55 protein-coding genes (1 of these 55 only partly in view) are annotated in these 57,076 nt (G+C 56.2%); 22 read left to right on the top strand and 33 right to left on the bottom strand.

Annotated features, from left to right (window positions below; all coding sequences use genetic code 11):
* The first annotated feature begins 154 nt into the window (after nucleotides 1–154).
* The 8 genes from GM298_RS10950 to GM298_RS10915 all read left to right on the top strand — a co-directional run bounded on the left by GM298_RS10950 (nucleotide 155) and on the right by GM298_RS10915 (nucleotide 9,028).
* The gene (locus GM298_RS10950) at nucleotides 155–733 is read left to right on the top strand and encodes a lipoprotein (RefSeq protein WP_025756179.1); all 579 of its coding nucleotides are present in this window, start codon (nucleotides 155–157) and stop codon (nucleotides 731–733) included.
* Nucleotides 734–778: 45 nt separating this feature from the next.
* Nucleotides 779–2,254, top strand: coding sequence for a muropeptide MFS transporter AmpG (gene ampG / locus GM298_RS10945; RefSeq protein WP_025756180.1), 1,476 nt, complete (start codon nucleotides 779–781; stop codon nucleotides 2,252–2,254).
* A 478-nt stretch (nucleotides 2,255–2,732) separates the two neighbouring features.
* Nucleotides 2,733–3,680: a cytochrome o ubiquinol oxidase subunit II gene (gene cyoA, locus GM298_RS10940; protein WP_266154105.1), complete on the top strand. Its 948-nt coding sequence runs from the start codon at nucleotides 2,733–2,735 to the stop codon at nucleotides 3,678–3,680.
* 16 nt (nucleotides 3,681–3,696) lie between these two features.
* On the top strand, nucleotides 3,697–5,688 hold the full coding sequence (cyoB, locus tag GM298_RS10935) for a cytochrome o ubiquinol oxidase subunit I (RefSeq protein ID WP_025756181.1): 1,992 nt from the start codon (nucleotides 3,697–3,699) through the stop codon (nucleotides 5,686–5,688).
* A complete protein-coding gene (locus GM298_RS10930; protein WP_025756182.1) occupies nucleotides 5,678–6,292 on the top strand; it encodes a cytochrome o ubiquinol oxidase subunit III in 615 nt (204 codons plus the stop codon). Before cyoB ends, GM298_RS10930 begins: the two co-directional genes overlap by 11 nt.
* On the top strand, nucleotides 6,292–6,618 hold the full coding sequence (locus GM298_RS10925; protein ID WP_025756183.1) for a cytochrome o ubiquinol oxidase subunit IV: 327 nt from the start codon (nucleotides 6,292–6,294) through the stop codon (nucleotides 6,616–6,618). The genes GM298_RS10930 and GM298_RS10925 overlap by 1 nt, the downstream gene beginning before the upstream one ends.
* Nucleotides 6,619–6,629: 11 nt before the next feature.
* Entirely contained in the window at nucleotides 6,630–7,517 is an 888-nt protein-coding gene (cyoE, locus tag GM298_RS10920) for a heme o synthase (protein WP_025756184.1), read from the top strand.
* Between the two features lie 149 nt (nucleotides 7,518–7,666).
* Entirely contained in the window at nucleotides 7,667–9,028 is a 1,362-nt protein-coding gene (locus tag GM298_RS10915; RefSeq protein WP_266154104.1) for an MFS transporter, read from the top strand.
* A gap of 31 nt (nucleotides 9,029–9,059) precedes the next feature.
* Here GM298_RS10915 and GM298_RS10910 read toward each other — a convergent pair whose 3' ends face one another.
* Nucleotides 9,060–9,551 carry a YajQ family cyclic di-GMP-binding protein gene (locus GM298_RS10910; RefSeq protein WP_025756186.1) on the bottom strand — a complete coding sequence of 164 codons (492 nt, stop codon included), beginning with the start codon at nucleotides 9,549–9,551 and terminating at the stop codon, nucleotides 9,060–9,062.
* Between the two features lie 121 nt (nucleotides 9,552–9,672).
* On the opposite strand from GM298_RS10910, the gene panE reads away from it, so the two are divergent.
* Both panE and yajL read left to right on the top strand, forming a co-directional pair.
* Nucleotides 9,673–10,584, top strand: a complete 912-nt coding sequence (panE, locus tag GM298_RS10905; RefSeq protein ID WP_266154103.1) for a 2-dehydropantoate 2-reductase — start codon at nucleotides 9,673–9,675, stop codon at nucleotides 10,582–10,584.
* Nucleotides 10,547–11,140: a protein deglycase YajL gene (gene yajL / locus GM298_RS10900; RefSeq protein WP_025756188.1), complete on the top strand. Its 594-nt coding sequence runs from the start codon at nucleotides 10,547–10,549 to the stop codon at nucleotides 11,138–11,140. Before panE ends, yajL begins: the two co-directional genes overlap by 38 nt.
* Before the next feature lie 93 nt (nucleotides 11,141–11,233).
* Here the strand turns inward: yajL and thiI are convergent, their stop codons facing one another.
* Nucleotides 11,234–12,682: a tRNA uracil 4-sulfurtransferase ThiI gene (gene thiI / locus GM298_RS10895; RefSeq protein ID WP_047957877.1), complete on the bottom strand. Its 1,449-nt coding sequence runs from the start codon at nucleotides 12,680–12,682 to the stop codon at nucleotides 11,234–11,236.
* A gap of 191 nt (nucleotides 12,683–12,873) precedes the next feature.
* Here thiI and xseB point away from each other — a divergent pair, with 191 nt between their 5' ends.
* From xseB to GM298_RS10875, 4 genes are all read left to right on the top strand, one after another.
* Entirely contained in the window at nucleotides 12,874–13,116 is a 243-nt protein-coding gene (gene xseB / locus GM298_RS10890) for an exodeoxyribonuclease VII small subunit (protein WP_008503331.1), read from the top strand.
* Nucleotides 13,117–14,016, top strand: a complete 900-nt coding sequence (gene ispA / locus GM298_RS10885) for a (2E,6E)-farnesyl diphosphate synthase (RefSeq protein ID WP_126800428.1) — start codon at nucleotides 13,117–13,119, stop codon at nucleotides 14,014–14,016.
* 24 nt (nucleotides 14,017–14,040) lie between these two features.
* Nucleotides 14,041–15,903 (top strand): 1-deoxy-D-xylulose-5-phosphate synthase, encoded by a 1,863-nt coding sequence (gene dxs, locus GM298_RS10880; RefSeq protein WP_128338627.1) that lies wholly within the window; start codon nucleotides 14,041–14,043, stop codon nucleotides 15,901–15,903.
* 62 nt (nucleotides 15,904–15,965) lie between these two features.
* Nucleotides 15,966–16,940: an aldo/keto reductase gene (locus GM298_RS10875; RefSeq protein WP_047957875.1), complete on the top strand. Its 975-nt coding sequence runs from the start codon at nucleotides 15,966–15,968 to the stop codon at nucleotides 16,938–16,940.
* 62 nt (nucleotides 16,941–17,002) lie between these two features.
* Here GM298_RS10875 and thiL read toward each other — a convergent pair whose 3' ends face one another.
* The 5 genes from thiL to nrdR form a co-directional block, all read right to left on the bottom strand.
* Complete coding sequence (thiL, locus tag GM298_RS10870; protein WP_266154102.1) at nucleotides 17,003–17,974, bottom strand: thiamine-phosphate kinase; 972 nt, start codon at nucleotides 17,972–17,974, stop codon at nucleotides 17,003–17,005.
* Nucleotides 17,975–18,051: 77 nt separating this feature from the next.
* On the bottom strand, nucleotides 18,052–18,471 hold the full coding sequence (gene nusB / locus GM298_RS10865) for a transcription antitermination factor NusB (RefSeq protein WP_006809908.1): 420 nt from the start codon (nucleotides 18,469–18,471) through the stop codon (nucleotides 18,052–18,054).
* A gap of 21 nt (nucleotides 18,472–18,492) precedes the next feature.
* Nucleotides 18,493–18,963: a 6,7-dimethyl-8-ribityllumazine synthase gene (ribE, locus tag GM298_RS10860; RefSeq protein ID WP_003859098.1), complete on the bottom strand. Its 471-nt coding sequence runs from the start codon at nucleotides 18,961–18,963 to the stop codon at nucleotides 18,493–18,495.
* An 87-nt stretch (nucleotides 18,964–19,050) separates the two neighbouring features.
* Entirely contained in the window at nucleotides 19,051–20,154 is a 1,104-nt protein-coding gene (ribD, locus tag GM298_RS10855) for a bifunctional diaminohydroxyphosphoribosylaminopyrimidine deaminase/5-amino-6-(5-phosphoribosylamino)uracil reductase RibD (protein WP_266154101.1), read from the bottom strand.
* Between the two features lie 4 nt (nucleotides 20,155–20,158).
* Entirely contained in the window at nucleotides 20,159–20,608 is a 450-nt protein-coding gene (gene nrdR, locus GM298_RS10850; RefSeq protein ID WP_025756196.1) for a transcriptional regulator NrdR, read from the bottom strand.
* Nucleotides 20,609–20,760: 152 nt separating this feature from the next.
* On the opposite strand from nrdR, the gene GM298_RS10845 reads away from it, so the two are divergent.
* Together GM298_RS10845 and GM298_RS10840 are read left to right on the top strand one after the other, a co-directional pair.
* Nucleotides 20,761–21,300, top strand: coding sequence for a DUF3251 domain-containing protein (locus GM298_RS10845; protein ID WP_025756197.1), 540 nt, complete (start codon nucleotides 20,761–20,763; stop codon nucleotides 21,298–21,300).
* A gap of 268 nt (nucleotides 21,301–21,568) precedes the next feature.
* Nucleotides 21,569–22,453: a nucleoside-specific channel-forming protein Tsx gene (locus GM298_RS10840; RefSeq protein ID WP_025756198.1), complete on the top strand. Its 885-nt coding sequence runs from the start codon at nucleotides 21,569–21,571 to the stop codon at nucleotides 22,451–22,453.
* Between the two features lie 110 nt (nucleotides 22,454–22,563).
* On the opposite strand, the gene GM298_RS10835 is transcribed toward GM298_RS10840, so the two are convergent.
* The 7 genes from GM298_RS10835 to queA form a co-directional block, all read right to left on the bottom strand.
* Nucleotides 22,564–23,244, bottom strand: a complete 681-nt coding sequence (locus GM298_RS10835) for a helix-turn-helix transcriptional regulator (protein WP_025756199.1) — start codon at nucleotides 23,242–23,244, stop codon at nucleotides 22,564–22,566.
* A 14-nt stretch (nucleotides 23,245–23,258) separates the two neighbouring features.
* Entirely contained in the window at nucleotides 23,259–23,624 is a 366-nt protein-coding gene (locus tag GM298_RS10830) for a VOC family protein (protein ID WP_025756200.1), read from the bottom strand.
* Nucleotides 23,625–23,766: 142 nt separating this feature from the next.
* Nucleotides 23,767–24,738: a protein translocase subunit SecF gene (secF, locus tag GM298_RS10825; RefSeq protein ID WP_025756201.1), complete on the bottom strand. Its 972-nt coding sequence runs from the start codon at nucleotides 24,736–24,738 to the stop codon at nucleotides 23,767–23,769.
* 10 nt (nucleotides 24,739–24,748) lie between these two features.
* Nucleotides 24,749–26,596, bottom strand: coding sequence for a protein translocase subunit SecD (secD, locus tag GM298_RS10820; RefSeq protein WP_071994021.1), 1,848 nt, complete (start codon nucleotides 26,594–26,596; stop codon nucleotides 24,749–24,751).
* Between the two features lie 27 nt (nucleotides 26,597–26,623).
* Entirely contained in the window at nucleotides 26,624–26,956 is a 333-nt protein-coding gene (yajC, locus tag GM298_RS10815; RefSeq protein WP_000007630.1) for a preprotein translocase subunit YajC, read from the bottom strand.
* 22 nt (nucleotides 26,957–26,978) lie between these two features.
* Complete coding sequence (tgt, locus tag GM298_RS10810) at nucleotides 26,979–28,106, bottom strand: tRNA guanosine(34) transglycosylase Tgt (RefSeq protein WP_025756203.1); 1,128 nt, start codon at nucleotides 28,104–28,106, stop codon at nucleotides 26,979–26,981.
* 55 nt (nucleotides 28,107–28,161) lie between these two features.
* Complete coding sequence (gene queA, locus GM298_RS10805; protein WP_025756204.1) at nucleotides 28,162–29,232, bottom strand: tRNA preQ1(34) S-adenosylmethionine ribosyltransferase-isomerase QueA; 1,071 nt, start codon at nucleotides 29,230–29,232, stop codon at nucleotides 28,162–28,164.
* A gap of 92 nt (nucleotides 29,233–29,324) precedes the next feature.
* Here queA and acpH point away from each other — a divergent pair, with 92 nt between their 5' ends.
* Both acpH and GM298_RS10795 read left to right on the top strand, forming a co-directional pair.
* Nucleotides 29,325–29,906: an ACP phosphodiesterase gene (gene acpH / locus GM298_RS10800; RefSeq protein ID WP_266154100.1), complete on the top strand. Its 582-nt coding sequence runs from the start codon at nucleotides 29,325–29,327 to the stop codon at nucleotides 29,904–29,906.
* A 127-nt stretch (nucleotides 29,907–30,033) separates the two neighbouring features.
* The gene (locus GM298_RS10795) at nucleotides 30,034–30,636 is read left to right on the top strand and encodes a peroxiredoxin (protein WP_008503347.1); all 603 of its coding nucleotides are present in this window, start codon (nucleotides 30,034–30,036) and stop codon (nucleotides 30,634–30,636) included.
* 41 nt (nucleotides 30,637–30,677) lie between these two features.
* Here GM298_RS10795 and GM298_RS10790 read toward each other — a convergent pair whose 3' ends face one another.
* The 7 genes from GM298_RS10790 to phoB all read right to left on the bottom strand — a co-directional run bounded on the left by GM298_RS10790 (nucleotide 30,678) and on the right by phoB (nucleotide 41,937).
* The gene (locus GM298_RS10790) at nucleotides 30,678–32,063 is read right to left on the bottom strand and encodes a DUF3999 family protein (protein ID WP_266154099.1); all 1,386 of its coding nucleotides are present in this window, start codon (nucleotides 32,061–32,063) and stop codon (nucleotides 30,678–30,680) included.
* The gene (locus GM298_RS10785; protein WP_266154098.1) at nucleotides 32,060–34,675 is read right to left on the bottom strand and encodes a DUF2339 domain-containing protein; all 2,616 of its coding nucleotides are present in this window, start codon (nucleotides 34,673–34,675) and stop codon (nucleotides 32,060–32,062) included. Before GM298_RS10785 ends, GM298_RS10790 begins: the two co-directional genes overlap by 4 nt.
* Before the next feature lie 91 nt (nucleotides 34,676–34,766).
* Complete coding sequence (gene malZ / locus GM298_RS10780; protein WP_266154097.1) at nucleotides 34,767–36,584, bottom strand: maltodextrin glucosidase; 1,818 nt, start codon at nucleotides 36,582–36,584, stop codon at nucleotides 34,767–34,769.
* Between the two features lie 163 nt (nucleotides 36,585–36,747).
* Nucleotides 36,748–38,121 (bottom strand): proline-specific permease ProY, encoded by a 1,374-nt coding sequence (proY, locus tag GM298_RS10775; RefSeq protein WP_045285210.1) that lies wholly within the window; start codon nucleotides 38,119–38,121, stop codon nucleotides 36,748–36,750.
* A gap of 80 nt (nucleotides 38,122–38,201) precedes the next feature.
* A complete protein-coding gene (gene brnQ, locus GM298_RS10770) occupies nucleotides 38,202–39,521 on the bottom strand; it encodes a branched-chain amino acid transporter carrier protein BrnQ (protein WP_025756208.1) in 1,320 nt (439 codons plus the stop codon).
* Between the two features lie 409 nt (nucleotides 39,522–39,930).
* Nucleotides 39,931–41,226, bottom strand: coding sequence for a phosphate regulon sensor histidine kinase PhoR (phoR, locus tag GM298_RS10765; RefSeq protein ID WP_025756209.1), 1,296 nt, complete (start codon nucleotides 41,224–41,226; stop codon nucleotides 39,931–39,933).
* Nucleotides 41,227–41,247: 21 nt separating this feature from the next.
* Nucleotides 41,248–41,937, bottom strand: a complete 690-nt coding sequence (phoB, locus tag GM298_RS10760; protein ID WP_008503265.1) for a phosphate response regulator transcription factor PhoB — start codon at nucleotides 41,935–41,937, stop codon at nucleotides 41,248–41,250.
* A 187-nt stretch (nucleotides 41,938–42,124) separates the two neighbouring features.
* Between phoB and sbcD the strand changes: the two genes are divergently transcribed.
* Both sbcD and sbcC read left to right on the top strand, forming a co-directional pair.
* Nucleotides 42,125–43,330 (top strand): exonuclease subunit SbcD, encoded by a 1,206-nt coding sequence (gene sbcD / locus GM298_RS10755; protein WP_266154096.1) that lies wholly within the window; start codon nucleotides 42,125–42,127, stop codon nucleotides 43,328–43,330.
* On the top strand, nucleotides 43,327–46,458 hold the full coding sequence (gene sbcC / locus GM298_RS10750; protein ID WP_266154095.1) for an exonuclease subunit SbcC: 3,132 nt from the start codon (nucleotides 43,327–43,329) through the stop codon (nucleotides 46,456–46,458). Before sbcD ends, sbcC begins: the two co-directional genes overlap by 4 nt.
* Before the next feature lie 98 nt (nucleotides 46,459–46,556).
* Here sbcC and mak read toward each other — a convergent pair whose 3' ends face one another.
* Entirely contained in the window at nucleotides 46,557–47,462 is a 906-nt protein-coding gene (gene mak / locus GM298_RS10745; RefSeq protein ID WP_032672414.1) for a fructokinase, read from the bottom strand.
* Nucleotides 47,463–47,585: 123 nt separating this feature from the next.
* Between mak and rdgC the strand changes: the two genes are divergently transcribed.
* Entirely contained in the window at nucleotides 47,586–48,500 is a 915-nt protein-coding gene (rdgC, locus tag GM298_RS10740) for a recombination-associated protein RdgC (protein ID WP_025756213.1), read from the top strand.
* Nucleotides 48,501–48,540: 40 nt separating this feature from the next.
* Here the strand turns inward: rdgC and ppnP are convergent, their stop codons facing one another.
* The 5 genes from ppnP to GM298_RS10715 all read right to left on the bottom strand — a co-directional run bounded on the left by ppnP (nucleotide 48,541) and on the right by GM298_RS10715 (nucleotide 51,178).
* The gene (gene ppnP, locus GM298_RS10735) at nucleotides 48,541–48,828 is read right to left on the bottom strand and encodes a pyrimidine/purine nucleoside phosphorylase (RefSeq protein ID WP_025756214.1); all 288 of its coding nucleotides are present in this window, start codon (nucleotides 48,826–48,828) and stop codon (nucleotides 48,541–48,543) included.
* 71 nt (nucleotides 48,829–48,899) lie between these two features.
* On the bottom strand, nucleotides 48,900–49,577 hold the full coding sequence (locus GM298_RS10730; protein WP_008503271.1) for an AroM family protein: 678 nt from the start codon (nucleotides 49,575–49,577) through the stop codon (nucleotides 48,900–48,902).
* 237 nt (nucleotides 49,578–49,814) lie between these two features.
* Nucleotides 49,815–50,006, bottom strand: coding sequence for a protein YaiA (gene yaiA / locus GM298_RS10725; RefSeq protein ID WP_008503272.1), 192 nt, complete (start codon nucleotides 50,004–50,006; stop codon nucleotides 49,815–49,817).
* Nucleotides 50,007–50,050: 44 nt separating this feature from the next.
* Nucleotides 50,051–50,575 (bottom strand): shikimate kinase AroL, encoded by a 525-nt coding sequence (aroL, locus tag GM298_RS10720; RefSeq protein WP_094918613.1) that lies wholly within the window; start codon nucleotides 50,573–50,575, stop codon nucleotides 50,051–50,053.
* Between the two features lie 144 nt (nucleotides 50,576–50,719).
* Nucleotides 50,720–51,178 (bottom strand): YaiI/YqxD family protein, encoded by a 459-nt coding sequence (locus tag GM298_RS10715; protein ID WP_045285205.1) that lies wholly within the window; start codon nucleotides 51,176–51,178, stop codon nucleotides 50,720–50,722.
* 97 nt (nucleotides 51,179–51,275) lie between these two features.
* Here GM298_RS10715 and proC point away from each other — a divergent pair, with 97 nt between their 5' ends.
* Nucleotides 51,276–52,085 (top strand): pyrroline-5-carboxylate reductase, encoded by an 810-nt coding sequence (proC, locus tag GM298_RS10710; RefSeq protein ID WP_025756217.1) that lies wholly within the window; start codon nucleotides 51,276–51,278, stop codon nucleotides 52,083–52,085.
* A 16-nt stretch (nucleotides 52,086–52,101) separates the two neighbouring features.
* Here proC and adrA read toward each other — a convergent pair whose 3' ends face one another.
* The 6 genes from adrA to GM298_RS10680 all read right to left on the bottom strand — a co-directional run.
* On the bottom strand, nucleotides 52,102–53,205 hold the full coding sequence (gene adrA, locus GM298_RS10705) for a diguanylate cyclase AdrA (protein WP_025756218.1): 1,104 nt from the start codon (nucleotides 53,203–53,205) through the stop codon (nucleotides 52,102–52,104).
* A gap of 102 nt (nucleotides 53,206–53,307) precedes the next feature.
* Nucleotides 53,308–53,628: a phosphate starvation-inducible protein PsiF gene (psiF, locus tag GM298_RS10700; RefSeq protein ID WP_047957859.1), complete on the bottom strand. Its 321-nt coding sequence runs from the start codon at nucleotides 53,626–53,628 to the stop codon at nucleotides 53,308–53,310.
* 89 nt (nucleotides 53,629–53,717) lie between these two features.
* Nucleotides 53,718–55,133 (bottom strand): alkaline phosphatase, encoded by a 1,416-nt coding sequence (gene phoA / locus GM298_RS10695; RefSeq protein ID WP_045285203.1) that lies wholly within the window; start codon nucleotides 55,131–55,133, stop codon nucleotides 53,718–53,720.
* 99 nt (nucleotides 55,134–55,232) lie between these two features.
* Entirely contained in the window at nucleotides 55,233–55,493 is a 261-nt protein-coding gene (iraP, locus tag GM298_RS10690) for an anti-adapter protein IraP (protein WP_045285202.1), read from the bottom strand.
* A gap of 154 nt (nucleotides 55,494–55,647) precedes the next feature.
* A complete protein-coding gene (locus GM298_RS10685) occupies nucleotides 55,648–56,862 on the bottom strand; it encodes a multidrug efflux MFS transporter (RefSeq protein ID WP_095449279.1) in 1,215 nt (404 codons plus the stop codon).
* A 168-nt stretch (nucleotides 56,863–57,030) separates the two neighbouring features.
* Nucleotides 57,031–57,076 carry the final stretch of an extensin family protein gene (locus GM298_RS10680; RefSeq protein WP_266154094.1) on the bottom strand. It continues 638 nt past the right edge of the window, so 46 of the gene's 684 nt are visible here — the last part of the coding sequence; the start codon falls outside the window, past its right edge; its stop codon occupies nucleotides 57,031–57,033.

Here is a 57,076-nt window from a genome sequence, read left to right as displayed (position 1 = left end):
TTGTCATTCCGCGAGGGAGAAAAAGGGTGAGCTGGTCAGTTTTCAGACAAGGCGATGAATTTACATGCGTTGACCACTTCCCCTGGCCGTTGGCGATGTTATGATGGCGGCAATTTTTTCTCTCTCTATGCTTACGATTCGTGAGAACCTTAAAATGTTAAAAAAACTCTTCTTCCCGTTGGTAGCCCTTTTTATGCTGGCAGGCTGCGCAACCCCGCCAACCACCATTGATGTTTCACCTAAAATCACCCTGCCTCAGCAGGACCCAAGCCTGATGGGCGTCACCGTGAGCATTAACGGTGCCGATCAGCGTCAGGATCAGGCTCTGGCGAAGGTGACCCGCGACAACCAGCTGGTGACATTGACCGCGTCCCGCGACCTGCGTTTCCTGCTGCAGGAAGTGCTGGAAAAACAGATGACCTCTCGCGGTTATATGGTTGGCCCAAGCGGCGCGGTGGATCTGCAGATCATCGTGAACAACCTGTACGCTGACGTCTCCCAGGGTAACGTGCGCTACAACATCGCCACTAAAGCGGATATCGCCATCATCGCGACCGCGAAGAATGGCAACAAGATGACCAAAAATTACCGTGCGAGCTACTCTGTAGAAGGCGCGTTCCAGGCGTCTAATAAAAATATTGCTGATGCGGTTAACAGCGTGCTGACGGACACTATCTCCGACATGGCGCAGGACACCAGCATTCACGACTTCATCAAACAGAACGCGCGTTAATCCTGCTGGCTGACCCGGTGTGTTACCGGGTCAGTTGCTAAGAACATGTCCAGTCAATACTTACGTATTTTCCAGCAACCGAAATCAGCCATTCTGCTGATCCTCGGCTTTGCCTCGGGTTTACCCCTCGCGCTCACTTCCGGCACGCTTCAGGCATGGATGACGGTCGAGAATATCGATCTTAAAACCATCGGTTTCTTCTCGCTGGTGGGCCAGGCCTATGTCTTTAAGTTCCTGTGGTCTCCGGTCATGGATCGCTACACGCCGCCCTTCCTGGGGCGTCGTCGTGGCTGGCTGGTGATGACCCAGGTCCTGCTGCTGCTGGCCATTGCGGGGATGGGTTTTCTTGAACCCACCTCGCAGTTACGCTGGATGGCCGCGCTCGCGGTGGTGATTGCCTTCTGCTCCGCTTCCCAGGATATCGTGTTCGACGCCTGGAAGACGGACGTCTTACCGGCGGAAGAGCGCGGTGCTGGTGCGGCCATCAGCGTGCTGGGCTATCGCCTCGGGATGCTGGTCTCCGGCGGGCTGGCTCTCTGGCTGGCCGACCGTTATCTCGGCTGGCAGGGCATGTACTGGCTGATGGCTGCCCTGCTTATCCCGTGCATTATCGCGACGCTGTTTGCGCCCGAACCGAGTGATGTAATCCCGGTTCCCCGTACGCTGGAGCAGGCCGTCGCCGAACCACTGCGTGATTTCTTTGGCCGTAACAACGCCTGGCTGATCCTGCTGCTTATCGTCCTTTATAAGCTCGGCGATGCCTTTGCGATGAGCCTGACTACCACCTTCCTTATCCGGGGCGTCGGTTTTGATGCCGGCGAGGTGGGTGTGGTGAATAAAACGCTGGGGTTGTTCGCGACCATCGTCGGTGCGCTCTACGGTGGTGTATTAATGCAGCGCCTGACGCTGTTCCGCGCACTGTTGATTTTCGGCATCCTGCAAGGGGCGTCTAACGCAGGTTACTGGCTGCTGTCGATCACCGACAAACATATGGTCAGCATGGCTACCGCGGTATTCTTTGAAAACCTCTGTGGCGGGATGGGGACCGCGGCATTTGTCGCCCTGCTGATGACGCTCTGCAACAAGTCGTTTTCTGCCACGCAGTTCGCACTGCTCTCAGCACTCTCTGCCGTTGGCCGCGTCTACGTGGGGCCGATTGCTGGCTGGTTTGTTGAAGCCCATGGCTGGCCGACGTTTTATCTCTTCTCTGTGGTTGCTGCGGTGCCGGGGATTTTATTACTGCTGGTCTGCCGTCAGACGCTGGAATATACCCAGCGAACAGAACACTTTATGCCGCGCACCGAATATCATCGCGCCTACCGTTTTGCGTTACGTCTGTTAATGACGGGCTGTGTTGCCCTGGCTCTCTGGCTGGTCGTGCTCATTATTAATGCCAGCACGTCGCTGGCGCTCCCTCTGGAAGCCCTTCTGCTGGACGCTGGCGCCCTGCTGGCCGTCGTCGGGATCCTGACGGGAGGCGTGCTCGATTTCATGGCGCTGCGTAAAACGCGCATGACCTGAAGAAAAATGCGAAAGGTTATTTCCCGTTGTAATCACTAAGCGAAATTATAACGGTGAAATAGCCAGCAACCGCTAAAAAAATATTTGTTGTTTTGTGCGGGATAGGATTTGGAAATTATTGGCTCCGGTTCCAAAACACTATTTTTCATTAAACGATTCAGCATTGGGAAGTTTGATTTTTCGTTTTTTAGATGTCTTTTTATTGATAATTAATTGTTAATTTTTTGTTTATTTTTAACAATGGTTATACCAATTGCCCCTTTTAGGGTATGCTTGGGGGTCCTTTCGTTATAAAGCCCATGCCATGCGGCTTCGGTCATAAAAACCGACATAATTTGCAACACTTGTGACACGTGCGGCAGAACCCGGTAACACCTTCCTGACACAGGCCTAATGATGTTTACAGTAATGTAACCTTCCCGTAAAATGCCCGCACACTTTAAACGCCACCAGACTCCCGTGGAATTGAGGTCGTTAAATGAGACTCAGGAAATACAATAAAAGTTTGGGATGGTTGTCATTATTCGCAGGCACTGTATTACTCAGTGGCTGTGATTCTGCACTACTAGACCCCAAAGGACAGATTGGACTGGAACAACGTTCACTGATATTGACGGCTTTTGGCCTGATGTTGATTGTGGTTATTCCAGCCATTTTGATGGCTGTTGGTTTCGCCTGGAAGTATCGTGCGAGCAATAAAGATGCGAAGTATAGCCCGAACTGGTCACACTCCAATAAAGTGGAAGCTGTGGTCTGGACGGTACCTATCCTTATCATCCTGTTCCTTGCCGTGCTGACCTGGAAAACCACTCACGCACTTGAGCCAAGCAAACCGCTGGTTCACGATGAAAAACCTATTACCATCGAAGTGGTCTCCATGGACTGGAAATGGTTCTTCATCTATCCAGAGCAGGGCATTGCTACCGTGAATGAAATCGCCTTCCCGGCGAACACTCCGGTTCAGTTCGAAGTGACCTCCAACTCCGTAATGAACTCCTTCTTCATCCCACGTCTGGGTAGCCAGATTTACGCGATGGCCGGTATGCAGACTAACCTGCACCTGATCGCGAATGAAGCAGGCACCTATGATGGTATCTCCGCCAGCTATAGCGGCCCGGGCTTCTCAGGTATGAAGTTCAAAGCTATCGCAACGCCGGACCGTGCCGCTTTCGACCAGTGGGTTGCAAAAGCGAAGCAGTCTCCAAACACCATGTCTGACATGGCGGCGTTCGAAAAAGTGGCTGCACCTAGCGAATACAACAAGGTGGAGTACTTCTCTAACGTGAAACCTGATTTGTTCAAAGACGTTATTGGCAAATTTATGGATCACGGCAAGAGCATGGACATGACCCAGCCTGAAGGCGAGCACAGCGCGCACGAAGGTATGGAAGGCATGGACATGAGCCACGCGGAAACCGCTCACTAAGGGGCCGAGGAAGAAAATGTTCGGAAAATTGACACTGGATGCAGTGCCCTACCATGAACCGATTATCATGGTTACGGTGGCTGCGATTATCATCGGTGGTGCGGCCTTACTGGCCTTAATCACTTACTTCGGTAAGTGGAGCTACCTGTGGAACGAGTGGCTGACTTCGGTTGACCACAAAAAACTCGGTATCATGTACTGCATCGTCGGTATCGTCATGTTAATTCGTGGCTTTGCGGATGCGATCATGATGCGTAGCCAGCAGGCACTCGCGTCTGCGGGTGAAGCCGGCTTCCTGCCGCCGCACCACTACGATCAGATCTTTACCGCCCACGGCGTTATCATGATCTTCTTCGTGGCGATGCCGCTGGTTATCGGTCTGATGAACGTGGTCGTTCCGCTGCAAATCGGCGCGCGCGACGTTGCGTTCCCGTTCCTGAACAACCTGAGCTTCTGGTTCACGGTTGTCGGCGTAATCCTGGTTAACCTGTCACTGGGTGTGGGCGAATTCGCGCAGACCGGCTGGCTGGCTTACCCGCCGCTGTCAGGAATCGAGTACAGTCCGGGCGTAGGTGTCGACTACTGGATTTGGGCGCTTCAGCTCTCCGGTGTTGGTACAACCCTGACCGGTATCAACTTCTTCGTGACCATTATCAAGATGCGTGCCCCGGGCATGACCATGTTCAAGATGCCGGTATTTACCTGGGCATCGCTGTGCGCCAACATCCTGATTATCGCGTCCTTCCCAATTCTGACCGTCACCATCGCGCTGCTGACCCTGGACCGCTACCTGGGCACCCATTTCTTCACGAATGATATGGGTGGCAACATGATGATGTACATCAACCTGATTTGGGCCTGGGGTCACCCGGAAGTGTACATCCTGGTTCTGCCTGTCTTCGGTGTGTTCTCCGAAATCGCAGCAACCTTCTCGCGTAAACGTCTGTTTGGTTACACCTCGCTGGTGTGGGCAACCGTCTGTATTACCGTTCTGTCGTTCATCGTTTGGCTGCACCACTTCTTCACCATGGGTGCGGGCGCGAACGTAAACGCCTTCTTCGGTATTACCACCATGATTATCGCCATCCCGACCGGGGTGAAGATCTTCAACTGGCTGTTCACCATGTATCAGGGCCGTATCGTGTTCCACTCAGCCATGCTGTGGACCATCGGCTTCATCGTGACCTTCTCCGTAGGTGGGATGACCGGCGTACTGCTGGCGGTACCAGGTGCTGACTTCGTTCTGCACAACAGTCTGTTCCTGATTGCGCACTTCCATAACGTTATCATCGGTGGCGTGGTCTTCGGCTGCTTCGCTGGCGTAACCTACTGGTGGCCAAAAGCGTTCGGCTTCACGCTGAACGAGAAATGGGGTAAACGCGCGTTCTGGTTCTGGATCATCGGTTTCTTCGTGGCATTTATGCCGCTGTACGTGCTGGGCTTCATGGGTATGACCCGTCGTCTGAGCCAGCAGATTGATCCGCAGTTCCACCCAATGCTGATGGTTGCAGCGGGCGGTGCGGTGCTGATTGCCTGTGGTATCGCGTCTCAGCTGATTCAGTTCTACGTGTCTATTCGCGACCGCGACCAGAACCGTGACCTGACCGGTGACCCATGGGGTGGCCGTACGCTGGAGTGGGCAACCTCTTCTCCACCGCCTTTCTATAACTTTGCCGTTGTGCCGCAGGTTCATGAACGCGACGCATTCTGGGAAATGAAAGAAAAAGGTGAAGCGTACAAGCAACCTGCTCATTACGAAGAGATCCACATGCCGAAAAACAGCGGTGCGGGCATTGTGATTGCCGCTTTCGCAACGGTATTTGGTTTCGCAATGATCTGGCACATCTGGTGGATGGCGATTGTTGGCTTCGCTGGCATCGTAATCAGCTGGATTGTGAAGAGCTTTGACGAGGACGTGGACTACTACGTACCAGTCCGTGAAGTTGAAAAGCTGGAAAATCAGCATTTCGACGAGATTTCTAAAGCGGGGCTGAAAAATGGCAACTGATACTCTGGCGCACTCGACTGCCCACGCGCATGAACATGCGCACCACGATACAGGACCGACCAAAGTCTTCGGTTTCTGGATCTACCTGATGAGCGACTGCATTCTGTTCTGCTGTCTGTTCGCGACCTATGCCGTTCTGGTGAACGGCACAGCGGGCGGCCCGACCGGTAAGGACATCTTTGAACTGCCGTTCGTTCTGGTTGAAACCGCACTGCTGTTATTCAGCTCCATCACCTACGGCATGGCGGCTATCGCCATGTACAAAAACAACAAGAGCCAGGTTGTCTCCTGGCTGGCGTTGACCTGGTTGTTTGGTGCTGGATTTATCGGGATGGAAATCTATGAATTCCATCATCTGATCCTGGAAGGCTTCGGTCCGGATCGCAGTGGCTTCCTGTCAGCGTTCTTCGCGCTGGTCGGTACCCACGGTCTGCACGTGACCTCCGGTCTGATCTGGATGGCAGTACTGATGTTCCAGATCTCCCGTCGCGGCCTGACCAGTACTAACCGTACCCGTATCCTGTGCCTGAGCCTGTTCTGGCACTTCCTGGACGTGGTGTGGATCTGTGTGTTCTCTGTAGTGTATCTGATGGGGGCGATGTAATGAGTCATTCAAACGATCATGGCGCTTCCCACGGTAGCGTAAAAACCTACATGACAGGTTTTATCCTGTCGATCATCCTGACGGTGATCCCGTTCTGGATGGTGATGAGCGGTTCTGCCTCCAAGCCGGTTATTCTGGGTGCAATCCTGGTGACCGCGGTGGTTCAGATTCTGGTGCATCTGGTTTGCTTCCTGCACATGAACACCAAGTCCGATGAAGGCTGGAACATGACGGCCTTCATCTTTACCGTGATTATCATCGCTATCCTGGTAGTCGGTTCCATCTGGATTATGTGGAACCTCAACTACAACATGATGGTTCACTAAGAGCGGCGAGTATGTTTAAGCAATACCTGCAAGTAACGAAACCAGGCATCATCTTTGGCAACCTGATCTCCGTGATCGGAGGGTTCCTGCTGGCCTCTAAAGGCAGCATTGATTACACCCTCTTTATTTACACGCTGGTCGGTGTGTCACTGGTTGTTGCGTCCGGTTGTGTATTTAACAACTACATCGACATGGATATCGACAAGAAGATGGAAAGGACCAAAAATCGGGTGCTGGTGAAAGGCCTGATCGCCCCTTCCGTCTCGCTGGTGTACGCCACCTTGCTGGGTATTGCTGGCTTTATGCTGCTGTGGTTTGGTGCTAACCCGCTGGCCTGCTGGCTGGGGGTGATGGGGTTCGTGGTGTATGTGGGCATTTACAGCCTGTATATGAAACGTCACTCCGTGTACGGCACGCTGATTGGTTCTCTCTCCGGCGCTGCGCCGCCGGTGATTGGCTACTGCGCGGTCACGAACGAGTTCGACAGCGGTGCGGCTATCCTGCTGGCTATCTTTAGCCTGTGGCAGATGCCGCACTCCTATGCCATCGCGATTTTCCGCTTTAAGGATTATCAGGCAGCGAACATCCCGGTTCTGCCGGTCGTGAAAGGCATCTCTGTAGCCAAGAACCACATTACGCTCTACATCATCGCCTTTGCTGTCGCAACGCTGATGCTCTCTCTGGGTGGCTACGCTGGATACAAATATCTGGCGGTAGCGGCTGCAGTGAGCGTCTGGTGGCTCGGTATGGCGCTGCGCGGTTACAAAGTGGAAGATGACAAAGTCTGGGCACGCAAACTGTTTGTGTTCTCGATTGTCGCCATCACCTCGCTTTCCGTGATGATGTCCGTAGATTTTATGGTGCCGGATTCACACAACCTGCTGACTTACGTCTGGTAAGCCACAACAGGTGAATAAAGGGGTGCTTCGGCACCCTTTTTTATTCACTGAATCTATTAATAACGCATGTAATATTTGTTAAATAACCCTTTATTTACCCCGCCCCTTCCCCGCACTACACTATGGCCTGCTTTTGAACTGAGGTGGTAATGAACGATTATAAAATGACGCCAGGCGAGCTTCGCGCGACCTGGGGCTTAGGGACTGTCTTCTCGCTACGGATGCTTGGCATGTTTATGGTCCTGCCTGTTCTGACCACGTACGGTATGGCCCTGCAGGGCGCCAGCGAGGCGCTGATTGGCCTGGCGATTGGCATTTACGGCCTGGCACAGGCGGTATTCCAGATCCCGTTTGGCCTGCTCTCTGACCGGGTGGGCCGCAAGCCGCTGATCGTCGGCGGACTGCTGGTCTTTGTTCTCGGCAGCATCATTGCCGCCCTCTCCCACTCCATCTGGGGAATTATTCTTGGCCGCGCCCTGCAGGGTTCCGGCGCAATTGCCGCCGCGGTGATGGCGCTGCTGTCAGACTTAACCCGCGAGCAGAACCGTACCAAAGCGATGGCGTTTATCGGCGTGAGCTTTGGCGTCACCTTTGCAATTGCGATGGTGCTGGGCCCCATTATTACCCATGCGCTTGGTCTGCACGCCCTGTTCTGGATGATTGCCGTGCTGGCGACGATCGGGATTGCCTTAACCCTGTGGGTGGTGCCGGACAGCAAAAACCACGTCCTGAACCGTGAATCAGGGATGGTAAAAGGCTGCTTCAGCAAGGTGATTGTTGAACCCCGCCTGCTCAAGCTCAATTTTGGCATTATGTGTTTGCACATCCTGCTGATGTCGACCTTTGTCGCCCTGCCCGGCCAGCTTGCCGCTGCAGGTTTCCCGGCGGCTGAGCACTGGAAAATTTATCTGGTCACGATGCTGATTTCGTTTGTCTCCGTCGTGCCGTTTATCATCTACGCCGAAGTGAAGCGCAAAATGAAGCGCGTCTTCGTGGGTTGCGTGGCGGTCCTGCTGATTGCCGAGATCGTGCTCTGGGGCGCCGGCCCGCACTTCTGGGAGCTGATCGCCGGCGTGCAGCTCTTCTTCCTCGCCTTTAACCTGATGGAAGCGTTGCTCCCGTCGCTGATCAGCAAAGAGTCTCCCGCCGGCTACAAAGGTACGGCGATGGGCATTTACTCCACCAGCCAGTTTCTCGGCGTGGCGATCGGCGGCTCACTTGGGGGCTGGGTTGACGGGCTGTTTGATTCACAAACCGTATTTCTCGCCGGTGCGCTACTGGCGACGGTCTGGCTGCTGGTCGCCAGCACCATGAAAGAGCCGAGCTACGTGAGCAGCCTGCGGGTAGAAATTCCGGATGACGTTGCGATTAACGATGCGCTGAAGCAGCGTCTCGAAGCCAAAGAGGGGGTGACAGAGGTGCTTATTGTCGCGGAAGAACGCAGCGCTTACGTCAAAATAGACAGTAAAGTGACCAACCGTTTTGAGGTCGAGCAGGCGCTCAGCGCCTGAAAAAAAGCCCGGTTAAACCGGGCTCTCTTTATTAATCGCGGAAGTTTTTAAACTGGAACGGTTGTCCCAGATCGCCGCCACGCACCAGCGCCATCACGGACTGCAGGTCATCGCGTGACTTTCCGGTAACACGAATTTCTTCGCCCTGGATCTGCGCCTGCACCTTCAGCTTGCTGTCTTTGATGAGCTTAACGATCTTCTTCTGCACCGCGCTCTCAATGCCCTGCTTCAGTTTGGCTTCCACAAACCAGGTTTTACCGCTGTGGACAAAGTCTTCCGGCACATCCAGAGACGTCCCTTCAATGCCGCGTTTTAACAGCTTAGCGCGCAGAATGTCGAGCAGCTGGTTCACCTGGAAATCAGACTCGCTCAGCACCTTAATGGTCTTATTTGCATCGTTGAGCTCAAACGACGCCTCTACGCCACGAAAATCGAAACGTGACTCAACTTCGCGGGTTGCGTTCTCAACGCCGTTGCGAACTTCCTGGATATCAACTTCGGAAACAATATCGAAAGATGGCATCTTTTCTTCTCCCTTCACTTTTGTTGCGTTGCATAATACCCGCTACGAGACATAACTCAACAGAAGCTTAGCTGTATAATTAAGCTGTAACACCTGGCGCAGTTGCAGGTGAGGAGGAACAATGAAAATTACAGTGCTCGGATGCGGAGCCCTTGGTCAGCTATGGCTGACTGCGTTGTGCAAGCATGGACATGAGGTTCAGGGCTGGCTGCGCGTGCCCCAGCCCTATTGCAGTGTAAACCTGATTGGTGAAGACGGAAGCATCTTTAACGAATCCCTCACTGCGAACGATCCGGATTTCCTGGCGCAAAGCGATCTTTTACTGGTGACGCTCAAAGCGTGGCAGGTCTCGGACGCGGTCAAAACCCTGGCCGCGCAGCTCCCCCCCACGTCCCCCATCCTGCTGCTGCATAACGGCATGGGGACCCTGGATGAACTGAAAAGCGTCCCGCAGCCCCTGCTGATGGCGACAACCACTCACGCTGCACGCCGCGACGGTAACATTATTGTCCATGTCGCCAGCGGCGTGACGCACATCGGGCCTGCCAGACCGCAGGATGGGGACTACAGTTATCTGGCTGATGTCCTGCAGAAGGTATTACCTGACGTCGCCTGGCATAACCACATTCGTCCTCAACTCTGGCGCAAGCTGGCCGTCAACTGCGTGATTAACCCACTGACGGCGCTGTGGAACTGCCCAAACGGGGAGCTGAAAAATCATCCAGATGAGGTTGCGCTGCTGTGTGCGGAAGTCGCGGCGGTTGTTGAGCGGGAAGGCTTGCATACCTCGGCAGACGATTTACGCTGTTATGTCGACCAGGTCATTGAGAGTACCGCAGAAAACATCTCCTCAATGCTGCAGGATGTTCGGGCATTACGCCACACAGAGATCGACTATATCACGGGATATCTGCTAAAACGCGCCCGCGCGCACGGCATCGCGGTGCCGGAAAACGCCCGTCTGTATGACCTGGTTAAACGTAAGGAGAGTGAATATGAGCGCGTCAGCACTGATCTGTCTCGCCCCTGGTAGCGAAGAGATGGAAGCGGTCACTACCATTGATTTGATGGTGCGCGGCGGCATTAAGGTCACCACCGCCAGCGTCGCCAGCGACGGTAATCTGGCTATCACCTGCTCGCGCGGGGTGAAGATCCTCGCGGATGCCCCGCTTGTGCAGGTGGCTGACGGGGAGTATGACATTATCGTGCTGCCCGGTGGCCTGAAGGGTGCGGAGTGTTTTCGTGACAGCCCGTTGCTGGTCGAGACCGTGCGTCAGTTCCATCTTTCGGGCCGTATCGTGGCCGCCATTTGTGCTGCGGCCGGCACGGTGCTGGTACCCCATGACATCTTCCCCATCGGCAACATGACCGGCTTCCCGGGGCTTAAGGATACGATCCCGGAAGAGCAGTGGGTGGATAAACGCGTGGTCTGGGATCCGCGCGTCAACCTGCTGACCAGCCAGGGGCCAGGCACCGCGATTGATTTTGGCTTAAAGATTATCGACCTGCTGGTCGGGCGCGAAAAAGCGTACGAAGTGGCATCATCGCTGGTGATGCCGGCGGGAATTTATAATTACTATGAAGAGTAGTGCATAAAAAAGCCGGGTGGCGGCTACACCTTACCCGGCCTACAAATGCACGGTATCGTAGGCCCGGTAAGCGAAGCGCTACCGGGCGAGAAACTACGGACGATATACCTTCACATTGGCAAAGCCCTGCTCGCGCAGATACAGCGCCTGCAGACGGCTCATCACCCCGCGCTCACACCACAGCAGGTACGTTTTGCTCTGGTCGAGGTCGCCAAACTTCGTGCTCAGCTTGTAGAACGGCAGCGAAACCACTTCCACACCGTCTACCTGCAGCGGCTTGTCATCCTGCTCATCAATAGAGCGGATATCCAGAATCGCATCGTTCGCACCGAAACCGCTCACGGTTTCCACTTCAACCACGTCCTGTTCGGTCTGCTGGGCAATTTCGCGGATATCAATGTTGGACGCTTCCGCCACCACTTTATCCAGAATGCTGAAATCGAAGTTCTCTTCTTCCGCTTCGATCTTCGCTTTCACCGCTTTAACGGTCGGGCTTTTTGAGATCACACCGCAGTATTCCGGCATGGTGCGGGCAAAATCTTCGGTACCAATTTCACGCGCCAGGTCGATGATGTGCTCTTTGTCGTGGGAGATCAGCGGGCGCAGGATCAGGGTATCAGACACATTGTCGATAAGGCGCAGATTGGTCAGCGTCTGGCTGGAGACCTGGCCCAGCGCTTCCCCGGTGACCAGCGCCTGCACGCCGTAGCGCTCCGCTACTTTGGATGCCGCACGCACCATCATACGCTTCAGGATGACACCCATCTGGCCATCGTCCACTTTCTCAAGAATTTCGCCGACCACAGGTTCGAAGTTGATCGCCACAAAACGCACGCGGTGGGAGCTGCCGAAGCGGTTCCACAGATAATGCGCAACCTGACGAACGCCGATTTCGTGCGCCGCACCGCCCAGGTTGAAGAAGCAGTAGTGCACGCGGCAGCCGCGGCGCATCAGCATATAGCTGGAGACGCCGGAGTCGAAGCCGCCGGAGATCAGGGACAGGACATCTTCCTGAGTCCCGATCGGGAAACCGCCAATACCTTCATAGCGCCCTTTCACCAACAGCAGGCGATCGTTTTCGATCTCCAGATTCACGGTCACGTCCGGGTTGGTCAGACGCACGCGCGCAGACTCAACGTGCTGGTTCAGACCGCCGCCGACGTAACGTTCCACTTCAATGGAGCTGAATTCGTGTTTACCGCGACGCTTCACGCGCACGCAGAAGGTTTTGCCTTCAATCTGGTCGCGATACTGAACCAGCGCTTTCTCGAAGATATCGTGCATGTCGCTGAACGGGACATCTTCCACTTCCAGAATATGGTGGATCCCCGGGATACGGGTCAGGGCGTCACGAATGTCCTGACGTTTGTTTTCGTCTTTCGCACGGACTTCAACGTGGTCCCAGTGGCGCACCACGGCGAGGGTTTCGTCGTAGTGCTTTAATACGTTACGAATGTTCCCGGTGAGAATTTTAATGAAGCGCAAACGCACAGATTGGCTTTTGATGGTGATTTCAGGGAACAATTTAATGATAAACTTCATGGCGGCAATGTTTCTTAGGCAAGCGTATTAAGGCTTGTAATGGAAAAGAGTACAGCAGCCCACACCCGTGGCTGCATCCAGGCGCGCAAGTATACCACCATCGCGCCGCTCCTGTGCACATTGCGCGTTATTTGATAATTGCCCTGAGTCCGTTACCATGTCGGGGCTGAGAATATAAGAGTCAATTCACTATGCCGAAGAAGAACGACGCACCGGCCAGTTTCGAAACTGCGCTGAGTGAACTGGAGCAGATTGTCACCCGCCTTGAGAGCGGCGATCTCCCGCTGGAAGAGGCGCTCAACGAATTCGAGCGCGGCGTGCAGCTGGCACGCCAGGGGCAGGTCAAGCTGCAGCAGGCTGAACAGCGCGTACAGATCCTGCTGTCCGACAGCGAAGACGCGAAAACCACGCCTTTTACACCGGACGCCGAGTAAATGGATTTTGCCAACGAGCTTCAGGCGCGTGTCGTGCGCGCCAACGACGCCCTGCGCCGTTTCATTGCGCCCCAGCCTTTTCAGAACACTCCACTGGTTGAAGCCATGCACTATGGCGCACTCTTGGGGGGAAAGCGCCTGCGCCCGTTTCTGGTGTACGCCACAGGCAATATGTTTGGTATCAGCGATAACACGCTGGACGCCCCGGCCGCCGCCGTGGAGTGCATCCATGCCTACTCGCTGATCCACGATGATTTACCGGCCATGGATGATGACGATTTGCGTCGGGGTCAACCTACCTGCCACATCAAATTTGGCGAGGCGAATGCCATTCTGGCGGGTGATGCCCTGCAAACGCTGGCATTCTCGATCCTGAGCGATGCTCCTATGGCGGAAGTGGCTGACCGCGACCGCCTGGCAATGATCTCCGAACTGGCAATGGCCAGCGGCGTGGCCGGCATGTGCGGCGGACAGGCCCTCGATCTGGACGCGGAGGGACGTCAGGTTAATCTGGAACAGCTGGAGCGTATTCATCGCCATAAAACCGGGGCATTGATTCGTTCAGCCGTACGCCTGGGCGCGCTGAGCGCGGGTGAGCGAGGGCGCAAAGCCCTGCCGATTCTGGACAGATACGCCGAAAGTATCGGTCTGGCATTCCAGGTTCAGGATGACATTCTGGATGTGGTGGGCGATACTGCAACATTGGGAAAACGTCAGGGTGCGGACCAGCAGCTTGGCAAAAGTACCTACCCCGCCCTGCTGGGTCTTGAGCAAGCCCAGCGTAAAGCCCGGGATCTGATTGACGATGCCCGCCAGTCGCTGAATCTGCTGGCCGCGCAATCACTTGATACTTCGGCACTGGAAGCGCTAGCGGACTATATAATCCAGCGTGATAAATAAACACACTATCTCGATGAGCCTTTGATGAGTTTTGATATTGCCAAATACCCGACACTGGCGTTAGTTGACTCCACCCAGGAGTTACGTCTGTTGCCGAAAGAGAGCCTGCCGAAGCTGTGCGACGAGCTGCGTCGTTACCTGCTCGACAGCGTAAGCCGCTCCAGCGGCCATTTCGCCTCCGGGCTTGGCACGGTTGAGCTGACCGTGGCGCTTCACTATGTCTATAACACGCCGTTCGATCAGCTTATCTGGGACGTGGGCCACCAGGCCTATCCGCACAAAATTCTGACCGGACGTCGCGATAAGATTGGCACCATTCGTCAGAAAGGGGGCCTGCATCCGTTCCCGTGGCGCGGTGAGAGCGAGTACGACGTACTGAGCGTCGGTCACTCCTCCACCTCCATTTCAGCGGGCATCGGGATTGCCGTGGCCGCTGAAAAAGAGAACAAGCAGCGCCGCACCGTCTGCGTGATCGGCGACGGCGCCATCACCGCCGGGATGGCCTTTGAGGCCATGAACCACGCGGGCGACATCAAGCCGGACATGCTGGTGATTCTGAACGACAACGAAATGTCGATTTCCGAAAACGTCGGCGCGCTGAACAACCATCTGGCACAGCTGCTCTCCGGCAAGCTTTACTCAACGCTGCGTGAAGGCGGCAAGAAAGTCTTCTCCGGCGTACCGCCGATCAAAGAGCTGCTCAAACGTACCGAAGAGCACATCAAAGGCATGGTCGTGCCGGGCACGCTGTTTGAAGAGCTGGGCTTTAACTATATTGGTCCTGTTGACGGTCATGACGTGCTGGGGCTGGTGTCCACGCTCAAAAACATGCGCGACCTGAAAGGCCCGCAGTTCCTGCATATCATGACCAAGAAAGGGCGTGGTTACGAACCGGCGGAAAAAGATCCGATTACCTTCCACGCGGTACCGAAATTTGACCCGTCCAGCGGCTGTCTGCCGAAAAGCAGCGGCGGTATGCCGAGCTATTCAAAAATCTTCGGCGACTGGCTGTGCGAAACCGCCGCGAAAGACAATAAGCTGATGGCGATCACCCCGGCCATGCGCGAAGGCTCAGGCATGGTGGAGTTCTCTAAAAAATACCCTGACCAGTACTTTGACGTGGCCATTGCCGAGCAGCATGCGGTCACCTTTGCGGCGGGTCTGGCGATTGGCGGCTACAAACCGGTTGTCGCGATCTACTCCACCTTCCTGCAGCGCGCTTACGATCAGGTTATTCATGACGTGGCGATTCAGAAACTGCCGGTACTGTTTGCAATCGATCGTGCCGGCATAGTCGGTGCTGACGGCCAGACGCACCAGGGCGCATTTGATCTCTCCTTCCTGCGCTGCATCCCGGAGATGGTGATCATGACGCCAAGCGATGAGAACGAATGTCGTCAGATGCTGTTTACCGGCTACCACTATCAGGACGGGCCGAGCGCGGTTCGCTACCCGCGCGGTAATGCGGTGGGCGTTGAGCTGCAGCCGCTGGAGAAACTGGCGATCGGTAAAGGACTGGTAAAACGTCGTGGCGAGAAAGTGGCGATCCTGAACTTCGGCACGCTGATGCCAGAGGCCGCAAAGGTGGCGGAATCGCTGAATGCCACGCTGGTGGATATGCGTTTTGTGAAGCCGCTCGACGAATCCCTGATCCTCAGCATGGCTGAAACGCATGACGTGCTGGTCACCCTGGAAGAAAACGCCATCATGGGTGGCGCAGGCAGCGGCGTGAACGAGGTGCTGATGGCGAACCGTAAAGCCGTTCCGGTGCTTAACCTCGGTCTGCCGGACTACTTCATCCCACAAGGCACTCAGGACGAAGCCCGCGCGGCGATTGGCCTGGATGCTGCCGGTATCGAAGCCAAAATCCGCAACTGGCTGGCCTGATCCCTCCCCTTTTCCGCTCCTGCTATGCTTAAACGTATTGTTTAAACAGCAGGAGCGGAACCATGCAATACACGACATTAGGAAAAACAGATCTCAGGGTTTCCCGACTTTGTCTGGGATGCATGACCTTTGGTGAGCCCGACCGGGGGAACCACGCCTGGACGCTGCCGGAAGAGAGCAGCCGTCCGATTATCAAACGCGCCATTGAGGGCGGCATTAACTTCTTTGACACCGCTAACAGCTACTCCGACGGCAGCAGTGAGGAGATTGTTGGCCGTGCCCTGCGTGATTTTGCACGCCGGGATGAAATCGTCGTCGCCACCAAGGTGTACTACCCGGTGGGCGATCTGGCGGAAGGCCTTTCTCGCGCGCAGATCCTGCGCTCTATTGATGACAGCCTCAGACGCCTGAACATGGATTACGTCGACCTGCTGCAAATTCACCGTTGGGATTACAACACGCCGATCGAAGAGACGCTTGAAGCGCTCAACGACGTGGTGAAAGCCGGTAAAGCGCGCTACATCGGTGCATCGTCTATGCACGCATCGCAGTTTGCCCAGGCGCTGGATCTCCAGGCGCAGCACGGCTGGGCGCGCTTTGTCACCATGCAGGATCACTACAATTTGATCTATCGTGAAGAAGAGCGCGAGATGCTGCCGCTGTGCTACCAGGAGGGAGTAGCGGTCATCCCCTGGAGCCCGCTGGCGCGCGGACGTCTGACCCGTCCGTGGGGGGAAACCACGGCCCGGCTGGTATCCGATGAGGTGGGGAAAAATCTGTACGGCGGAACAGAAGCCAGCGATGCGCTGATTGCCGAACGTTTGGCCGGGATCGCCGACGATACCGGTGCAACCCGCGCCCAGGTGGCCCTGGCGTGGCTTCTGGGCAAGCGTGGTGTCGCGGCCCCCATTATCGGCACGTCCCGGGAAGAGCAGCTGGACGAACTGTTAAATGCGGTGGATATCACGCTTACGCCAGAGCAGATTGCCGAGCTGGAGACGCCGTATCAGCAGCATCCGGTGGTAGGGTATAAATAAGCCCTCTCTTTTGTAGACCGGGTAAGGCGTAGCCGCCACCCGGCAATACAGAGCGCAAAACATCACGCGAAGTGGTCGTACCCTTTCCAGTCCAGCGTCACGGGCGCACCGTCTTTCACAAACTTCAGCCCTTCACTCTCCGGCATAATCTGCCCGATACAGGTAAATTTCGCGCCGAGATGGGCTAACGCCACATCCAGCGTGCCACGGTTGAGTTCCGGAACGGTAAAGCACAATTCATAGTCTTCACCACCCGAGAGCGCCCAGCGCAGAGCCTGCTCAGGCTCCACATGGCGAAGCAGCTGCTCTGACAGCGGGAACAGATCCAGATCGATGCGCGCGCCAACGCCGCTGGCTTTCAGAATATGCCTGAGATCTGAGATAAGCCCGTCAGAGAGATCGATAGCCGAGCTTGCCCGCTCGCGCAGCGCCTGACCGTGCAGAATACGCGGCGTCGGGCGCAGATGGCGTTTCACCAGATAGGCCGCATCGTCAGCGTTCTTCACGGTTAAGCGATCCTGAAGAATCGCCAGGCCCGCGGCGCTGTCGCCCGGTGTACCGGTCACGTAGATCCAGTCGCCGGGTTTTGCACCCGAGCGCTTCAGCGCGCGACCGAGCGGCACATAGCCGTGGATCGCCAGCGTCATCGACAGCGGCCCGGCCGTGGTATCACCGCCGATCAGCTGCATATCGTAGTAGTTAAGCTGCTCAAACAGCGCATCGCTAAAGGCTTCAAGCCAGGCTTCATCCACCTCAGGCAACGTCAGAGCCAGCGTTAACCAGGCGGGATCGGCACCCATTGCCGCCAGATCGCTAACGTTAACCGCCAGTGCTTTATAGGCCAGATCGGCAGGATCGATATCCGGTAAAAAATGACGTCCGCACACTAAGGTGTCGGTGCTGATTGCCAGCGTCTGTTTTTCGGGAACATTGAGAAGTGCGCAGTCATCGCCAATGCCGGTTTCAACATCAAGACGAGAGGTTCTGACACGGTCGAAATAACGGGCAATCAGGGAGAATTCGCCGCATGCCATACGTTATGCCTCAGCAAATAAAAGAAAAAACCGGAGCCGCACTGCCCGTCAGGCAATGCAGGACTCCGGTTTGCGGATCACTTTTTGTGGGGACGGATCGCAGGTGCTGCTTTATCAAGAACGCCGTTTACGAACTTGTGGCTGTCTTCAGCGCCGAAGGTTTTCGCCAGTTCGATCGCTTCGTTGATGGCCACTTTGTACGGCACATCATCACGTTTAGACAGCTCAAACAGCGCAATGCGCAACACTGCTTTTTCAACCTGGCCCAGCTCTTCGAGCAGACGGGACAGGTATGGCTTCATCAGACCATCGAGATACGCGCTATTAGTCGCCACTCCCGACAGCAGTTCACGGAAGTACAGAACGTCAACGTCTTTCACGTCCTGTTCTGACAGGAACTGGTATTCAACATCAGCGATGTCGTTCTGGGACAACTGCCAGGAGTAAAGTGCCTGGACGGCACATTCACGGGCGCGGCGACGAGCAGCAGGTTTCACGGAATTCCCCTTACAAAAAAATCAGGCCTTGATGGCTTTCAATACATTGATCATTTCAAGCGCGGTCAGTGCAGCTTCTGCACCTTTGTTACCGGCTTTGGTGCCAGCACGTTCGATGGCTTGTTCAATACTTTCGGTGGTCAGCACGCCGAAAGCGACAGGAATTTCAGCATCCTGTGCAACGTGTGCCAGACCGTTGCTTGCACCGCCCGCAACGTATTCGAAGTGCGCAGTGCCGCCACGAATAACGGTACCCAGCGCAATCACCGCGTCGTATTTACCGGTTTTCGCCAGCGCGCCCGCTGCCAGTGGCAGTTCGTAAGCACCTGGAACCCACACAACGGTAATGTTGTCATCTTTAACCTGGCCGATGCGTTTCAGGGCGTCAACCGCACCTTCCAGCAGGCTGTCGTTGATGAAGTTGTTGAAACGCGCAATGGTGATGGCGACGCGAGCGTCCGGGGTAGCTACAGCAGCTTCAATAATGTTCATACTCTTCCTTTACGGGTTCATTTGGCCCCGCAGGGGGGCGGATTTTATCATAATACTTTGCGCACTGCTTCCCTATTTCGGGAGCAATTACGCTGTCGTTAAGTGGAGGCAGACATCCGGGCCCACCGGACGAATCTCGCTGAATTTGAGTTGCGGTGCATCAGCCAGTTTTTCAAGGCCGGGCAGTACAAACAGGCCACGCGCGTCGCTGCCCAACAGTTTAGGCGCCACGTAAACAATCAGCTCATCCACCAGCCCGGCCTGCAGCAGCGCGCCGGCCAGCGTCGGACCCGCTTCCACCCAGATGCTGTTCACATGCTGCTTACCGAGCAGCATCATCAGCACCACGAGATCCAGACGTCCGTTGTGCTCCGGCACCCTGATACTGCGCACGCCTTCCGGCCATTCGCGCGTATCGTCTTTGGTGCGTGCAAACCAGGTTTCACCCGGCTGCTGGACAATGCGGTGCTCTGGCGTCACACGGTTCTGACTATCAATCACAATACGCAGCGGCTGGCGCAGGTTCTCCTGCGGATAGAGCGCCTGGGTATCGGCATTCAGTTCGTCCCAGCGCACGGTCAGCGCCGGATCGTCAGCCAGAACGGTTTCACTGCTGGTGAGGATAGCATGGCTTTGCGCACGCAGACGTTGCACATCGCGCCTTGCCTGCGGCGAAGTGACCCACTGGCTTTCACCGTTTGCCATCGCCGTGCGTCCATCCAGCGAGGCGCCCAGCTTAAGCTGAATATACGGGAACCCGGTGCGCATGCGCTTCAGGAAGCCTTTATTAAGCGCCTCTGCGTCCTGCATCATCAGGCCATGGCTGACCTCAATCCCTTCCTGCTGCAGGCGATACAGACCCCGGCCCGCCACCTGCGGATTCGGGTCCTGCATTGATGCGACCACGCGTGCAACACCTGCGGCAATCAGCGCGTCGCAGCACGGCGGCGTACGCCCGTGATGGCTGCAGGGCTCTAGCGTAACGTAGGCTGTGGCGCCGCGCGCCTTCTCGCCTGCCATGCGCAGAGCATGAACCTCAGCATGGGGCTCACCCGCGCGGTAGTGAAAACCTTCCCCCACGATCTCGCCATCGTTAACGATAACGCACCCGACATTCGGGTTAGGGTGGGTGGTAAAACGACCGCGCTGCGCCAGTTTCATGGCGCGCGCCATGTACATCTCATCCTGCATGGACTTAATCCTGTAAGCGGGCGATCTCTTCGCCAAACTCTTTGATATCTTCGAAACTGCGATAAACAGAGGCGAAGCGGATATAGGCGACCTTATCGAGCTTTTTCAGCTGTTCCATCACCAGATTGCCGATCATCTTGCTGGGCACTTCACGCTCGCCCAAACCACGAAGGTAAGATTTTATGTGGTTTAACGCCATTTCAACGTCATCCGCACTGACGGGCCGTTTTTCCAGGGCCTTCAGCATCCCGCTACGCAATTTCTCTTCGTTGAAGGGTTCACGCACGTCGTTAGTTTTTACCACGCGCGGCATGACCAGCTCTGCCACCTCAAAGGTCGTGAAACGCTCATTACACACCAGACACTGCCGACGACGGCGTACGGATGATCCTTCGCCCACAAGACGAGAGTCGATGACTTTGGTATCCACAGCGGAGCAAAATGGGCAATGCATACGGTATCCCTGTTATCTGGTTAACTGATTTTCATTTTACCCTGATCTGGCCTGACAACAAAGGAAGAGCTTTTTGAGATAAAGGATCTATGTCTGACGCCACAATGCTGGCTACCATTAGGGCGATCCGTTATTTCAAGGAAATAAACGCAATGACAAGACGTTACCTGAAAATATTGCTGGTGGGGAGCCTCTTCACCCTTAGCGCCTGTGCACAGCAAACCGAAGTCCGTCAGATGAAACAGAGCGTGAATACGCTTAATACCGCGATGGACAAACTGAACAAAGAAACGGTGAAGATCACCCAGCAAAATGCGCTGAACGCCAAATCCAGCAGCGGGGTTTATCTGCTGCCGGGCGCGAATACCCCTGCGCGACTTAACAGCCAGGTTGGCACGCTAAAAATGTCTCTGGTGAATGTGGCGGCGAATGCAGATGGTACTCGCGCAACATTACGCATCCAGGGAGAATCCAACGATCCGCTGCCGGCCTTCAGCGGCACCGTCGAGTGGGGCCAGATCCAGGGCACCACGGAGAACTACCAGGAAGTGAATGTCAGAAATCAGCTTTTCACTGCACCCGCCAGCGTGCTGGCTCCGAGCGATGTTGACATCCCGCTGCAGCTCACCGGACTGACCCCGGATCAGTTAGGTTTTATCCGCATTCACGATATCCAACCCGCCGCGCAATAACCCCTTCTTTTCGCGGAGTGCAATGTCACTCCGCTAACATTTACATTTCGTATGGATTGGCAACATAAATGATTGCCGCTACAATCCCGCCCGTTTAAAGTACGCAAACGTGAACGCAATCGATTACGTGTATGAGAGATATGTGAAACAACACATATTTTTGTGAGCAGGGATTCCTATAATAGGCACCGCAGAAACACGAAATATTTAGAAACGCAATTCGCGCATTTTTCACTCCCGGAAGGGAATTTCAATCAGTGGCATGATTATGAAAAAAACATTACTCGCAGCTGGCGCCGTGCTGGCACTGTCCTCTTCTTTCACTGTTAACGCAGCGGAAAACGATAAACCACAATACCTCTCCGACTGGTGGCACCAGAGCGTTAACGTGGTCGGCAGCTACCACACCCGCTTCGGACCACAGATCCGTAACGATACCTACCTGGAATACGAAGCATTCGCCAAAAAAGACTGGTTTGATTTCTACGGTTATATGGATGCACCTGTCTTCTTCGGTGGTAACACCGACGCGAAAGGTATCTGGAACCACGGTTCCCCACTGTTCATGGAGATCGAACCGCGCTTCTCTATTGATAAGCTGACCGGTACCAGCCTGGCGTTTGGTCCGTTCAAAGAGTGGTATTTCGCAAACAACTATATTTACGACATGGGCCGTAACAAGTCCGGTCGCCAGAGCACCTGGTACATGGGTCTGGGTACGGACATCGACACCGGTCTGCCAATGAGCCTGTCTCTGAACGTGTACGCGAAATATCAGTGGCAGAACTACGGTGCCGCGAACGAAAACGAGTGGGATGGCTACCGTTTCAAAGTGAAATACTTTGTGCCAATTACTCAGCTGTGGGGCGGCAACCTGAGCTATATCGGCTTCACCAACTTTGACTGGGGTTCAGATCTGGGCGACAACGACTTCCGCGACCTGAACGGTAAGAAAGCGCGCACCAACGACTCCATCGCGTCCAGCCACATCCTGGCGCTGAACTACGATCACTGGCACTACTCTGTTGTGGCACGTTACTGGCACAACGGTGGTCAGTGGAACGACGACGCCAGCCTGAACTTCGGCAACGGCGACTTCAGCGTTCGTTCTACCGGCTGGGGTGGTTACCTGGTGGTGGGTTACAACTTCTAATCGTATGATTGTTGTCGGGTGGCGGCTACGCCTTACCCGGCCTACAAAACCTGTAGGCCCGTGCAAGCGCAGCGCCGCCGGGCAAAAAAGCCAGCTCAAGGGCTGGCTTATTACTGCTTCACCTTCCGTAAAAAATCCGCCAACGACCTGTCCGCACTCTCGCTAAAGCGCCTCTCCGTCTGCGCAATATTGAGACATCTGTCGAGCCGGAAACAGCGATAGTCCTCGCGCCGTTCGCACCACGCTGCCAGCAGCCAGCGCTCGCCCCAAAAGAACAACCCCAGCGGCTGAACTTCGCGTTTAGAGAGCTGTCCGGCTTCATCACGGTAATGCAACGCCAGCACGCGCTGGGCGGAAATCGCCTGATGGATCCTGTCAAAATCGCTGCGGGAGTGGCTTTGCATGCAAAAGTCCGGGGCGTAGATCCGCGTCTGCTCCGCCTTTCGACGACTCTCCTCGGGCAGGATCGCCAGCACCTTCTCCTGAGCCGATTCCAGCTCACGCGACAGCGACTCCCCGCCCCAGGTTTTGAGCAGGCGAATCGCGACAATCAACGCCTCAGACTCCTTGTTTGTCAGCATCAGCGGCGGCAGATCAAAACCCGACATCAGCCGGTATCCGCTCCCTGCCTCGCCTTCCACCGGCACGCCGGAAAGCGACAGGTCGCGGATATCGCGGTAGACCGTGCGTTCGGACACGCCTAGCCGGTCCGCCAGATGCGCTGCCGTTGTCAGACGCCTGCCCCGCAGGATCTGCACTATCTGAAACAAACGGTCAGCGCGTCGGGTCATAGATTCGTTAACTCTCAGGCAGGTTGATGGAGGCCGACGCGATTACCTTCGCTGTCGGTAAACAACGCGATAGTGCCAATACCATGCGGCAGTTCCAGTGGGCCAAACACGCACTCGCCGCCAGCAGAGGCAACGCGATCGAGCGTGGCCGCCAGATTGTCGGTATGCAGATAGATAATAGCGCCTTCATGAGACGGCACAATGCCCTCAAATTTTGCCAGCGCCCCGCCGGTAGCCGGATCCTCATGGGGGAAAACGGCCAGTTCAGCACAGTCCATTTTCTCGCGTTTTAATGACACCTGCATCACGGGCTCATAAAAACTCATCGCGCGATCCATATCCGTGACCGGGATTTCAAACCAGTTAATCACACTTCTCATACATCCTCCTGACGGTTGTTTGGGTTCGAAAAGAGTCTACGACAGGGCTCCTGACAGCATACTGTCAGGAGTGTTTGTCAGGAGCAGATAAAAAAAATCCCGGTCAACAAACCGGGATTTCGATAACGCGCTAAACGTCGGATTACGGCAGAATCGACGGCTGATCCGCCCCTTCTTTCTCGACTTTCTGCTGGAGCAGGTGCTCGCGCTTCATGCCGAGTTTCAGCGCCAGTGCGGATGCAACGTAGATAGACGACGCCGTACCGATGGTGACACCAATCAGCATGGTCAGCGAGAAGCCTTCCAGTACCGGGCCACCGAACAGGAACAGCATCAGGATCACCATCAGGGTAGTACCGGATGTGATCAAGGTACGGTGCAGCGTCTGGGTCAACGACACGTTAAAGATTTCGTACGGCGTACCGCGACGGATCTTACGGAAGTTTTCACGGATACGGTCAGATACCACGATACTGTCGTTCAGTGAGTAACCGATAACGGACATCAGGGATGCCACAATCGTCAGGTCAATCTCAATGTGGAACAGAGACAGTATCCCCATGGTGATCACCACGTCGTGCGCCAGAGCGATAACCACACCGGCCGCCAGTCGCCACTCAAAGCGGAAACCGACGTAGACCAGGATGGAAATCAGCGCCACCAGCAGCGCCATGGCCCCGGTTTGCGCCAGGTCAGCACCCACGCTTGGGCCGACGAACTCAATACGTTTGACTGCCGCATTCTGGCTGGTTGTTTCGTTAATCACGTTCACAACCTTACTGCCCAGCTCCTGGCTGCCGTTGGCATCGTGCACCGGCGGCATACGCACCATGATGTCGCGGCTGCTGCCGAAGTTCTGCAGCAGTGGCTCTTCAAAGCCCGCCTTCTGCAGAGACAGGCGCATCTCGTCCATATCGACCGGTTTTTCCAGGGAGATCTCGATGACCGTCCCCCCGGTGAAATCAAGCCCCCAGTTAAAGCCTTTCACGCCCATAATGACGATGGACAGGATCAGCAGGAAACCTGAAATGCCGAAGGCCCAGTAGTCCCAGCGCATAAAGTCCCAGACTTTACGGCCGTGGTTCAATTGTTCAACAGTATATTCCTGTGCCACAACGCACTCCTCAGATAGACAGCTTTTTGACGCGCTTGCCGCCGTACAGCAGGTTCACGATGGCACGGGTGCCGACAATAGCGGTAAACATTGACGTTGCGACACCGATACCGGTTGTAATCGCAAAGCCTTTGATCGCGCCAGTACCCACTGCATACAGGATAAGAACCTTAATCAGTGTTGTTACGTTCGCATCGAAGATGGAGCTAAACGCGCCTTTGTAACCTTCGTCAATCGCCTGCTGAACAGAGCGACCGTTGCTCAACTCTTCTTTGATACGTTCGTTAATCAGTACGTTGGCGTCGACCGCCACCGCAAGGGTCAGAACGATACCCGCAATCCCCGGCATGGTCAGCGTCGCCCCTGGCAGCAGGGACATAATGCCGATGATCAGCACCAGGTTGGCGATCAGCGCGCTGGTCGCAATCAGACCAAACTTCTTGTAGAAGAAGATCATGAAGAGGATAGAGACCACCAGACCGGCCAGACACGCTTCCAGACCCTGCTGGATGTTTTGCATCCCAAGCGTTGGACCAATGGTACGTTCTTCAACAATCTGAATTGGCGCAATCAGCGCACCGGCACGCAGCAGCAGAGAGAGCTGACGCGCTTCGTTCGGGTTGTTAATACCGGTAATACGGAAGCTGTTACCCAGACGAGACTGGATGTTGGCGATGTTAATCACCTCTTCCTCTTTCACCAGTACCGCACGGCCGTTTGCATCTTTCTTACCGCTGTCTTTGTACTCCACGAACAGGGTCGCCATCGGTTTGCCGATGTTGTCCTTGGTGAAGTTAGACATGATGTTACCACCCGCGCTATCCAGCGAGATGTTAACCTGCGGCTGGTTGTATTCGTCCTGGCTGGAAGTGGAGTCGGTGATATGGTCACCGGTCAGGATCACGCGTTTGTACAGCACCACTGGCTGACCTTCGCGAGTCTGTTTCACTTCCGAGTCACCCGGAATACGGCCAGAAGCGGCAGCAGACTGATCAACGTTGGTATTCACCAGACGGAATTCCAGCGTTGCGGTCGCACCCAGAATCTCTTTCGCACGCGCGGTGTCCTGAATACCCGGCAGTTCAACCACGATACGGTCAGCACCCTGACGCTGTACCAGCGGCTCAGCCACGCCCAGCTGGTTTACACGGTTACGCAGAATATTGATGTTCTGCTGAACGGCATATTCACGCGCTTCTTTCAGTCGAGCATCGGTCATCACCGCACGCAGCTGATTGCTGCCCTGAGAGGTGATCACCAGGTCACGGTGACGTTGCGTCAGGTAATCTACAGCCTGATCGCGCGCCGCGCTGTCGCGGAACGTGATGCTCATACCGTAGTTATCTTCTTTACGCACGGTGGTGTAAGCGATGCCTTTTTCACGCAGATCGCTGCGCAGGCTATCGATATTTTGTTCCTGCAGTTTGCCAAGCGCGGTATCCATATCCACTTCCATCAGGAAGTGAACGCCGCCACGCAGGTCAAGACCGAGTTTCATTGGCTCAGCGCTCAGCGCAGCCAGCCAACGCGGGGTTGCAGGAGCAAGGTTAAGCGCCACGACGTATTTATCACCCAGCACGCCCATCAGCGCTTCACGAGCGCGGAGCTGCGTGTCGGTGGTGTCGAAGCGAGCAAGAATTGCACCCTCTTCCAGAGCCACAGACTTAGCGGTAATTTTTTCTTCTTGTAACGTTTTCTGGACCTGGATCAGCGTTTGCTCACTGGCGGCGACACCGCGCGCGCCAGTGATTTGAACAGCCGGATCCTCACCATACAGGTTGGGAAGTGCGTACAGCAGGCCGACGAGAATCACGACGACCAGCATGATGTACTTCCACAAAGGATAACGGTTTAACACGGCAGTTCCCTTTGGGAAAAGTTGGGATTACAGCGCCTTCATGGTGCCTTTCGGCAGAACGGCAGCTACGAAGTCACGTTTGATGACCACTTCAGTGGTGTCGTTCAGGGCGATAGCAATGTAGCCGCTTTCAGCCACTTTCGTTACACGACCGACCAGACCACCGTTGGTCAGTACTTCATCGCCTTTCGCGATGGAGTCCATCAGCTTTTTGTGCTCTTTGGTACGCTTCTGCTGTGGGCGCAGGATCATGAAGTAGAAGATCAGACCGAACACAACCAGCATCAGAATCAGAGACATCGGGCTGCCCTGCGCCGGAGCACCTGTTGCCGCTACCGCATCAGAAATAAAAAAGCTCATTCAAATTCCCTCATTATTAATATTAATCAACGTTCAAAGGTGGAACGGTTCGACCCTGACGTTGGTAAAAATCGGTCACGAAGCTCTCTAATTTACCCTCTTCGATAGCCTTGCGTAAACCAGCCATTAAGCGCTGATAATAGCGAAGGTTATGAATGGTATTGAGACGCGCGCCCAAAATCTCATTGCAACGATCGAGATGATGCAGATACGCGCGAGAATAATGGCGACAGGTATAGCAATCGCACTCGGCGTCGAGCGGACTGGTGTCACTTTTATGCTTCGCGTTACGGATTTTCACCACGCCATCGGTAACAAACAGATGACCGTTACGCGCGTTGCGGGTTGGCATGACGCAGTCGAACATATCGATGCCGCGGCGCACGCCTTCAACCAGATCTTCTGGTTTACCCACGCCCATCAGGTAACGGGGTTTATCAGCCGGGATCTGCGGGCAGACATGTTCCAGAATGCGATGCATGTCTTCCTTCGGCTCACCGACAGCCAAACCGCCGACAGCGTAGCCATCAAAACCTATCTCTACCAGACCTTTAACAGAGATATCGCGTAAATCTTCGTAAACGCTGCCCTGGATAATGCCGAACAGCGCATTTTTGTTCTGCAGGGAGTCAAAACGGTCGCGGCTACGCTTCGCCCAGCGCAGCGACATCTCCATTGAGCGCTTCGCGTAATCCCAGTCCGCCGGGTACGGCGTACATTCGTCGAAGATCATCACGATGTCAGAGCCGAGATCGTACTGAATCTCCATCGATTTTTCAGGATCGAGGAAAATCGGATCGCCGTTGATCGGGTTACGGAAGTGAACACCCTCTTCGGTGATCTTACGGATATCACCGAGGCTGAAGACCTGGAAGCCGCCGGAGTCGGTCAGGATGGGGCCTTTCCACTGCATGAAATCATGCAGATCGCCGTGGAGCTTCATAATCTCCTGGCCCGGGCGCAGCCACAGGTGGAAAGTATTGCCGAGGATAATCTGCGCGCCAGTGGCTTCCACCTCTTCCGGCGTCATCCCTTTGACGGTGCCGTAGGTGCCCACAGGCATAAACGCGGGGGTTTCCACCACGCCGCGATCAAACACCAGGCGGCCGCGACGCGCGCGGCCATCGGTGGTATCGAGTTCAAATTTCATTTTCTTTCCTCTGTGCCAGAAAAACAGTCCAACACATTATTCCGGTGCCGCGGACTTATTCCCCGACACGCTCATTCAAAGCCAGCGGATTGTACGTGATAAACATCGCGTCCCCGTAGCTAAAAAAGCGATATTTTTGTTCTACCGCAGACTTGTAGGCATTCATTGTATGCTGATAACCCGCAAACGCGGAGACCAGCATAATCAGCGTTGATTCAGGCAGATGGAAGTTGGTCACCAGTGCGTCAATCACTTTGTACTGATAGCCCGGGTAGATAAAGATCTGCGTATCGCCAAAGAACGGCTCGATAAGACCATTTTTCGCCGCCTGCGCGGCACTCTCCAGTGAGCGCACCGAGGTCGTACCGACCGCAACGACACGGCTACCGCGCGCTTTCGCCGCCAGCACCGCATCCACCACATCCTGCGGCACTTCAGCATATTCAGAGTGCATGATGTGATCTTCGATGCTGTCCACGCGCACCGGCTGGAAGGTTCCCGCCCCGACATGCAGCGTCACAAACGCCATCTCAACCCCTTTCGCGCGCAGTTTTTCCAGCAGGGGTTCATCAAAGTGCAGGCCTGCCGTCGGCGCCGCGACCGCGCCGGGCTTCTGGCTGTAGACGGTCTGGTACAGCTCGCGGTCGGCCTCTTCGTCCGGACGCTCAATGTACGGCGGCAGCGGCATGTGGCCGATGGCGTTCAGAATGTCGAGCACGGTGCGCTCGTCGTTAAACTCCACTTCGAACAGCGCGTCGTGTCGCGCGGTCATGGTCGCGTTGATGCTTTCATCATCGCCCAGCAGCAGTTCCGCGCCCGGCTTCGGCGCCTTAGACGCGCGAATATGTGCCAGAATACGTTTATCATCGAGCATACGTTCGACCAGCACTTCAATCTTGCCGCCGCTGGCTTTACGGCCAAACAGGCGCGCCGGGATCACGCGGGTATTGTTAAAGACCAGCAGATCGCCAGGGTTGAGCTTGTCGAGCAAATCGGTGAAAGTACCGTGCGTCAGCTCGCCCGTTGGCCCATCCAGTGACAGCAAACGACAGCTACTGCGCTCAGGCATGGGGTAGTGAGCAATCAGGGATTCAGGTAGTTCAAAGGAGAAATCGGCGACGCGCATGACGTATACTCGTGACTTAAAAACAGGCGGCATAGTCTAGTGCTCACACCCTTTTGCTGCAACAACTAGCCGCCCCCGGACAAATAAAACGCATGAATTTTCTCGCTCACCTGCATCTCGCTCACCTCGCTGACAGCTCCCTTTCCGGTAATTTGCTGGCCGATTTCGTGCGCGGCAACCCCGCCGAAAACTATTCCCCTGAGGTGGTCGACGGCATTTTTATGCATCGCCGCATCGACGTCCTGACGGATAACCTGCCGGAAGTGGCCGAGGCCAAAGGGTGGTTTCGCCCCGAAACGCGCCGCGTCGCGCCGATCACGCTCGACGTGATGTGGGATCACTTCCTGTCGCGCCACTGGGGACAGCTGTCGCCGGAGATGCCATTGCCGGAGTTTGTACGCTACGCCCATCAGCAGGTGTCGATTATTCTGCCCGACTCGCCGCCGCGCTTTGTGAATCTCAATAACTATCTGTGGTCAGAACGCTGGCTGGAGCGCTACCGCGATATGGACTTCATTCAGAATGTGTTAAACGGCATGGCGAGCCGCCGCCCGCGGCTGGATGCCCTGCGCGACTCCTGGTATGACCTGGATGAACATTACGACGCGCTGGAAACGCGTTTCTGGCAATTTTACCCGCGCATGATGGCCCAGGCGAAAAGCAAACAGCTCTGACAGAATTCACATTGATAGGTAAAAGCTGGCGGAACGATTGTCACCACCTCTTTGTCTTATCCCTGAACACTCTCTATACTGGCTCGCGTTGCGTTCCAAATAACCTTAGTATCTACAGGAGAATCATATGGTTCTGGTAACTCGTCCGGCTCCGGATTTTACAGCTGCAGCAGTTCTGGGCAACGGTGAAATCGTTGAAAACTTCAACTTCAAACAGCACACCAACGGTAAAGCGACCGTTCTGTTCTTCTGGCCAATGGACTTCACTTTCGTTTGCCCGTCTGAACTGATCGCGTTCGACAAACGTTATGAAGAATTCCAGAAGCGTGGCGTAGAAGTGGTTGGCGTCTCCTTCGACTCTGAGTTTGTACACAACGCATGGCGTAACACCCCTGTCGACAAAGGCGGCATCGGTGCGGTGAAATACGCAATGGTTGCGGACATCAAACGCGAAATCCAGCAGGCTTACGGTATCGAACATCCGGACGCTGGCGTTGCACTGCGTGGTTCTTTCCTGATCGACGCAAACGGCATCGTGCGTCACCAGGTTGTGAACGATCTGCCGCTGGGTCGTAACATCGACGAAATGCTGCGTATGGTTGACGCGCTGCAGTTCCACGAAGAGCACGGTGAAGTGTGCCCGGCTCAGTGGGAAAAAGGAAAAGAAGGTATGGCTGCTTCTCCAGACGGCGTAGCAAAATACCTGTCCGAGAACGTATCCAGCCTGTAATCGGCACGGTTTACGAGAAGGCCCGCTAATGCGGGCCTTTTTTATGCCTTACGCTGCGTCTCTCGCCAGATGCGCCAGGCCATGCCCGCCAGCAGAACAACACCCGCAATCAGCACGCCCCAGACCAGTAGGGTGTTCATCCTGCTCTCCCGCTCGGCTGCGGACGTGGCGGTTAAACGCCCCTCGCCGCCTAATGCGACATTATCCTGAATGTCAGCCTGCGGCAGATTTGCCAGATCATAGGTTTTGCGCAGGTCGGCAGGGATCAGCATGTCGGGCTCCACGCTGGCAGGCTTTGCTGCTCCGTTGCCCCAGGCGAGCACGTACGGCGCTTTCCCCTGCGCGTTGAACACGAGGTCATAGCGGTCGCGATGCCCCGTCACGACCGGCAGGTTTTCCGGCAGACGCGCATTCAGCGTCGTGATTTTCACCGCCTGGACCAGCCCGCCGTTGAGCGAAACCGGTGCCGATGTTTTCCCCTCCAGACGGTAAAGGACCTCTTTCTTCAGGGGATGCCATGTGTCTTTTTCCGTACTCCGCCAGGCGATTTCCACGGGAAGGACACCGTCACCATTCAGGGTGATACTGACCGCGCTCAGGGGCTGCGGATGTGTCCAGTGCCATTGCGCTTCGCTTGCCGATAACGGTTCCGCCTCGGCCTCCAGACTCATTTCTTCAGACATGGCCTGCGCCGGTGCGCTAATTGCGTTTACGCCGGTCAGTGTCAGACCCGGGTGTTCCGAATTCAGCACCACCAGCAGATAGCGGTTCGCATCGGGAGACAGCACCATGTCGGTATCGATCCGATCGAGCTTAAGACGATCCTGGCCGCTGACGACATCCAGCAAGGGCATATCCTCACGCAGGCTAAACCAACGCTTAAGATCCTCGCTGTAATAGACCGACGCGGTTCCCTGCCACGGTGTCCGGGGAGCATTCCAGAGCAGCTGAAGCTGGGACAGGGCAATCTCCCCTGCGTTCTGCTCCGGCAGCGTCAGGAGGTAATGTTGCCCTGAGGCGGCCATGTTTTGCCCTTCCAGCACAATCTCCACGCCGTTGCGGGAACGGAGCAGGACCTTATCGCTATCACCGGCGTCTCGCGAAGGCGCAAGCGGCGACGCGTCCAGAGGGAAGAGGCGCAGCGCCGTGGATTGCGGGGTCGCCTGCGGACGCGTGGCGGTGACCAGGCTAAAAGGCACCGGCTCGCCCGACTGATTAAAGACGCGAACATCATGCAGTTCTGGTGACGTGCTCTGTTCATAAACGGCGAGCGGGAGCATGACCCGATACCACTGGGAAGGGACAGATGTATCGAGTGAACGACCAAAGGCATAGTCCCGCGGCGATTCCGTTTGTCCCTCGTCGCAAAGCGCCGGGCCGCAAAGCGCCAGCAGCGCGGTACACACTACCGCATTCATCCATTTCATTTTTCATCTCCTGTTTTGGGCGGCAGCGGTGAGAAATACCCCACAATCAGCACCAGTATCGCCACGCCGATAAACGCCACCGCGCGCGACAGACCGCCTCCGCCCGCGCTGTCTACCAGCATCAGTTTAACCATCACCACACCGAGCAGCACGGCGCCGCAGAGCCACTCCTGCCGGGAAGCCCGACGGGTGGCATGGATCATGACCACCAGCGCGCTCAGCATCCAGAACAGGGCAAAGCTGGTCTGGATAAGCCGCGAATCCCACAGCGATGCCATATTCCAGGCCACGTCGCCGTACCAGGCCAGGGCGCGCATCAGCGCACCGTTAAGCCACCAGAAGCCAAACGCCATCAGCGCGACGGCAGGCCACGGGCGCGCTTGCGCAAGCAATGCCGGGTAGTAGCGATCCACCGCCCGATAAAAGACCACCAGCCCCAGCAGTGCGAACGCGGCACCTTCCTCAAGCGGATTCACCAGCGGCAGCCAGGTCTGACGATAGACCACACCGTCCTGGAAATTGGTCACGACCAGCAATACCAGCAGCGCCACGACCACAGGGATCGGTGCCAGGCAGGCATAAAGCGCAGGCCACTCCCGGAAGGGCCAAACGCGACGCCGTACCGCAGCCCGGAGCGCCATAATCAAACCGCCCCCCGCGGCCATCGCCAGTCCACTGCCCCAGGCCGCCATCCCCCACGGCAGCGACCGGGCAAACCAGTAAAGCTCCGCCGCCAGCGCCAGTAAAATCATCCAGAACAGCGACAGATGCAGCCCCATCGCGATACGCGGCATGAGCCTTTTACCGTCGCGCCACAGCAGCATCAACGCGGCAGGAAGCGCAACGCACCACGCCAGATTTGACCAGCCGGCGGCAAAGACCTGCTGATGCCAGAGCTGATAACCCACCATCAGCAGCATCAGCGGCCACAGCAGCCATTTGCTGGCATCCAGCTCTCGCCACGCCAGACGCGCGGCGGCCTGCCGCCAGCCCCAGACCGACACGGCCGAGAGCGCCAGCACGCCTGCCAGAACAGATAATTCCTGCTTCAGCATTAGCTGCGCCGCCCCCAGTTGCGCCACTATCCAGAACAACAGCCCACCTGCCAGCAGCGCCCAGCTGACCGGCAGCAAGAGAGTCCGCCACAGCCAGGCCGCAGCCAGCCAGCAGAGGCTGAGGATGGTGAAGATCAGCAGCAGGCTCAGCGACGTCACACCATGCGTTTGCGCCCACAGCGCGCTGCCAAGCGCCAGCACCAGCAGCGCCGTCCCGCTATAGCTCATGCGCCGCTGCTGCTGTTGTACGCCCAGCCAGAGGATGCCCAGCCCCTCCAGCGCCCAGGCCATTGCCGTCCAGCGCGCCGACAGCGCCAGCGGAATGGCGAGCGTGGCAAACCCGCCGCCGATTGCCAGCGCCGCCATAACCAGCGGCCGTCCGAGAGAGGGATAGCGCCGCAGGGCGAGGAACGCGAGGGTAAGATAAAAGGCGCCATATCCGAGGGCACTCAGCGCCGGGCCGTAGGTCCAGTGCTGCGTCATGCCATACTGCATGCCAAAACCAACCAGCGGCGGGGCAAACAGCAGGACACCGTCAATAATCTGCTTGCCTTTCTCCTGCGCCCGCAGCGACAGCGCCACGCTCAGCACGCCGAATATCAACGTGTTGGCAATCAGTAACAGCTGGCAGACCCAAAAGTCTTCTGGCCTGTAGTCGTTCAGCCCCCACAAGCCGCCCACGCCGAACGTAAACAGCAGCCCGAGGAGATTGAGCTCGCGCCAGTGCTGCCAGATGCTAATCGCGAGAATGCCGATGGAAAGCAGGAGATAGAAAGAGAACAGCGCCACAAAGCTACCGCCCCCGGTAGACAAGAGCAGCGGCGCAAGATAGCCACCGAGGCTTGCCAGCATGGCCAGGCTCAGCGCCTTCTGCAGCACCGCCAGCCCGACGCTCGCCGCGCAAATCACCACCAGCAATGCAAAGGCCAGCGTCATCGGCAACATTTGCCAGAGCCGGAAAGCACCAAAGACGGTCAGATAGAGAATGCCTGTCGCGCCCCCCTGCAGGATCAGCGCATAGACGCGCTGTCTGTGCCGCAGCCGCCACCCGAGGGCCAGCAGGACGATAGCAAACAGCGCCGTCGCGGCCAGGCGGAGCTCAAGCGGGAACAGGGAGTGCTCGACGGTATAGCGCAGCAGGAATGAAAGCCCAAGAAAGAGCAGCAGGATCCCCAGTTTCGCCAGCGGATTACCCTGCATGAACCAGCGCACCAGCGACGACAGCATACCGCCAAAGGCAGAAGGCTGTTTGGTCGCTGGCGCTGGGGGTGCAACGGGTACTGCCGCAACGGCGGGACTCTCCGGGCGCCAGGGGTCGACAGACGCGGGCGCGTCATCGACCACCGGTTCGGTCATGTCCGCCGACGCAACGGCCTGTTCAGGCTCCGGTGCGTTCTCCGCCACGCCGCGCTGTTCAAGGGCCTCAATGCGCTGGCGAAGTCGGGCGATCTCCTGTTGTGCCGCCGAGCTTCGATTAAAGCCAATAACCGCAAGCACGGGCGCAACCACCAGCGCAAAAACCAGAAATAAACAGCCAAGGATGTAAAGCTCGTCCATGTTTCCACCTTCACCGTAAACGATCTGTTAAGATTGACACAACTCGTTGCATTTGCGCCATCTTAAAAGGTGAAAACCGTTCCCTCCGCGCTTAACTGCCGAACCAGACCGCCGCGGAGATCGCCGGAAGCGAAAGCACGCCGTCCTGCAACGTCGCTTTACCCTCTTTGCTCTTCCACGTTTTATCTGCCAGCAGCGGTGAATATTCCAGCACCACTTCGCAGGCCTCGCCCCGGTTAATCGCCACCAGCACGCGCTGCTGCTGATAAACCCGGACAAAGACCACCACGTTGTCGTGAGCATACACTACCTGGCAGCCGCCGTAGCGCAGGGCGAGACTCTGCTTGCGCAGCTTCGCCAGCCGCTGATACAGGCTGAACAGTACCTTGTCCTGCTGCTCTGGTGCCCACGGGAACGTTTTGCGGCAGAACGGATCGTTGTTACCGTCCAGCCCCACTTCGTCGCCATAGTAGATGCACGGTACCCCCGGCCAGGTAAAGAGCCAGGTGACCGCCAGCGGCAGACGCGCGACATCCTTGCCGAGCAGGGATTTAAAGCGCGCGGTATCGTGGCTATCGAGCTGGTTAAACATCCGCAGCTGCTGCTGATGGGACAGACCGGCGCGATAGTTCTCCATCCACGCCATGCAGGTTTCCGCATCGATATGATTCGGATCGTAGGAGATGTCTGTGTTGGCGAGGAATCCCCACAGCGGGAAGGTAAAGCCGCGATAGTTCATCGCCGCATCTTCCGCATCGGCCTGCAGCCACTGGCGCGCGTCACCAAAGTGTTCGCCAAAGACGAACGCCTCAGGCTGGGCCGATTTCGCCGAGCGCGTGATCCCGGCGACGTGCTGAAGGTTATTCCGCGCCCCGCCCGCCTCACCGAGCATATGCACCACGTCCAGACGCCAGCCGTCCATATTCCACGGGGCCTTCAGCCAGTGACGGACGATACTGTTTTCACCGCCGTAAATTTCATTGATAAGAGAAGGCGACTGAAAATCCAGCTTCGGCAGGCTCGGGTAGCCCAGCCAGTCAAGCGCACGGCCCTCCTCGTTAAAGCTGTACCAGTCGCGCTGCGGCGAATCCGGGTTATGACATGCCCCGCCCATCGACTGATTATGACGGTCAAACCAGGCGTGAGAATCGCCGCTGTGGTTGAACACCCCGTCGAGAATAAGGCGCATGCCTTCATTTTGCGTATTCTGACGCAGGCGCAGCAGCGCCTCATCACCGCCAAACTGCGGGTCAACGTGGCGATAATCTTCGGTATCGTATTTATGTACGCTCGGGGCTTTAAACACCGGGTTGAGATACAGCGCCGTTACGCCCAGTTTTTTCAGATACGGCAGCTTCTCGCTGATGCCGTCCAGATCGCCGCCATAAAAGGTCGAGCCGCCAGCCTGCGCGGTTAACGGTTCATCCCACGCTTTCAGAATGATGTCATGGCCCGCCGCATGGTGGTAATAGACCTTATCCTGTTCGGCAGTCCGCTTCTGGCTGCGGGCAAAACGGTCCGGGAAGATCTGGTAAAAGACCTGATCGTTAACCCACTGCGGGCCGTTATCCGGGTAATCAACGGCAAACTGTTCCAGCCGTGCGGGCGGGAAACGGCTAAATCCCTGCGGGGTAAACCACAGCTGGCGGTTATTCCACAGCAGTTTGAAGCTGTAGCGACGGCGTGGCTGGCCGCTGCTCAGGTCGATATTCGCCCGCCACGCCGTGATCCCCGGCTGCGGCTGGCTGCGCTGTTTATGCATTTTCAGCGTGGTTTCTTCATTATCCACTTCGGCGCGGAGCGTCACGCGTTCAGGCTGGTTTTCCCCGGCCAGCCAGAGCGTAATCACAAGGTTGTCTTTGTTTTGCTTAACAAATGGCGCAACCGGAAGGTGCCAGGCATTTAACATCACGAATCCCCTTTGATGAAATTGACGTCACCTTGCCACAGGGTGGTTAAGGATAGCTCACCATGACGTGATTTATTGGGGGAGGAGGACGGGGGAGGAGTTTTTTTCGGGGGTAAAAGGGAGTGTAGGCCGGGTAAGCGCAGCGCCACCCGGCATTTTTACCTTACTGCGCTTCCGCCAGCTGGCGGTCGCGGCGGCACTTAAACATCCAGCCCACCAGCAGCAGCACGATCCACGCACAGCCGACGTAGAGAGAAATACGGGTATCCGGGTGGTAGCCAATCAGGCCAATGATAAACACCAGGAAGATCAGCCCGACGACGGTCGTTGCGACACCACCCGGAACTTTGAACTTCAGCGCTTTCGCCTCGTCCGGCGAGAGACGACGGCGGAACGCAATCTGCGACAGCAGGATCATGATCCACACCCAGACGGTTGCGAAGGTCGCGAGAGACGCAATCACCAGGAAAACGTTCTCCGGCATGATGTAGTTCAGGTAAACCGAGAACAGCAGCGCAACGGTCATGACCACGACCGTTACCCACGGCGTGCCGCGACGTGAGGTTTTAGCGAACACCTTCGGCGCACTGCCCTGCTCCGCCATGCCGTGGAGCATACGGCCCACGCCAAAAACGTCACTGTTGATCGCGGAAAGTGAGGCGGTCAGCACTACAAAGTTCAGAATACTGGCCGCAAACGCGATGCCCATATGCTGGAAGGTCAGCACAAACGGGCTACCGTTAGTGCCCACCTGATTCCACGGGTAGATGGACATAATGACGAACAGCGTGCCCACATAGAACACCAGAATACGCATCGGCACGGAGTTGATGGCGCGTGGAATGGATTTCTCCGGATTTTTCGCTTCCCCGGCGGTGATACCGATAATCTCGATACCGCCGTAAGCGAACATCACCATCTGCAGCGACATCACCATGCCGAGCCAGCCGTTGCTGAAGAAGCCACCGTTGCTCCAGAGGTTATGGATACCGGTTGGCTGACCGCCGTTGCCAATCCCCCAGATGATGATGCCGAAACCGGCCACAATCATGATGATGATGGTGGCGACTTTGAAGAAGGAGAACCAGAACTCCAGTTCGCCAAACACCTTCACGCTCATCAGGTTAACGGCACAGATGATCAGCACCACGCTCAGGACCCAAATCCAGTGCGGCACCGCCGGGAACCAGACGCCCATATAGATGCCAAACGCCGTTACGTCGGCGATCGCCACAATCAGGATTTCGAAACAGTAGGTCCAGCCGGTGATGAACCCGGCCAGCGGGCCGAGGTTTTCCTGCGCATAGCGCGAGAATGAGCTGGCGGACGGATTGTGAACAGACATTTCACCGAGGGCGCGCATGATGATATACGCCGCCACGCCGCCGATGATATAGGCCAGCAGAACGCTGGGACCGGCCATTTTGATGGCATCTGCCGAGCCATAAAAAAGACCGGTACCGATGGCAGAGCCCAGCGCCATAAAGCGAATGTGGCGCGTGCTCAGCCCACGTTTGAGTTTGTTAGTGCTTTCCATTTAAATCTTGCCATTCAACACGAAAAAACAAAAAACCACGGGGCCTTAAGCCCCGTGGTTAAACAGTTTGTTGCCGTTGATTAATGGGCGTTTGATGTCACCTGACGCCCTGCAGCACGGTCCCAGATAATCGCCAGCACCAGTGCAACAACGGTAGGCATCAGCCAGGCCAGGCCCTGCTCGGACAGCGGCAGACGCTGTGTCCAGGCTGGCAGTATTTGCGCAAACGCTGATGCTTTAATCCCGTCAAGGATACCAAAAATCAGGCTGATAAACATGGCTGGCGCAATAATTCGTGAGGAGTTATTCCACCACGGGCGAGTAAAGCTCAGCACCACCAGCACGATACACGGCGGGTAAATCGCTGTCAGCACCGGAATCGAGACCTGAATCAGGTGGCTCAGACCGAGGTTAGACACCGCCATGGAGAAGATACCGAGGATAAACACCAGAGTGCGGTAAGAGAGCGGCAGATACTGCGCGAAGAACTCAGCACAGGCACAGGTCAGGCCAACCGCGGTCACCAGACACGCCAGGAAGATCAGCGCCGCCAGCAGCATACTGCCCGCGCCACCGAAGGTGTGCTGGACGTAAGCGTGCAGGATAGCCGCACCGTTCGCGTTCTGATCCACCAGCATGGCGCTGTCGGAGCCCAGACGGAACAGCGCCAGATAGAGCAGCGTCAGACCCACGCCGGCCATCAGGCCAGCCCAGATGGTATAGCGGGTCAGCAGGCGCGCTTCGGTCACACCGCGGGAACGTGCGGCGTTAACGATAACAATACCAAACACCATCGCCCCCAGCGTATCCATCGTCAGATAGCCGTTCACAAAGCCGTTAGAGAACGCGGCGTTTTTGTAGGCGTCCATCGCGTCACTGATCGGGCCTGCAGGCCAGACAACCGCCGCTACCGCCAGGACAATCAGTGCCACAATTTTCAGCGGTGCAAGGAAGTTACCTACGGTATCCAGCAGCTTGCCCGGATAGAGGGAAACCAGAATCACAATCGCGAAGTAAATCAGGCTGTAGATAAACAGCGGCATCGCGCCGTCACCGGTCAGGGGAGCAATCCCCACTTCGAAGGAAACGGTCGCCGTACGCGGGGTCGCAAACAGCGGACCAACCGCCAGATAGCAGACGGTTGCCAGCAGAACGCCCGCCACTTTGCCAATCGGGGTGCTGAGGCTATCCACACCGCCGCCGACTTTCGCCAGCGCGATGACGGTCAGCACCGGCAGACCCACGGCAGTAATCAGGAAACCAAACGCGGCCGTCCAGACGTGTTCACCCGCCTGTAAGCCAACCATGGGAGGAAAAATGATGTTGCCTGCGCCAACGAACAGCGCAAATGTCATAAAGCCCAGCGCGATGATGTCACGCGATTTTAAGTGATGGGTCATAAAACCTTACTGCCTGTGGATGTGGTGTTGAAAACATTGAGATTTTCGTTTTCCCTGGTGGGACGATACAGCCGAAAAATTGCTCAATTTCAGCGGGAAATGCTCCCGTCCTGGCGTGGAGAAGAATAGTTTTTCGATTTACCACGCAAATACAGTCGGTCTGACAGTATCTGGGGCGCAATTTAAACGCTTATAACGTTTAAAGGCAAGGAGGGATCGCAAAACCAGAACAATATGCCAGCATGAAAACACGAACCAGAATAATTCGCTTATTTCATGAAAAAGCCATGGCTAATCATGCGAACAAAAAACCACCAACCGTATAAAATTCATTCGCGTTTCGCCTGACTGCAAAGCAAACGGGCCAGCAGAGGCTGACCCGTGGAAAGGTAAAATGACACACCGGCTGTCAGGCGATCTTTTTGGCAATTAATCGTTCCGGGATCACGAAGCTGAAGCGGGTTCCTTTACCCAGCGTGCTCTCGATATCGAGACGGCTTTCGTGGTGATTCACCGCATGTTTAACAATTGCCAGCCCCAGGCCGCTTCCTCCGGTCTGCCGCGAACGCGCTTTATCCACGCGGTAGAAGCGCTCGGTGAGACGCGGAATATGCTCCGGCGCGATACCCGGCCCGTTGTCCTCCACGCTAAATTCGGCTCCCGTCGGGGTATGGTGCCAGCGCACCACGATGTCCGTCCCTTCCGGCGTATGATTCACCGCGTTATACACCAGGTTAGAAATGGCACTACGCAGTTCATCTTCACTGCCCAGCACCTTTAGCGTGTTGTCGACCTCAAAGGTCAGGTGATGCCTGTTGTGGCTTAAGGTTTGCGCTTCACCCTCCACGACCCGCAGCATCATTGGCACATCGATGGTGTCATTCAGCGCAAGCGTTGGCGCGGCTTCAATCTTCGAGAGCGTCAGCAACTGCTTCACCAGGCCTTCCATCCGGTGCGTTTGCTCGCGCATGGTGTGCAGCGCTTTCTCGCGCGGCGCACCTTCAAGCGTTTGCTCCTGCATCATCTCCAGGTAGCCCTGAAGCACGGTCAGCGGAGTCCGCAGTTCATGGCTGACGTTTGCAAAGAAGTTACGACGCGCCCCCTCCAGCTGGTGCATCTGGGTGACATCGCGCGCCACCATCAGCCACTGCTTATCGCTGTAGGGCATCACGCGGATTTCCAGATGGCGACCGTTATTGAGCTTCAGATTGTGCGGTCGGGTAAAATCACGCTTTTTCAGGTACAGCGTGAACTCGGGATAGCGCAGAAGGTTGAGGATATTCTGGCCATTATCATCCGGCCAGCGCAGGCCCAGCAGCTGTTGCGCCAGACCATTACACCAGAAGATGGTCCCTTCTTCGGTGGTCAGGATGACCGCATCCGGCAGCGATTCCGCACCGCTGCGAAAACGCTTAATCAGGCTTCCCAGCTCGCGGCGGCGCTTTTTATTACGCATCTGCATCTGATGCAGACCGTACAGCAGCGGCTCCCAGCTGCCGCTTCCCGGCGGCGGCGTCATACTGCGGTCAACCCACAGCCACCAGGAGAGGCGCAGCAGGTTCCAGAAATGCCAGATCAGCAGCCCGGTGACCGACGCCAGCAGAAACCACGGCAGGTGTCCAAGAAAGGCCCCCAGAATGAAGGCCGGAATACAACATAAGATCAGTTCAAAGACGAGCCTTTTCCATGACAGACGTTCCAGCACGCGTCACACTCCTGTCATTGTTCAGAAACGGGTAGAAAAACGATAACCCGTGCCGCGGACCGTCTGCACCATGCGATCGTGGCCGCTCAGTTCCAGCGCTTTTCGCAGGCGGCGGATATGTACGTCAACCGTCCGGTCTTCGACATACACGTTAGTTCCCCAGACGTTATTCAGCAACTGCTCGCGGCTGTAAACGCGTTCCGGGTGAGTCATAAAGAAGTGCAGGAGTTTAAATTCGGTAGGCCCCATATCGAGGGGATTTTCACCGGTCATTACGCGGTGTGAGGTGGGGTCAAGGCTCAGTCCCTGCATCTCGATCACCTCTTCCACCGCCATCGGTGAAATGCGGCGCATCACGGCTTTAATGCGGGCCACCAGCTCTTTCGGTGAAAACGGTTTGGTAATGTAGTCGTCCGCGCCGGTCTCCAGACCGCGCACGCGATCCTCTTCTTCACCGCGCGCCGTCAGCATCACCACCGGGATGTCGCGGGTCAGCGCTTCACGCTTCAGGTGCTTGATAAACTGCAGTCCGGAACCGCCGGGCAGCATCCAGTCCAGCAGAATCAGATCGGGCCAGGGTTCATTCAGCTGGTTCACTGCGCTGTCATAATCTTCCGCTTCAACCGGCTGGAAGCCATTTTGCTCGAGCACGAAGCACACCATTTCACGAATTGGAGCTTCATCTTCTACGACCAGAATACGTCTCGCCATACTTTGCCCTGTCTTATCTTATGTACGTTACAAGTTTGTAATTCGGCGCCATTATGCGTCAGATTTATGACAGATTTATGAAAAACAGTACCACGACAATAGCCAAACTGTTGTTTTATTACAGCGGTTATTTTCCCTTCCCTGAAGGTTTATAATCCTGCTTTCTCTTTTTTGCCACGGATCAGCTATGCGCATACTTCACACCTCGGACTGGCATCTGGGTCAAAATTTTTACAGCAAAAGCCGTGCGGCTGAACATGACGCGTTCCTGAACTGGCTGCTGGAAATGGCCCAGGCGCATGAGGTGGACGCGATTATTGTGGCGGGTGACATCTTTGATACCGGTTCTCCCCCCAGCTATGCGCGAGAACTGTATAACCGCTTCGTGGTGAATTTGCAGCAAACCGGCTGTCATCTGGTGATTGTCGCCGGTAACCATGATTCCGTCGCGACGCTCAACGAATCCCGCGACATCCTGGCCTTTCTTAATACCACCGTCGTCGCCAGCGCCGGGCACGCCCCGCAGATCCTGAAAAAACGGGACGGTACACCTGGGGCGGTACTGTGCCCTATCCCGTTTTTACGTCCCCGCGATATCGTGCAAAGCCAGGCAGGGCTGTCAGGCGCACAAAAACAGCAACATCTTTTACAGGCCATCACCGAGTATTATCACCAGCAGTACGCCGAAGCCTGCGCCCTGCGCGGCGAACAGCCGATTCCGGTGATTGCGACCGGGCATCTCACCACCGTCGGGGCCAGTAAAAGTGACGCCGTTCGTGACATCTATATCGGCACGCTGGACGCCTTTCCGGCGCAAAACTTCCCGCCAGCGGACTACATTGCGCTTGGGCATATCCACCGCGCGCAGGTTATCGGCGGCTGCGAACACATTCGCTACTGCGGCTCCCCCCTTTCACTCAGCTTCGATGAAACGGGTAAAGCCAAATCCGTGCATCTGGTGAGCTTCTGCGACGGAAAACTCAGCGCCGTCGAGACGCTGGACGTTCCGGTCACTCAGCCACTGGCGGTGCTGAAAGGCGATCTCGACGCCATTACCGCCCAGCTGGAGCAGTGGCGCGATGTCGAGCAGGATCCCCCCATCTGGCTGGACATCGAAATCACCACCGATGACTACCTGCATGATATGCAGCGAAAAATCCAGGCGCTGACTGAAGATCTGCCGGTTGAAGTCTTACTGGTGCGCCGCAGCCGCGAGCAGCGCGAGAAAATTCTGCTCAGCGCCCGGCGTGAAACCCTCAGCGAGCTGAAGGTAGAAGAGGTGTTCGAACGCAGGCTTTCGCTGGAGGAGATAGACGACGCGAAGCGCGCAAGGCTCAGCGAGTTGTTCTCCCATACCCTGCATGCGCTCAATGATGAGGATGAAAACGCATGAAAATTCTGAGCCTGCGCCTGAAAAATCTCAACTCCCTCAAGGGCGAGTGGAAAATTGACTTTACCGCTGAGCCCTTTGCCAGCAACGGACTGTTTGCCATTACCGGTGCGACCGGGGCAGGCAAAACCACCCTGCTCGACGCCATCTGCCTGGCGCTTTATCACGAAACCCCACGTCTGAGTAAGGTTTCTCAGGCGCAAAATGATCTGATGACGCGCGACACCGCCGAGTGTCTGGCCGAGGTTGAGTTTGAGGTAAAAGGGACGGCCTATCGCGCTTTCTGGAGCCAGAACCGGGCGCGCAATCAGCCTGACGGCAACCTGCAGGCGCCGCGTGTGGAGCTGGCGCGCTGCGAAGATGGCAAAATCCTGGCCGACAAAGTGACGGATAAGCTGGAGCAAACTGCCGCCCTCACCGGGCTGGACTATGGCCGTTTTACCCGCTCAATGCTGCTCTCTCAGGGACAATTTGCCGCCTTCCTCAATGCCAAACCGGGCGATCGGGCTGAACTGCTGGAAGAGCTGACCGGCACCGAGATCTACGGCCAGATCTCCGCCATGGTCTTTGAGAAACATAAATCCGCTCGCAGTAGGCTTGAAAAGTGTGAGGCGCAGGCGGCGGGCGTCGTGCTGCTGAGCGAAGAGCAACAGCAGCAGTTACAGCAAAGTTTGCAGGCACTTACTGACGAAGAGAAAACCCTGCTGGTACAGCAGCAAACCCAGCAGAAAGATTTTCAGTGGCTTACGCGCCATGATGAACTGGTGCGCGAGCAGCAGCGTGTCACCGCGATGCAGCAGCAGGCGCAACAGGCGCTGACGGACGCTGCGCCTGAACTGGCCAAACTCCAGCTTGCTCAGCCAGCCGCCCAGCTCCGCCCGCTTTGGGAACATCTGCAGGAGCAAACCGCGCGTCTGACGCAAACCCGGCAGCGAATTATCGAAGTAAATACTCGCTTACAATCCAGAACCGCGCTGCGTGCGCGGATCCGCAATACCGCTCTGCGTAATCACGCGCAGCTTCAGACCGAACTGACCGCACTGGCGCAGTGGCTGGCGGAGCACGAACGCTATCGCCTGTTGGGCCAGGAAATTGCCGGCTGGCGCGCGCAATTCAGCCAGCTGACCCGCGATAAAACGCACATCGCCACCCTTGCCGCACGAATGGCTGAGCTACGCCAGAAGCTGGCAGAGATGCCGGAAAACACGCTGACGCTGACCGCCGATGAGGTGAGCGCCGCCATGGAGCAACAGTCCCGGACGCGCCCGCTGCGCCAGCGGCTAACGTCGCTTCATGCGCGCTATCAGCCACTGCAAAAACGTCTGCTTCAGAATGCGCAAATCCTGCAAAAAGCCCAGGCGGAACAGGCGAAGCTCACTGAAACGCTGACGCTGCGCCGCCAGCAGTACAAAGAGAAAAACCAGCACTATCTCGATTTGAAAGCCCTGTGCGAAACCGAAGCGACAATTAAGAAGCTGGAGCATTACCGTTCTCAACTTGAGGCAGGCAAACCCTGTCCGCTGTGCGGCTCCAGCGAGCATCCTGCCGTGGAGACATACCGCTCGCTTGAACTGACGGATAATCAACGCCGCCGTGATGCCCTGGAAAAAGAGGTCGCCTCGCTTAAAGAGGAAGGCCTGCTGGTGCTGGGACAGGTCAACGCTCTCACTCAGCAGATCCAGCGTGAGACAGACGACGCGCAGACGCTGTCGCAGGAAGAGCAAGCGCTCGCTAAAGAGTGGCAGGAAACCTGCGCGTCCCTGAATGTCGCGTTAACGATTCAGGACGATATCGCGCCATGGATGAATGAGCAGGAACACTACGAACGCCAGCTTTATCAGCTCAGTCAGCGTCTGACCCTGCAAAACCAGCTACATGAACAGGAAGCACAGGAGCGGCAGTATCAGCAGCAGCTGACCAGCGCGCGACAGGCGCTGGAGCACACCCTGTTCTCATTATCACTTAACGTCCCGGAAGAGGGAGATGAAGCCGCCTGGCTGCAGGCCCGTGAGGCTGAATTCGCCCAGTGGCAGGAGAAGCAAACGCAGCAGGGTGTGCTTCAGGAACGAATGAACGCTCTGCAGCCGCTGCTCGACGCGCTGCCGGTAAGCCCTGGTGAAGACACTGAAGCGACTATTCCGGATGACTGGCGCGCCATCCACGACGAGTGCGTGTCGCTGCAAAGCCAGCTTAGTGCACAGCAGCAGCAGGAAGCGCTGGAGCAAGCGCGCCTGCAGCAGTCGCAGACACAATTCACCGCAGCGCTCTCCGCAAGCTGTTTTGCCGACCAGGATGCGTTTCTTGCTGCGCTGCTGGACGAAGCCACGCTTCGTCACCTCGAACAGCTGAAACAGACGCTGGAAAACCAGATCCAGCAGGCCGCGGCGCTGTGCGGACAAGCTAACCAGCAGCTGCAGTCTCATCTGGCGCTGCGGCCGGAAGGGCTCGACACCGACGCGCCCACGCTGCAAACCCAGTTGCAGCAGCTGGCGCAACAGCTTCGGGAAAACACCACCCATCAGGGCGAGATCCGCCAACAGCTTAAGCAGGACAGCGACAATCGGCAGCATCAGCTGGCATTGATGCAGCAAATTGAAGAGGCTGCGCGTCTGGCAGACGACTGGGGATATCTCAACGCGCTTATCGGCTCCAGCACCGGCGACAAATTCCGTAAGTTTGCGCAGGGGCTGACGCTGGACAATCTGGTCTGGCTTGCCAACCAGCAGCTTAACCGCCTGCACGGGCGCTACCTGCTGCAGCGTAAGGCCAGTGACGCGCTGGAGCTGGAAGTGGTCGACACCTGGCAGGCGGATGCGGTGCGCGATACCCGTACCCTCTCCGGCGGCGAGAGCTTCCTGGTCAGTCTGGCGCTGGCGCTGGCGCTTTCCGATCTGGTGAGTCACAAAACACGGATCGATTCGCTGTTCCTGGATGAAGGGTTTGGCACGCTCGACAGCGAAACGCTGGATACCGCGCTGGATGCGCTTGATGCGCTGAACGCCACCGGAAAAACCATCGGCGTGATCAGCCACGTTGAGGCGATGAAAGAGCGTATTCCGGTGCAGATCAAGGTGAAGAAGATTAACGGGCTGGGGTATAGCAGGCTGGATAAGGTGTTTGCGGTGGAATAAATGGTGGGATGGTGCGGTCTGGTGCCCTCACCCTGGCCCTCTCCCACAGGGAGAGGGTACAAACATTAAAAACGGCAACTTGCGTTGCCGTTTTGCGTTCATTCCGGCCACAGCCACGCCGCGCCGCGCACGCCGCTGGAGTCACCGTGGACAGCTTTGCGGATAGGGGTTTCACACTCGCCACCAAAGACCCACTGCTTCACCAGCGTCGGTACCGTGGCGTACAGCCGGTCGACGTTGCTCATGCCGCCGCCCAGCACAATCACGTCCGGATCGAGAATATTCACCACATGCGCCAGAGATTTCGCCAGACGCATTTCGTAGCGGCTCAGGGCCAGCTCCGCCACCGGATCCTGCTCCTCGACCAGACGCATGATCTCGTTGCCCTTGAGCGGCTGACCACTCAGACGATGGTAGTCGGTCGCAAAACCGGTGCCGGAGATAAACGTCTCAATACAGCCCTGTTTTCCGCAGTAGCACGGGACTTCAGTGCGGTATTTGAGTTCGTCTTCATCCATCCACGGTAACGGGTTATGCCCCCATTCGCCTGCGGTGCCGTTACCGCCGATATGGGCGCGACCGCCAAAGGCCACGCCCGCGCCGCAGCCGGTACCAATAATGACGGCAAACACGGTCTGGGCGCCGGCTGCCGCGCCGTCGATGGCCTCAGAGACCGCCAGACAGTTAGCGTCGTTAGCCAGACGCACTTCACGGTTGAGGCGCGCGCTTAAATCTTTATCAAATGGCTGGCCGTTGAGCCAGGTCGAGTTGGCGTTTTTAACCACCCCGGTATACGGTGAGATCGACCCTGGGATCCCCATCCCGACGCTGCCGGTTTGCCCTGTCGCCTGCTCTGCCATCCCGACCAGCGTGGCAATCGTCTCGATAGTCTGGTGATAATCATCGCGCGGCGTCGGCAAACGGTGGCGGAACAGCTGCTCGCCCTGCTCGCTCAGCGCGATGACTTCGGTTTTGGTGCCGCCCAAATCAATCCCAATACGCACAAGACTCTCCTCATTATTTTGATTATCAACAGAGTAGAAGCACGCTTCCCGATTAGCAATGCAAGCGATGCGACAATTCGTTATCATGCCCGCTGATTTAACGACAAGGCCGTGGAAATTATCATGCTGTGGTTCAAAAATTTGATGGTTTACCGTCTCAGCCGCGACGTTTCGCTGCGTGCAGAAGAGATGGAAAAACAGTTAGCCGCTTATACCTTTTCCCCTTGCGGTAGCCAGGATATGGCAAAAACCGGCTGGGTTCCGCCAATGGGTTCACAGAGCGATGCATTGACCCACGCCAGCAGCACGGGTCAAATCATCGTCTGCGCCCGTAAAGAAGAGAAAATTCTGCCCACGCCGGTGGTGAAGCAGGCGCTCGAAGCGAAAATTTTCAAGCTGGAAGCCGAGCAGGGCCGCAAGCTGAAAAAAACCGAAAAAGATTCGCTGAAAGACGAAGTTCTGCACTCACTGCTGCCGCGCGCCTTCAGCCGCTTCAGCCAGACCATGATGTGGATCGATACCGTTAACGGGCTGATCATGGTGGACTGCGCCAGCGCGAAAAAAGCGGAAGATACGCTGGCCCTGCTGCGTAAAAGTATCGGCTCTTTACCGGTCGTTCCGCTGGCGCTGGAGACGCCAATTGAGCTAACGTTGACCGAATGGGTACGCAGCGGTGCGGCGGCGCAGGGATTCCAGATCCTTGATGAAGCCGAGCTAAAAGCTCTGCTGGAAGATGGCGGCGTGATCCGTGCGAAAAAGCAGGATCTGGTGAGCGACGAGATCGCCGTACATATCGAAGCGGGCAAAGTGGTGACAAAACTGGCGCTCGACTGGCAGCAGCGTATTCAGTTTGTGATGTGCGACGATGGTTCCATCAAGCGTCTGAAGTTCTGCGATGAGTTGCGCGATCAGAACGAAGATATCGACAGGGAAGATTACGCCCAGCGCTTTGACGCGGACTTCATCCTGATGACCGGCGAGCTGGCCGCGTTGATTCAGAATCTGGTGGAAGGCCTCGGCGGCGAAGCGCAGAGATAATTCCATCTAACCCTCTCCCCATGGGGGAGAGGGGATAAAATCATTTCAGGTAGCGGCACAAATAAGAGGTCGGTTCAGCGACCTGCAGATGGAACTCACTGTGGCCAGGCACGTTGAAAGCCTGTCCGGCAGCGTAAACTTTCCATTCCGTTTCACCCGGCAGTAAGACGTTCAGCGCCCCGCTGACCACCGTCATCTCTTCCGCTTCCGCCGTGCCGAAGGTGTACTCCCCTTCCGCCATCACGCCAACACTGGCGCGGCCAGTACTGCTGCTGGTAAAACCAATGGATTTCACTTTACCGGAAAAGTATTCGTTACTCTGAAGCATGAACTGGCCCTTATATTTTTAGACAAAAATTCACTATAGGGGCCATGCTCATCACCTGTCACGCAAAATCATTACATCAAAAGCTCCGAGGCCAGGCGAGCCATCAGAACGTTGGATAACAGCACGGGCACATCCAGCGCTTTTTGCAGTAAATCACGGTGGTGCTGGTGGAAACCCAGGCAATCCAGGATCAAGACATCGGCCCCTCTCTCGAGTAACTCCTTCCCGGCGGCAATGAGTTTGGCCTCACTGTCCCAGAAAGGATTGGCCAGTGCATATAAGGGCACTTTTTCAAGTACGTGCCATTTTGCTTCCTGATTGTCCATAAGCTCCTCAATGGGGACAATTACCCCCACCTGATGACCATCAACAATCGAGGCCACCAGCGGCGGTATGATCCGCATCGGCTCCAGCAAAATCGCATTGCGCGCCGTGAGTCCCTTAATGGGTGCGGTACTCATCAGCAAAATCACGTCATAACCCTGATTATCGAGCACTTCTATCACGCCCTGTAGCGATCGCTCGATCTTCTGGCGGGAAACATGCGCCAGTTTACCGTCACTTAATAACGTCGCCAGGGGATCCTCCCCCGCCTCTACAGCGTAGTCTTCCATGACCTCTTCCCGACTCATCTTGCCCAGCAGGCTGAGATGCGTTATCTGTTGTTCAGATACATGCTCGGTTAAGAGCGGTAACACTTCGCTTACAGGGACCACACCAATGGTGAGGATCGCCAACGTTGCCTTCATCTTTATCGCCTTCCATTACTCCAACATCGTGCACACAGGTACAGGCTCACTACGCTGCACAGTTCGTTTTTTCAACAAAACAGCACCAAGCGTAGCAGGTGATCCCGACATCGAAATGTAAAGATCGCCTGCCGATACCGGAGTTACTTGTAATAACTAAATATTAACTCCTGCTTAACTTTCCCGATGAGTAAAAAGTGTGATTCAGGCACGATTCTGGAGCGTTTAGGAAAACATTCAGGTTATGTCGGGATCTTCGTAGCGCCGTTTCGCATCCAGCGCTTCCTGTTCAGTTTCGTGTTCACTGATCAGCGAGTCCGGTTTGGGGTGATCGGCACGCAGTTGATACCAGGTCACGGTATGACCCGTCTGGCCTTTTTCAACGGTAACAATGCGCGCTTCACGCGGATAGGGAGGTCTGGTTGGCATAGCTCATCCTTCTATTATGTCTGAGCTATAAGTATAGACGCCGCTTAGCTGGCACACGCCAATCGCAGGGCGGTAATAATCTGAATCACAACGTCTTCGGGCGCCGCTGACGCATCCACGATGTGATGAGCCGCTTCGCGGTACAGGGCATCGCGTTCGGCCAGCACTTCACTCACCTCTTCGTTGAGCGGTCTGGCGGTCAGCGCCGGGCGTTGCCCCTCTTCCGGAAACGCCTCCAGACGCCCGACCAGGGCCGACACTGGCGCGCTGAGATAGATAACAATCCCCTTTTCGCGCATAAAGCGACGATTACACTCTGCCAGAACAATGCCTCCGCCGGTCGCAATCACCGCTGATGGCGTGGTGACTGCTTTCAGCGCGGCCGTTTCGCGTGCGCGAAAACTCTCCCACCCTTCCTGCTCAACAATGTCAGCGATGGTTTTACCGGCCTCGGTTTGCAGCCAGTGGTCGGTATCCACAAACTGGCGATGACACACGCGTGCCAGCTCCAGACCAACGGTGGTTTTCCCACAGCCGCGGGGGCCAACTAAAAAGATGGGTTGGGTCATAACCAGGTGTTCCCCTTGATGCCGGATGGCTGAAGAGTGTAAAGAAATAATTGCAGAAGATGTTGCGATTACTTTACTGCAAAGCGGTACGGGATGACAACCCTGTGGAGGTCACACTGTACCACAAATTGACAATAATTATCATTACGCAGTACGGCGCTTCACTTCCAGCAGCCATTTATCCAGCTCGGCAGCGAACTGCTGGCGATCGCGCTGGGACAGGCTGTCCGGTCCGCCGGTCTGGACGCCGCTGGCCCGCAGTGTATCCATAAAATCGCGCATCGTGAGCTTTTCCCGAATGGTCGAAGGCGAGTAACGTTCACCGCGCGGGTTAAGCGCCGCCGCCCCTTTCTCCAGCACTTCAGCGGCGAGTGGGATATCCGCCGTGATCACCAGATCGTCCGCGCTGCACAAACGCACAATTTCGTTGTCCGCCACGTCAAACCCCGCAGGAACCCGCAACGAGCGGATGAACCGCGAAGGCGGTACGCGAATATTCTGGTTCGCCACCAGCGTCAGCGGCATCTGAACGCGCTCGGCAGCGCGAAACAAAATCTCTTTAATCACATTCGGACACGCGTCCGCATCAACCCAAATCGCCATATTGTCTCCCCATAATGACTCTGCCGACTATTGTCGCCTGCATTTCGTTGTTAAGCTATCAATCAGAGAAAACAACGCATAATGACGGAGGATCGTGATGGACAAGAAAATCGGGTTTATCGGCTGCGGTAACATGGGCAAAGCCATTCTGGGCGGCCTGATCGCCAGCGGGCAGGTGCTGCCGGGTCAGATTTGGGTCTATACCCCGTCACCGGACAAGGTCGCCGCGCTGCGCGATCAATACGGGATCAACGCCGCCGAAAGCGCGCAGGAAGTGGCCCAGGTCGCCGATATCGTCTTTGGTGCCGTTAAGCCGAACATCATGATCAAAGTGCTGAGCGACATCACCTCCAGCCTGAATAAAGAGACGCTGGTGGTGTCGATTGCCGCTGGCATTACGCTCGATCAGCTGGCGCGCGCGCTGGGCCACGACCGCAAAATCGTCCGCGCGATGCCCAATACCCCTTCACTGGTGAACGCCGGCATGACCTCCGTCACGCCAAACGCCCTGGTGACCTCAGAGGAAGTGGCCGATGTGCTGAACATCTTCCGCTGCTTCGGTGAGGCGGAAGTGATTGCCGAACCGATGATCCACCCGGTGGTCGGCGTGAGTGGTTCTGCCCCTGCGTATGTCTTTATGTTTTTAGAAGCGATGGCCGACGCCGCGGTGCTTGGCGGTATGCCGCGCGCGCAGGCGTATAAGTTCGCCGCCCAGGCCGTCATGGGCTCCGCCAAAATGGTGCTGGAGACCGGCAAACACCCTGGTGAACTGAAAGATATGGTCTGCTCTCCGGGCGGTACCACCATCGAAGCGGTGCGGGTGCTGGAAGAGCGCGGGTTCCGCTCGGCGGTCATTGAAGCGATGGCAAAATGCATGGAAAAATCAGAGAAGCTGAGTAAATCCTGATGACCTCCGCCGGGCGTCAGGCAGCCACTTCGGTGCGGCTGCGCCCGGCATTTTTCGCCCTGTACAACGCGACGTCAGCCGCCTTCAGCCATTCCCGATAATGTCCAAACTGCGGCCCCCAGGGGGCAACGCCTACGCTTATGCGCAGCGCTTCTTTTGGCGCGCACGGTAACGACAGTTTTTCCAGCCGCTCGTGTACCCGGGACATGACGGCGATGGCGCTTTCCGCCGCGGTCTGCGACATAATCACCGCAAACTCATCCCCGCCAAAGCGGCCGATAGCATCCCCTGCCCGCACCGACATCTGCAGCTGGCGCGTAATGGCAATGATCGCCTCATCGCCCACATCGTGCCCCCAGGTGTCGTTGATATTCTTGAAATGGTCGATATCGATCAGCAGTATCGTGGCGGTGCAGTGGTTGCGGCGGCACTGCTCAAATTCATTTCGCAGCAGCATTTCCCAGTGCCGACGATTAAAGACCCCGGTCATGCCGTCGCGGGTACTCATCATTTCCAGCCGCCGTTTATGCTCTGCAAGCCTGACGGCGGTGCGGTGGCTGAGCCAGGCAAACAGCATGGGATAAAGCACGAGTACGGGAAGCGTTAACCCCCACTCCACCGGATCGGGAGTGAAGAAAACTATCCGTCCGGCCAGCGGCAGCGTCACCAGCGCGGAAAGCAGTGTCAGGAAGATCCCCGGAACAAACAAACGACAGCCGCCAGAGCCCATCATATTCATCCCCACCATCATCACCAGCGCGGCGGTGGGCAACGCATTCATCCCCATCAGACCAATCCAGAACCCGGCGATAATGGCATCGATCTTCAGATTGAAGATTTCCTGCTGATGCGGTGAAGCGGCACGACAGGAAAGCTGCCAGGCGAAATGGGGCCAGACGAAGGACCACCCCACCAGTAACAGCCACCAGCCGCCGGGTAAGAAATGGGTGACCAGCATTCCGGCAATGGGAAAAAACATGACTGCCAGCCCGACAGCGCGCGCCAGCCGAACCCGCCGGGCAAACTGAATGCCGGCTCGGTGAGGGTCATCCTGAGAAAGGGTTAAATTCCACTCTTCCCGAATGCGCTTTTTGTTGTAATACGTTTCATCATTCATCATTTTTGGGAATATTCTGAAACATTTTCCCAAATTATAGAGAGGGGGTCTGCGGGGAAAGTATGAAATTTCGGGTGAGCCGCCGGAGCCGCTCACCCGTTAGAACTACACTTTTTTCTTCAGACAGGCACTCATAAACTTGCTGCGGTCGTCCCCTTTCAGGGACTGCTCGGTTGCCTTCGCATTACACTCGCGCATTTTTTGCTGCTGCGGCGTCAGGCTTTTTTCATCGGGCTTCGAAGCACCGTTTTTGAGGCAGTCGCTCATATAGGTCTTACGGGCATCCCCCTTCAGACTCTGAGACGTCGCCTGTTGATTACAGGTGGTCATACGCTGTTGTTGCGGCGTTAACGTTTTCTCTTCCGCGTTCGCTGATGCGACCAGGAACAGACCAGAAAGCAGAGTGACCAGTAATGTTGTTTTCATTGCACCATCCTTTTGTGAACATTCCCTGTAAGTCTGGTTCGTGACAGGAAAAAAACCACCCGGCAGATGTGATTTCCGCCGGGCTTTTATCATTTAAGACCCAGTGCCGCCTTCATGGTGTAGAACAGATCCGTCTGATCGGTCAGCCCGACCACGTTGGCCGCATGTGGGCCGTAGGCGGCAATGCGCAGCTGGGTGCCCGTGTGCTCCATGGACTCTTCTTCCGAGTTGCCATAGCTCAGCACCATGACGGCACCATCTTTGGTGTTCAGCGCCTGCGTCAGGCCCGGGGCTTTGGTATCCGCCGGAATGATCTGGCTGGCGTGCGCATGGTCCGCGGTGACGATCACCAGGGTGTTACCCTCTTTTTTCGCGAACGCGAGCGCCTTCTGCACCGCTTCGTCCAAATCGACCGTTTCGCCAATCTGGCCGCACGGATTGGCCGCGTGGTCCTGCTTATCGATCGACGCGCCCTCTACCTGCAGGAAGAATCCTTTTTCGCTCTTGCTCAGCAGCGAGATCGCTTTATCGGTCATCGCCGCCAGCGTCGGTACGCTGTCAGTGCGTTTCGGGTTAGGCGTACAGGTCACGGCAGGCTTATCGATATTGCCGTGATAAGAGGCTTTTGGCCCTTCCCAGCGCACGGGCATGTTGCCGTCGGAGAAAAGCCCCAGTAGCGGTTTGTCCTGGTTCGCCTCGGTTATCGCCGCCAGAGAGCGGGCATCGCTCACCAGCTGATAGCCGCGAGCCTGTGCCTGCTCGCGCAGCGTTTTGCCCTGCCACTCGCCCGCCGTCGCGGTCTCCGCGAAGGTTTTCGCGCCGCCGCCCAGGGTGACGTCAGGACGCGCATTCAGCAGCTGTTCCGTAATGGAACCCTTGCCGCCTTTTTCCAGCGCGTTCGTGGGGCATTTTTCGCTGGTCACTGACGGGCCATAGCATTTACGGGAGGTGACGTGGGCCACCAGCGCCGCAGGTGTTGCGTCCTGAAGCTCAGCGGTGGAGACGTTGCCGGTTGCCAGCCCTGCTGCTTTTGCCATCTCCAGAATCGTTTGATGATCTTTTTCGTGAATATCGACACCCAGCGCACCATTATAGGTTTTCACGCCCGTGGACCACGCCGTGGCCGAGGCCGCCGAATCGGTTACGTAATCCGGTTTACCGGTTTTTTTATCCAGCGAATAATGGGTATATTGTCCGGTCAGGGGTAATGCGTCGATACCTTTAAAAAAGCCGCCCGCACCTTCAGCATAATTTCGCGCCGCCGTGATTTCGGAATCACCCATTCCATCGCCGATAAGCAGAATAATATTTTTCGCGGGTTTTTCATTAAGCGAAGCGCGAATAGCGGCGGTTTGATCTTCCGACAATCGGCGCGCCCCGCCAGGCTGGGTGATATCCCCTTTTGCTGCACGATTATCCAGCACGCGGGTCTGGTGGGTGTCAGCATAAATGGCAGGGGTAAATAACAGGGGAAGTAATGCAATGAAAAGTGCGCTCTGTTTCAATTTATTTTCTCCATGTACAAATACATAAAAATAAAAACAGAGCGACTATAGGCATCCTGCATGACAATTCTATGACACGTCGTTACGTCCTGTGACGGTTTAGCTGCGCGGATGCCTTAACAGCTTCTTTACGTACTGATGAAGCATCTCTGCATCCTCAACCGGCACCTGCGATTCAGGCCTGACGCTCTCCAGCGCACCTTCCACGCTCTCGATCAACGCCTGTTGCTCGCTTTTCGCCATCTGTCGCAGCAGCGCGGTAACTACAATTTCCAGCGCTTCGACCTGGGCGACCAGCTCTTTTGATTCCTCTTCCTTTTGTGCAAGCTTGACCAGCAATTCCGCAATCAGATTTTTCATCGTGCTATTTCCTTATCAGTTTTGTCTGAAGTTAGCATTCTGAATCGGTTATGCAAAGAGAAGATATTTATTATGGTATGCAAAAGTGATGTGGGCACAAAAATAAATGCCCATCACGACCAGCGAAACGTTTTTCTATTAAAAAGCGAAACGGTTATCTCACCGATTTCGCCTCCGCCATTTGTCTGCGGCGGCGCAGCGCAATTGCCAGCTGGATAATATTGATTAAAACAACCATCGCCGTGGCAGCAAATACCCAACGAAAACCCGCCATCGCCGAAACGGATGCGCCAATAAGCGGACCGGCAACATTCCCCAGATACATAAATGACTGGTTATATCCAAAAATACGCCCGGTCACCTGGTCGCTGGAATATTTGACCAGCAAGGTCTGTACCGCAGGCAACATGGCACCATCGGCAAAGCCGAGCAGAAAACGCAGGACGCCCAGCTGCAGCGGAGAGGTGACAAACGACATGGCGAAAAAGAGCACCACCGCAAAGCAAAGCGTCGCCATCAGAATGCGCGCGGTGCCGATCCGGTCACCCAGTTTTCCAAGACGCGGCGCGGAAATCAGCGCCGATACCCCCGGCACGGCGGCAATCATCCCGCTGAGAAACGCAATATTGTTGCTGTCTGGCTCCATCGATTTAATAAACAGCGCCAGAATCGGCCCCACCGAACCGTTACAGAGCTGGATAACCATGGTGGTCACAAACAGGCTGATCATCAACCCCGGATAAGGCAGCGAGGCGAACACGGCCTTACCGCTCAGGCGTTCAGACTTGCTGATAACCGGGCGGCCACCCTCTTTGATAAGAAAGAGCGTCACCAGAAAACTGATCACCAGCAGAACCGCAGTGATGATAAATACCGCGCGCAGCCCGACATGGTCCGCCAGAAAGCCTCCCAGCAGCGGGCCACCGATAACGCCGCTTATCTGCGCTGTGGAGAGCGTACTCAGCGCCCAGCCGCTCCGCTCACGCGGTACCTGAGAGGCGACCAGCGCCATGGCATTGGGAATATACCCGGAAGTCAGTCCCATCACCGCCCGCAGGAAGAACAGCTGCCAGACGTTGGTGGCAAAGGCCTGCAGCAGAATGGCGATCGCCATCCCGAGCGACGCGCGCAGCAGCATCAGCTTCCGGCCCTTCCGGTCGGCCAGGCTGCCCCACATCGGCGACACAATCGCGGACACCAGAAACGTGACGCTGAAGGTCAGACCGGACCACATGGAAAGCGCTTCATGCGAGGTCACCCCCAGCTGTGAAACGTATAGCGGCAGGAACGGCAAGATCTGGCTGATGGCAAGCCCGGTAAAGAAGCAACCGAACCAGACCGAGATGAGATTAACTTTCCAGGATTCCATAAAGAAACAGTCTTCATTTTTAGGCGAATTCGCCGACAGATTAGCAAGTTACGCGTGTTGACGTCGCACCAGAGATGCGGCCTGACAGACTTTGGTGTTTTATCTTCCCAGTCATCATATTTGTGAAATAAGTCACAATTCATCCATTTTCTGACGGAATATTATGCTTCAGCGGCAGAGCCCAAAACCGCGCATCCCCAGATGAAAGTGGTTG

Source organism: Enterobacter sp. HSTU-ASh6 (genome assembly GCF_026319105.1).
Classification (GTDB): Bacteria; Pseudomonadota; Gammaproteobacteria; order Enterobacterales; family Enterobacteriaceae; genus Enterobacter; species Enterobacter sichuanensis.
The sequence above is the reverse complement of the archived record's forward strand: the minus strand, read 5'-3'. Positions and strand labels throughout refer to the sequence as shown.

What these genes read in the sequence shown, in the direction of transcription:
- GM298_RS10685 (WP_095449279.1), bottom strand. Translation starts at nt 56,862, where the DNA reads ATGGAATCCTGGAAAGTTAATCTCATCTCGGTCTGGTTCGGTTGCTTC.
- GM298_RS10730 (WP_008503271.1), bottom strand. Translation starts at nt 49,577, where the DNA reads ATGAAGGCAACGTTGGCGATCCTCACCATTGGTGTGGTCCCTGTAAGC.
- malZ (WP_266154097.1), bottom strand. Translation starts at nt 36,584, where the DNA reads ATGTTAAATGCCTGGCACCTTCCGGTTGCGCCATTTGTTAAGCAAAAC.
- rdgC (WP_025756213.1), top strand. Translation starts at nt 47,586, where the DNA reads ATGCTGTGGTTCAAAAATTTGATGGTTTACCGTCTCAGCCGCGACGTT.
- cyoA (WP_266154105.1), top strand. Translation starts at nt 2,733, where the DNA reads ATGAGACTCAGGAAATACAATAAAAGTTTGGGATGGTTGTCATTATTC.
- yaiA (WP_008503272.1), bottom strand. Translation starts at nt 50,006, where the DNA reads ATGCCAACCAGACCTCCCTATCCGCGTGAAGCGCGCATTGTTACCGTT.
- GM298_RS10875 (WP_047957875.1), top strand. Translation starts at nt 15,966, where the DNA reads ATGCAATACACGACATTAGGAAAAACAGATCTCAGGGTTTCCCGACTT.
- yajC (WP_000007630.1), bottom strand. Translation starts at nt 26,956, where the DNA reads ATGAGCTTTTTTATTTCTGATGCGGTAGCGGCAACAGGTGCTCCGGCG.
- GM298_RS10715 (WP_045285205.1), bottom strand. Translation starts at nt 51,178, where the DNA reads ATGGCGATTTGGGTTGATGCGGACGCGTGTCCGAATGTGATTAAAGAG.
- brnQ (WP_025756208.1), bottom strand. Translation starts at nt 39,521, where the DNA reads ATGACCCATCACTTAAAATCGCGTGACATCATCGCGCTGGGCTTTATG.
- GM298_RS10785 (WP_266154098.1), bottom strand. Translation starts at nt 34,675, where the DNA reads ATGGACGAGCTTTACATCCTTGGCTGTTTATTTCTGGTTTTTGCGCTG.
- GM298_RS10915 (WP_266154104.1), top strand. Translation starts at nt 7,667, where the DNA reads ATGAACGATTATAAAATGACGCCAGGCGAGCTTCGCGCGACCTGGGGC.
- acpH (WP_266154100.1), top strand. Translation starts at nt 29,325, where the DNA reads ATGAATTTTCTCGCTCACCTGCATCTCGCTCACCTCGCTGACAGCTCC.
- phoB (WP_008503265.1), bottom strand. Translation starts at nt 41,937, where the DNA reads ATGGCGAGACGTATTCTGGTCGTAGAAGATGAAGCTCCAATTCGTGAA.
- sbcC (WP_266154095.1), top strand. Translation starts at nt 43,327, where the DNA reads ATGAAAATTCTGAGCCTGCGCCTGAAAAATCTCAACTCCCTCAAGGGC.
- tgt (WP_025756203.1), bottom strand. Translation starts at nt 28,106, where the DNA reads ATGAAATTTGAACTCGATACCACCGATGGCCGCGCGCGTCGCGGCCGC.
- panE (WP_266154103.1), top strand. Translation starts at nt 9,673, where the DNA reads ATGAAAATTACAGTGCTCGGATGCGGAGCCCTTGGTCAGCTATGGCTG.
- GM298_RS10840 (WP_025756198.1), top strand. Translation starts at nt 21,569, where the DNA reads ATGAAAAAAACATTACTCGCAGCTGGCGCCGTGCTGGCACTGTCCTCT.
- cyoB (WP_025756181.1), top strand. Translation starts at nt 3,697, where the DNA reads ATGTTCGGAAAATTGACACTGGATGCAGTGCCCTACCATGAACCGATT.
- ppnP (WP_025756214.1), bottom strand. Translation starts at nt 48,828, where the DNA reads ATGCTTCAGAGTAACGAATACTTTTCCGGTAAAGTGAAATCCATTGGT.
- GM298_RS10950 (WP_025756179.1), top strand. Translation starts at nt 155, where the DNA reads ATGTTAAAAAAACTCTTCTTCCCGTTGGTAGCCCTTTTTATGCTGGCA.
- adrA (WP_025756218.1), bottom strand. Translation starts at nt 53,205, where the DNA reads ATGATGAATGATGAAACGTATTACAACAAAAAGCGCATTCGGGAAGAG.
- sbcD (WP_266154096.1), top strand. Translation starts at nt 42,125, where the DNA reads ATGCGCATACTTCACACCTCGGACTGGCATCTGGGTCAAAATTTTTAC.
- yajL (WP_025756188.1), top strand. Translation starts at nt 10,547, where the DNA reads ATGAGCGCGTCAGCACTGATCTGTCTCGCCCCTGGTAGCGAAGAGATG.
- queA (WP_025756204.1), bottom strand. Translation starts at nt 29,232, where the DNA reads ATGCGCGTCGCCGATTTCTCCTTTGAACTACCTGAATCCCTGATTGCT.
- GM298_RS10845 (WP_025756197.1), top strand. Translation starts at nt 20,761, where the DNA reads ATGACAAGACGTTACCTGAAAATATTGCTGGTGGGGAGCCTCTTCACC.
- thiI (WP_047957877.1), bottom strand. Translation starts at nt 12,682, where the DNA reads ATGAAGTTTATCATTAAATTGTTCCCTGAAATCACCATCAAAAGCCAA.
- proY (WP_045285210.1), bottom strand. Translation starts at nt 38,121, where the DNA reads ATGGAAAGCACTAACAAACTCAAACGTGGGCTGAGCACGCGCCACATT.
- nrdR (WP_025756196.1), bottom strand. Translation starts at nt 20,608, where the DNA reads ATGCATTGCCCATTTTGCTCCGCTGTGGATACCAAAGTCATCGACTCT.
- GM298_RS10910 (WP_025756186.1), bottom strand. Translation starts at nt 9,551, where the DNA reads ATGCCATCTTTCGATATTGTTTCCGAAGTTGATATCCAGGAAGTTCGC.
- GM298_RS10790 (WP_266154099.1), bottom strand. Translation starts at nt 32,063, where the DNA reads ATGAAATGGATGAATGCGGTAGTGTGTACCGCGCTGCTGGCGCTTTGC.
- ispA (WP_126800428.1), top strand. Translation starts at nt 13,117, where the DNA reads ATGGATTTTGCCAACGAGCTTCAGGCGCGTGTCGTGCGCGCCAACGAC.
- aroL (WP_094918613.1), bottom strand. Translation starts at nt 50,575, where the DNA reads ATGACCCAACCCATCTTTTTAGTTGGCCCCCGCGGCTGTGGGAAAACC.
- GM298_RS10835 (WP_025756199.1), bottom strand. Translation starts at nt 23,244, where the DNA reads ATGACCCGACGCGCTGACCGTTTGTTTCAGATAGTGCAGATCCTGCGG.
- cyoE (WP_025756184.1), top strand. Translation starts at nt 6,630, where the DNA reads ATGTTTAAGCAATACCTGCAAGTAACGAAACCAGGCATCATCTTTGGC.
- thiL (WP_266154102.1), bottom strand. Translation starts at nt 17,974, where the DNA reads ATGGCATGCGGCGAATTCTCCCTGATTGCCCGTTATTTCGACCGTGTC.
- proC (WP_025756217.1), top strand. Translation starts at nt 51,276, where the DNA reads ATGGACAAGAAAATCGGGTTTATCGGCTGCGGTAACATGGGCAAAGCC.
- GM298_RS10795 (WP_008503347.1), top strand. Translation starts at nt 30,034, where the DNA reads ATGGTTCTGGTAACTCGTCCGGCTCCGGATTTTACAGCTGCAGCAGTT.
- GM298_RS10930 (WP_025756182.1), top strand. Translation starts at nt 5,678, where the DNA reads ATGGCAACTGATACTCTGGCGCACTCGACTGCCCACGCGCATGAACAT.
- iraP (WP_045285202.1), bottom strand. Translation starts at nt 55,493, where the DNA reads ATGAAAAATCTGATTGCGGAATTGCTGGTCAAGCTTGCACAAAAGGAA.
- ampG (WP_025756180.1), top strand. Translation starts at nt 779, where the DNA reads ATGTCCAGTCAATACTTACGTATTTTCCAGCAACCGAAATCAGCCATT.
- psiF (WP_047957859.1), bottom strand. Translation starts at nt 53,628, where the DNA reads ATGAAAACAACATTACTGGTCACTCTGCTTTCTGGTCTGTTCCTGGTC.
- GM298_RS10830 (WP_025756200.1), bottom strand. Translation starts at nt 23,624, where the DNA reads ATGAGAAGTGTGATTAACTGGTTTGAAATCCCGGTCACGGATATGGAT.
- ribD (WP_266154101.1), bottom strand. Translation starts at nt 20,154, where the DNA reads ATGCAGGATGAGATGTACATGGCGCGCGCCATGAAACTGGCGCAGCGC.
- ribE (WP_003859098.1), bottom strand. Translation starts at nt 18,963, where the DNA reads ATGAACATTATTGAAGCTGCTGTAGCTACCCCGGACGCTCGCGTCGCC.
- xseB (WP_008503331.1), top strand. Translation starts at nt 12,874, where the DNA reads ATGCCGAAGAAGAACGACGCACCGGCCAGTTTCGAAACTGCGCTGAGT.
- dxs (WP_128338627.1), top strand. Translation starts at nt 14,041, where the DNA reads ATGAGTTTTGATATTGCCAAATACCCGACACTGGCGTTAGTTGACTCC.
- GM298_RS10925 (WP_025756183.1), top strand. Translation starts at nt 6,292, where the DNA reads ATGAGTCATTCAAACGATCATGGCGCTTCCCACGGTAGCGTAAAAACC.